The organism is Lentzea sp. NPDC036949 (assembly GCF_055608075.1).
In genome coordinates this window covers 1-44,121 of the sequence record NZ_JBVJRA010000028.1, presented here as the reverse complement: position 1 = coordinate 44,121, position 44,121 = coordinate 1, and the positions used below count along the sequence as shown (strand labels likewise).

Annotated in this window: 46 protein-coding genes and 1 pseudogene; 21 read left to right on the top strand and 26 right to left on the bottom strand. The window is 69.3% G+C overall.

Going from position 1 to position 44,121, the window contains the following annotated elements; genetic code table 11:
• Positions 1 to 154: 154 nt before the first annotated feature.
• Positions 155 to 1,243: a TolB family protein gene (locus ACZ7CD_RS39345; protein ID WP_470380969.1), complete on the bottom strand. Its 1,089-nt coding sequence runs from the start codon at positions 1,241 to 1,243 to the stop codon at positions 155 to 157.
• 207 nt (positions 1,244 to 1,450) lie between these two features.
• The gene (locus ACZ7CD_RS39340; RefSeq protein ID WP_470380970.1) at positions 1,451 to 2,371 is read right to left on the bottom strand and encodes a LysR family transcriptional regulator; all 921 of its coding nucleotides are present in this window, start codon (positions 2,369 to 2,371) and stop codon (positions 1,451 to 1,453) included.
• Positions 2,372 to 2,488: 117 nt separating this feature from the next.
• On the opposite strand from ACZ7CD_RS39340, the gene ACZ7CD_RS39335 reads away from it, so the two are divergent.
• Positions 2,489 to 3,670, top strand: coding sequence for an FAD-dependent monooxygenase (locus ACZ7CD_RS39335; RefSeq protein ID WP_470380968.1), 1,182 nt, complete (start codon positions 2,489 to 2,491; stop codon positions 3,668 to 3,670).
• 35 nt (positions 3,671 to 3,705) lie between these two features.
• On the opposite strand, the gene ACZ7CD_RS39330 is transcribed toward ACZ7CD_RS39335, so the two are convergent.
• Positions 3,706 to 4,515 (bottom strand): MerR family transcriptional regulator, encoded by an 810-nt coding sequence (locus ACZ7CD_RS39330; protein ID WP_470380967.1) that lies wholly within the window; start codon positions 4,513 to 4,515, stop codon positions 3,706 to 3,708.
• A gap of 283 nt (positions 4,516 to 4,798) precedes the next feature.
• On the opposite strand from ACZ7CD_RS39330, the pseudogene ACZ7CD_RS39325 reads away from it, so the two are divergent.
• Positions 4,799 to 5,838: pseudogene (locus tag ACZ7CD_RS39325) on the top strand (fatty acid desaturase family protein).
• Positions 5,839 to 5,950: 112 nt separating this feature from the next.
• Positions 5,951 to 6,100, top strand: coding sequence for a hypothetical protein (locus ACZ7CD_RS39320; RefSeq protein WP_360396527.1), 150 nt, complete (start codon positions 5,951 to 5,953; stop codon positions 6,098 to 6,100).
• A 6-nt stretch (positions 6,101 to 6,106) separates the two neighbouring features.
• On the opposite strand, the gene ACZ7CD_RS39315 is transcribed toward ACZ7CD_RS39320, so the two are convergent.
• Together ACZ7CD_RS39315 and ACZ7CD_RS39310 are read right to left on the bottom strand one after the other, a co-directional pair.
• Complete coding sequence (locus ACZ7CD_RS39315) at positions 6,107 to 6,448, bottom strand: STAS domain-containing protein (protein WP_360396525.1); 342 nt, start codon at positions 6,446 to 6,448, stop codon at positions 6,107 to 6,109.
• Positions 6,445 to 7,620, bottom strand: coding sequence for a SpoIIE family protein phosphatase (locus tag ACZ7CD_RS39310; RefSeq protein ID WP_360396524.1), 1,176 nt, complete (start codon positions 7,618 to 7,620; stop codon positions 6,445 to 6,447). Before ACZ7CD_RS39310 ends, ACZ7CD_RS39315 begins: the two co-directional genes overlap by 4 nt.
• 237 nt (positions 7,621 to 7,857) lie before the next feature.
• On the opposite strand from ACZ7CD_RS39310, the gene ACZ7CD_RS39305 reads away from it, so the two are divergent.
• Positions 7,858 to 8,121 carry a GlsB/YeaQ/YmgE family stress response membrane protein gene (locus ACZ7CD_RS39305; RefSeq protein ID WP_360396522.1) on the top strand — a complete coding sequence of 88 codons (264 nt, stop codon included), beginning with the start codon at positions 7,858 to 7,860 and terminating at the stop codon, positions 8,119 to 8,121.
• Between the two features lie 81 nt (positions 8,122 to 8,202).
• Here ACZ7CD_RS39305 and ACZ7CD_RS39300 read toward each other — a convergent pair whose 3' ends face one another.
• Positions 8,203 to 8,496 (bottom strand): hypothetical protein, encoded by a 294-nt coding sequence (locus ACZ7CD_RS39300; RefSeq protein ID WP_360396520.1) that lies wholly within the window; start codon positions 8,494 to 8,496, stop codon positions 8,203 to 8,205.
• Between the two features lie 100 nt (positions 8,497 to 8,596).
• Here ACZ7CD_RS39300 and ACZ7CD_RS39295 point away from each other — a divergent pair, with 100 nt between their 5' ends.
• Positions 8,597 to 9,124, top strand: a complete 528-nt coding sequence (locus ACZ7CD_RS39295) for a hypothetical protein (protein ID WP_470380966.1) — start codon at positions 8,597 to 8,599, stop codon at positions 9,122 to 9,124.
• 69 nt (positions 9,125 to 9,193) lie between these two features.
• Here ACZ7CD_RS39295 and ACZ7CD_RS39290 read toward each other — a convergent pair whose 3' ends face one another.
• Positions 9,194 to 9,973, bottom strand: coding sequence for a DNA-formamidopyrimidine glycosylase family protein (locus ACZ7CD_RS39290; protein WP_470380965.1), 780 nt, complete (start codon positions 9,971 to 9,973; stop codon positions 9,194 to 9,196).
• 64 nt (positions 9,974 to 10,037) lie between these two features.
• On the opposite strand from ACZ7CD_RS39290, the gene ACZ7CD_RS39285 reads away from it, so the two are divergent.
• From ACZ7CD_RS39285 to ACZ7CD_RS39275, 3 genes are all read left to right on the top strand, one after another.
• Positions 10,038 to 10,349 carry a hypothetical protein gene (locus ACZ7CD_RS39285; RefSeq protein WP_360396516.1) on the top strand — a complete coding sequence of 104 codons (312 nt, stop codon included), beginning with the start codon at positions 10,038 to 10,040 and terminating at the stop codon, positions 10,347 to 10,349.
• A gap of 70 nt (positions 10,350 to 10,419) precedes the next feature.
• Positions 10,420 to 11,106, top strand: coding sequence for a DUF5984 family protein (locus ACZ7CD_RS39280; RefSeq protein WP_470380964.1), 687 nt, complete (start codon positions 10,420 to 10,422; stop codon positions 11,104 to 11,106).
• A 156-nt stretch (positions 11,107 to 11,262) separates the two neighbouring features.
• A complete protein-coding gene (locus tag ACZ7CD_RS39275; RefSeq protein WP_458432170.1) occupies positions 11,263 to 11,541 on the top strand; it encodes a hypothetical protein in 279 nt (92 codons plus the stop codon).
• Here ACZ7CD_RS39275 and ACZ7CD_RS39270 read toward each other — a convergent pair whose 3' ends face one another.
• The 3 genes from ACZ7CD_RS39270 to ACZ7CD_RS39260 form a co-directional block, all read right to left on the bottom strand.
• Positions 11,542 to 12,228: an aminoglycoside phosphotransferase gene (locus ACZ7CD_RS39270; RefSeq protein ID WP_470380963.1), complete on the bottom strand. Its 687-nt coding sequence runs from the start codon at positions 12,226 to 12,228 to the stop codon at positions 11,542 to 11,544.
• A gap of 8 nt (positions 12,229 to 12,236) precedes the next feature.
• The gene (locus ACZ7CD_RS39265; RefSeq protein ID WP_470380962.1) at positions 12,237 to 12,875 is read right to left on the bottom strand and encodes an AAA family ATPase; all 639 of its coding nucleotides are present in this window, start codon (positions 12,873 to 12,875) and stop codon (positions 12,237 to 12,239) included.
• Positions 12,876 to 13,215: 340 nt separating this feature from the next.
• Positions 13,216 to 13,791: a TetR/AcrR family transcriptional regulator gene (locus ACZ7CD_RS39260; RefSeq protein WP_470380961.1), complete on the bottom strand. Its 576-nt coding sequence runs from the start codon at positions 13,789 to 13,791 to the stop codon at positions 13,216 to 13,218.
• Between the two features lie 52 nt (positions 13,792 to 13,843).
• Here ACZ7CD_RS39260 and ACZ7CD_RS39255 point away from each other — a divergent pair, with 52 nt between their 5' ends.
• Both ACZ7CD_RS39255 and ACZ7CD_RS39250 read left to right on the top strand, forming a co-directional pair.
• Entirely contained in the window at positions 13,844 to 15,070 is a 1,227-nt protein-coding gene (locus tag ACZ7CD_RS39255; protein WP_360396506.1) for a metal-dependent hydrolase family protein, read from the top strand.
• Positions 15,067 to 15,933, top strand: coding sequence for an alpha/beta hydrolase (locus ACZ7CD_RS39250; protein ID WP_470380960.1), 867 nt, complete (start codon positions 15,067 to 15,069; stop codon positions 15,931 to 15,933). The genes ACZ7CD_RS39255 and ACZ7CD_RS39250 overlap by 4 nt, the downstream gene beginning before the upstream one ends.
• On the opposite strand, the gene ACZ7CD_RS39245 is transcribed toward ACZ7CD_RS39250, so the two are convergent.
• On the bottom strand, positions 15,923 to 16,255 hold the full coding sequence (locus ACZ7CD_RS39245) for a VldE C-terminal domain-containing protein (RefSeq protein ID WP_360396502.1): 333 nt from the start codon (positions 16,253 to 16,255) through the stop codon (positions 15,923 to 15,925). The genes ACZ7CD_RS39250 and ACZ7CD_RS39245 overlap by 11 nt on opposite strands.
• A 58-nt stretch (positions 16,256 to 16,313) precedes the next feature.
• Between ACZ7CD_RS39245 and ACZ7CD_RS39240 the strand changes: the two genes are divergently transcribed.
• Entirely contained in the window at positions 16,314 to 16,574 is a 261-nt protein-coding gene (locus ACZ7CD_RS39240) for a hypothetical protein (RefSeq protein ID WP_458432165.1), read from the top strand.
• A gap of 312 nt (positions 16,575 to 16,886) precedes the next feature.
• Here ACZ7CD_RS39240 and ACZ7CD_RS39235 read toward each other — a convergent pair whose 3' ends face one another.
• Both ACZ7CD_RS39235 and ACZ7CD_RS39230 read right to left on the bottom strand, forming a co-directional pair.
• Positions 16,887 to 17,702, bottom strand: a complete 816-nt coding sequence (locus tag ACZ7CD_RS39235; RefSeq protein WP_470380959.1) for a TY-Chap domain-containing protein — start codon at positions 17,700 to 17,702, stop codon at positions 16,887 to 16,889.
• Positions 17,699 to 18,184 carry a DUF6301 family protein gene (locus tag ACZ7CD_RS39230; protein ID WP_470380958.1) on the bottom strand — a complete coding sequence of 162 codons (486 nt, stop codon included), beginning with the start codon at positions 18,182 to 18,184 and terminating at the stop codon, positions 17,699 to 17,701. The genes ACZ7CD_RS39235 and ACZ7CD_RS39230 overlap by 4 nt, the downstream gene beginning before the upstream one ends.
• A 60-nt stretch (positions 18,185 to 18,244) precedes the next feature.
• Between ACZ7CD_RS39230 and ACZ7CD_RS39225 the strand changes: the two genes are divergently transcribed.
• Both ACZ7CD_RS39225 and ACZ7CD_RS39220 read left to right on the top strand, forming a co-directional pair.
• Positions 18,245 to 19,141, top strand: a complete 897-nt coding sequence (locus ACZ7CD_RS39225) for a hypothetical protein (protein WP_470380957.1) — start codon at positions 18,245 to 18,247, stop codon at positions 19,139 to 19,141.
• Positions 19,142 to 19,165: 24 nt separating this feature from the next.
• On the top strand, positions 19,166 to 19,513 hold the full coding sequence (locus ACZ7CD_RS39220) for a hypothetical protein (protein WP_470380956.1): 348 nt from the start codon (positions 19,166 to 19,168) through the stop codon (positions 19,511 to 19,513).
• Positions 19,514 to 19,622: 109 nt separating this feature from the next.
• On the opposite strand, the gene ACZ7CD_RS39215 is transcribed toward ACZ7CD_RS39220, so the two are convergent.
• From ACZ7CD_RS39215 to ACZ7CD_RS39205, 3 genes are all read right to left on the bottom strand, one after another.
• Complete coding sequence (locus ACZ7CD_RS39215) at positions 19,623 to 20,516, bottom strand: fibronectin type III domain-containing protein (protein WP_360396492.1); 894 nt, start codon at positions 20,514 to 20,516, stop codon at positions 19,623 to 19,625.
• A gap of 352 nt (positions 20,517 to 20,868) precedes the next feature.
• A complete protein-coding gene (locus ACZ7CD_RS39210; RefSeq protein ID WP_360401993.1) occupies positions 20,869 to 21,507 on the bottom strand; it encodes a hypothetical protein in 639 nt (212 codons plus the stop codon).
• Complete coding sequence (locus tag ACZ7CD_RS39205; protein ID WP_458432158.1) at positions 21,504 to 21,800, bottom strand: hypothetical protein; 297 nt, start codon at positions 21,798 to 21,800, stop codon at positions 21,504 to 21,506. Before ACZ7CD_RS39205 ends, ACZ7CD_RS39210 begins: the two co-directional genes overlap by 4 nt.
• Positions 21,801 to 22,061: 261 nt before the next feature.
• On the opposite strand from ACZ7CD_RS39205, the gene ACZ7CD_RS39200 reads away from it, so the two are divergent.
• From ACZ7CD_RS39200 to ACZ7CD_RS39190, 3 genes are all read left to right on the top strand, one after another.
• Positions 22,062 to 23,465 (top strand): FAD-binding oxidoreductase, encoded by a 1,404-nt coding sequence (locus tag ACZ7CD_RS39200; protein WP_470371923.1) that lies wholly within the window; start codon positions 22,062 to 22,064, stop codon positions 23,463 to 23,465.
• Positions 23,466 to 23,622: 157 nt separating this feature from the next.
• On the top strand, positions 23,623 to 24,765 hold the full coding sequence (locus ACZ7CD_RS39195) for an oxygenase MpaB family protein (RefSeq protein WP_470380955.1): 1,143 nt from the start codon (positions 23,623 to 23,625) through the stop codon (positions 24,763 to 24,765).
• A 117-nt stretch (positions 24,766 to 24,882) separates the two neighbouring features.
• Positions 24,883 to 25,824 (top strand): Leg1-related protein, encoded by a 942-nt coding sequence (locus ACZ7CD_RS39190; RefSeq protein WP_470380954.1) that lies wholly within the window; start codon positions 24,883 to 24,885, stop codon positions 25,822 to 25,824.
• Between the two features lie 275 nt (positions 25,825 to 26,099).
• Here the strand turns inward: ACZ7CD_RS39190 and ACZ7CD_RS39185 are convergent, their stop codons facing one another.
• From ACZ7CD_RS39185 to ACZ7CD_RS39140, 10 genes are all read right to left on the bottom strand, one after another.
• Positions 26,100 to 26,765, bottom strand: a complete 666-nt coding sequence (locus ACZ7CD_RS39185) for a lytic polysaccharide monooxygenase (RefSeq protein WP_470380953.1) — start codon at positions 26,763 to 26,765, stop codon at positions 26,100 to 26,102.
• Between the two features lie 59 nt (positions 26,766 to 26,824).
• On the bottom strand, positions 26,825 to 27,247 hold the full coding sequence (locus ACZ7CD_RS39180; protein WP_470373849.1) for a DoxX family protein: 423 nt from the start codon (positions 27,245 to 27,247) through the stop codon (positions 26,825 to 26,827).
• 302 nt (positions 27,248 to 27,549) lie between these two features.
• The gene (locus tag ACZ7CD_RS39175; RefSeq protein ID WP_470380952.1) at positions 27,550 to 27,969 is read right to left on the bottom strand and encodes a DoxX family membrane protein; all 420 of its coding nucleotides are present in this window, start codon (positions 27,967 to 27,969) and stop codon (positions 27,550 to 27,552) included.
• The gene (locus ACZ7CD_RS39170) at positions 27,966 to 28,286 is read right to left on the bottom strand and encodes a hypothetical protein (RefSeq protein ID WP_470380951.1); all 321 of its coding nucleotides are present in this window, start codon (positions 28,284 to 28,286) and stop codon (positions 27,966 to 27,968) included. Before ACZ7CD_RS39170 ends, ACZ7CD_RS39175 begins: the two co-directional genes overlap by 4 nt.
• Before the next feature lie 162 nt (positions 28,287 to 28,448).
• Entirely contained in the window at positions 28,449 to 29,156 is a 708-nt protein-coding gene (locus tag ACZ7CD_RS39165; RefSeq protein WP_470380950.1) for a hypothetical protein, read from the bottom strand.
• Positions 29,157 to 29,453: 297 nt separating this feature from the next.
• Positions 29,454 to 31,760, bottom strand: coding sequence for a family 49 glycosyl hydrolase (locus ACZ7CD_RS39160; protein WP_470380949.1), 2,307 nt, complete (start codon positions 31,758 to 31,760; stop codon positions 29,454 to 29,456).
• Between the two features lie 129 nt (positions 31,761 to 31,889).
• A complete protein-coding gene (locus ACZ7CD_RS39155; RefSeq protein WP_470380948.1) occupies positions 31,890 to 33,692 on the bottom strand; it encodes a glycoside hydrolase family 13 protein in 1,803 nt (600 codons plus the stop codon).
• A 20-nt stretch (positions 33,693 to 33,712) separates the two neighbouring features.
• Entirely contained in the window at positions 33,713 to 34,621 is a 909-nt protein-coding gene (locus ACZ7CD_RS39150) for a carbohydrate ABC transporter permease (RefSeq protein ID WP_360401955.1), read from the bottom strand.
• The gene (locus ACZ7CD_RS39145; RefSeq protein ID WP_470380947.1) at positions 34,608 to 35,555 is read right to left on the bottom strand and encodes a carbohydrate ABC transporter permease; all 948 of its coding nucleotides are present in this window, start codon (positions 35,553 to 35,555) and stop codon (positions 34,608 to 34,610) included. The genes ACZ7CD_RS39150 and ACZ7CD_RS39145 overlap by 14 nt, the downstream gene beginning before the upstream one ends.
• 26 nt (positions 35,556 to 35,581) lie before the next feature.
• Positions 35,582 to 36,862, bottom strand: coding sequence for an ABC transporter substrate-binding protein (locus ACZ7CD_RS39140; RefSeq protein WP_470380946.1), 1,281 nt, complete (start codon positions 36,860 to 36,862; stop codon positions 35,582 to 35,584).
• A 192-nt stretch (positions 36,863 to 37,054) separates the two neighbouring features.
• Here ACZ7CD_RS39140 and ACZ7CD_RS39135 point away from each other — a divergent pair, with 192 nt between their 5' ends.
• The 5 genes from ACZ7CD_RS39135 to ACZ7CD_RS39115 all read left to right on the top strand — a co-directional run bounded on the left by ACZ7CD_RS39135 (position 37,055) and on the right by ACZ7CD_RS39115 (position 43,930).
• Positions 37,055 to 38,215, top strand: a complete 1,161-nt coding sequence (locus ACZ7CD_RS39135) for an ROK family transcriptional regulator (protein ID WP_360401946.1) — start codon at positions 37,055 to 37,057, stop codon at positions 38,213 to 38,215.
• A 309-nt stretch (positions 38,216 to 38,524) separates the two neighbouring features.
• Positions 38,525 to 39,964, top strand: coding sequence for a (5-formylfuran-3-yl)methyl phosphate synthase (locus ACZ7CD_RS39130; protein ID WP_470380945.1), 1,440 nt, complete (start codon positions 38,525 to 38,527; stop codon positions 39,962 to 39,964).
• A complete protein-coding gene (locus tag ACZ7CD_RS39125; RefSeq protein WP_470380944.1) occupies positions 39,961 to 41,085 on the top strand; it encodes a hypothetical protein in 1,125 nt (374 codons plus the stop codon). Before ACZ7CD_RS39130 ends, ACZ7CD_RS39125 begins: the two co-directional genes overlap by 4 nt.
• Entirely contained in the window at positions 41,082 to 42,917 is a 1,836-nt protein-coding gene (locus ACZ7CD_RS39120; protein ID WP_470380943.1) for an endonuclease/exonuclease/phosphatase family protein, read from the top strand. Before ACZ7CD_RS39125 ends, ACZ7CD_RS39120 begins: the two co-directional genes overlap by 4 nt.
• Before the next feature lie 65 nt (positions 42,918 to 42,982).
• Complete coding sequence (locus tag ACZ7CD_RS39115) at positions 42,983 to 43,930, top strand: carboxymuconolactone decarboxylase family protein (RefSeq protein ID WP_470380942.1); 948 nt, start codon at positions 42,983 to 42,985, stop codon at positions 43,928 to 43,930.
• Positions 43,931 to 44,121: the final 191 nt, after the last annotated feature.

Sequence of the window (44,121 nt, the reverse complement as noted above, 5' to 3'; positions counted from 1 at the left end):
GTGGTCCTCCGGTTTGGGGGGGGGAGGGGTGGGAGGGCAAATTTTTTTTTAGGGGGGGGAAGTGTGGGCGGGTCCGCTTGGGCGGGCCAGGGCTGGCGCAGGGGTGGGGGTCGGGTGGAACCTGGCCGCCGCACCCCCTCCACGGCCGAGCGTCCTACTTCTCCCTCAGCAGGTACACGTTGCCGTTGCCGTCCGCGTCGCTGTTGAAGATCAGGTCCGTGTCGTTGATGAACGCGGCGTGCGGGTGCACCGACTCCTCGTTCGAAGAGCTCCCGTGCTTGAACATCTTCACGGTGTCGACCTTGTTCGTGCCGGCTTTGATGTAATAGAAGTAGATGTAGGCCGTCGAGTCCTTGTGGCCGTCGCCCTGGATGATCGTCCGCGCGGGGTTCATGGCGTAGTGGTTGCTGCTCTCCCGGGTGTCGTAGCTGAAGAACTCCTGCTTGCGGATGTTGTAGGTCACCACCTGGTCCGGCGTTTCGCCCTGCTTTCGCTGTGCGAAGGCGGCGTCCCGGCCGTTGGACGCCCAGAACGGGTGCGCACCGTGGTCATTCGAATCGGTCAGCATCGTCTTCTTCTTCGTGCCGATGTCCACCAGACCGATCTGGGAGTCGTAGCGCAGGTGGAACAGCAGCGTGTCCCCGTGCACCGGGTTGATCAACACGTGGTCGACCTCCCCGTCGATCTTCTTGACCGTTTGCAGCTCCCCCGATCTCACGTCGACCAGGACGAGCGAGGAGGTTTTCTCCTCCTCGTCGTACAGCGACGCGGCGACCGTCTTGCCGTCCGACGTGAGCGAGGGGATTCCCTTGAAGTCGTACCTGCTCGAGAAGGTGCGGATCTTCTTCTCGCGGTACGGGGCGCGCAGGCTGACGCTGGTCAGCGTGCGGTCGTCGACGTAGAAGGCCTCCTCGGTCTGCGGCGAGACGTTGGCGTGGTCGCCGTCGATGTCGTCGGAGTCCGTGACCTGCACGAACCTCCCGTTGTCGAGCGACATGAGGTAGAGGTTCTCGTCGCCGTCGCGTTCCGACATGAACAGGACGGAGTTGAGCGACGGGACGTAGGGGTCCACGTCGAGGTACATCTTGTTGTCGAGCTCTTTGTCCCTGGTGAGCTGAACCACCTCGTAGTCGGGGTCCAGGGCCGGGCGGATCTTCCACTCCGACTCGAATCGCGCGCCCTTTCCGAAATCGACCGCGGAACCTTCAGCGAGAGCGGCACAGGAGAAACCCAGCATGCTCACGGAAACGAGAAAAGCCACAGTTGCTTTCACGAGAGGAGACCTTCCAGGCTAGAACGCGAAAGACCGGCCGTTCTCGACTATAGGAATGTGAATCACACTCCACAACGGATTCAATCTCACTCTTTCGAGTGGAGAGAGTGGGATTTTCCCACAGTCGATTTCCCCAATGATCACCGCAACTGCCGCTATTCCTGGTGACCGGAAAAACTACGAGGAACGTCCGGGAGGACCACCCGGTCCCGCAGCGGCCATGATGTGCCGGGTGCGGTCGCGCAGCAGCTGGTGGGTGCGGTCGTGGTGGTTGCGCGGGTGCCAGGCCATGCCGACCGTCACGGGCGGCAGGTCCACCGGGATCGCGAACGTGCGGAGCCCGAGCTTGTCGAGCATCCGGCGGGCCAGCCGGGCGGGCGCGATGCAGACGACGTCGGTCTCCGAGGCGAGGAACAACGCGCTCGCGAACGTCGGCACCACGGCCACCACGCGGCGGCTCAGCCCCAGCTCGGTCAGCTCCTCGTCGACCGGGCCGCGTGCCCGGCCGCGCCGCGACACGACGACGTGGTCGGCGGCGGCGAACCGTTGCGGTGTCACCACTTCCACCTCGGCGAGGGGGTGACCCGGCCGCACGACGCCGATCAGCGCCTCGGTGACGAGCGCTTCGGAGTGGACCTCCGCGTCGCCGGGCCGGATGCTGCCGATCTCCAGGTCGACCAGGCCTTCCCGCAGCGCCGGGGTGTCCTCCAGGTTCTCCGGCCGCAGCCGCAGCGAGATGCCGGGGGCCTGGTCCCGCAGGTCGTCGATGAGCGACGGGATGAACGTCGTGGACAGCATGTCGGTGACCTGCAGGTCGAACGTGCGCACCGCGCTCCGCGGGTCGGCCGTGGCGGACGGGGCGAACAGCGCCCGTGCCCTGGAGGCGATCGCGTGCACCTCACCGCGCAGCTCCACTGCCCGTGGTGTCGGCACGAGGTCACGTCCGGCCCGGACGAGCAGCGGGTCGTCGAAGACGCGGCGCAGGCGGGCCAGGGTGCGGCTCATCGCCGGCGCCGAGGTGTGCAGCCGGGCGGCGGCCTTGGTCACGCTGTTCTCGGCGAGCAGCGCGTCCAGCGCCTCGATCAGTTTCAGGTCGATGTCGCGCACAGCCGATTATCACATTCGAAATGGTTGCTTGCCAGAGTTGCACTGGTGTTAACCCCCGGTCGCTCCTACGGTCGAAGAACGGGAGAGAAACCGTTGGAGGGCAACAACATGACCGGGAAAGCGCCCGTGCTGCGGGCTGTGGTGATCGGCGCCGGGATCGTCGGGTTGACGACGGGCGTCGCCCTGCGCCGGGCCGGGGTCGACGTGGTGGTCTGCGAGCGGGCACCGGAGATTCGCGCCGCCGGTGCCGGACTGGGGCTCTGGGCCAACGCACTGGCGGTGTTCGACGGGCTCGGCATCGGCGAGCACGTGCGGGCCATCGGCAAGCCCAGCGAGATGCGCTTCCACGACCCCTCGGGGAGGCTGCTCGACACCCCGGGGTTCGATGCCGAAGACCACCGGTACCTGCTCGTGCACCGCGCGAAGCTGACCGGCCTGCTCGCCGACGCAGTGGGACGCGAGAACATCCGCCTCGGCGCCGGGTTCTGCGCGTTCGAGGAACACAGCGGAGGCGTCACCGTCCGGTTGACCGACGGCAGCACGGAGGAAGCCGAGGTGCTCGTCGGAGCGGACGGGGCGTACTCGGCGGTCCGCGCGCAGCTGGTGCCGGGCACCCCCGCGCAGGAACACCGCGGCCACCACGCCTGGCGCGCGGTCGTCCCGGCCGGCGGCGTCGCGGTCGCGGAGAACCGGCTCGTCCTGGGCACCAACGGGTGCAGGGGCGGATACGTCCGCACCCACGACGGCAGCGTGTACTGGCTGGTGAACCAGTTCCGGTCACCACCGCTCACCGGCACCCCGAGGCACCAGGCGCTGGAACGGGCCCGCCACCTGGAGGACAGCCGCGACGGGGTGCTGACGCGGCTGATCCGCGCGACACCCGAGGAGCTGGTCCTGCACAACCAGGTCGTGCTCGTACCGCCGTTGCCGCACTGGGTCTCGGCACGGGTCGCCCTGGCCGGTGACGCGGCCCACGCGATGTCACCGCACATCACAGCCGGTGCGACGCTGGGCGTCGAGGACGCCGCGCTGCTCGGCGAACTGGTCGGCGCGGCCGACGACGTGCCCTCCGCCCTGGCGGCCTACCAGGCCGACCGCATCCCGCGGTACGCCCGCGTCGCGGAACTGTCCGCCGCCGTCGAGCACTCCGCCACACCACAGGAGTTCGCGCGGCACTACACCGCGTTCAGCCACTGGATGATCACGCCCCCAGGCCACCGGGAGCAGCCGGGTGCGGCCGCCTGCCTCGCAGGTGCGCACGTGGTGAAGCAGTCGTTGCGCCACCTCTGATCCGTGCGCAAGGGCCGTCAGCCCTTCCGCAGGAGTCAGCTGTCCGCGAGGAGCTGTGCCGTGCGCTCGATGCAGCGCATCCGGGCGGCTGAGAAGTCGTACGGCATCTTGGTGAGCGCTTCGCCGGCGCTCATCCGCGTTTCCTGCTCGCCCAGGTCGAGGGCGAAGAGCTCCTCCTCGGCGACGTCCAGCCCGGCCGCTTCGACGGCCCGTTCCACGGCCTCGTAATAGGCGAACCGCTGCCGGGCGAGCTCCTCGACCCGCGGGTCTCCGGGATCGACGCCGTCGTCGAGTGCGGCCTCGGCCGCCTCCAGGCGGTCGTCCTCCTCCCGCAGGTCGGGGCGGGTGGCCAGCACGATGACCGTGCTGGCCTGCACCGCGGCGGCCAGCGGGCCGAAGATCCGTTCGGTGACCAGCAGGGCCTCCAGGTCGGAGGGGCGCACCGCACCGGCGGGCAGGTGGCGGAGCCGGTCCGTCACCAGGTCCGACAACAACCCCAGCGGGCTGCCCACGACCCGCAGCCGCTGAACCGCCTCGCGCTGGCGGCGGATCTCCGCCTCCTGCGCGGCCAGGGTCTCCTCCAGGCGCCCCAGGTTCTCCGCGACGTCCCAGGTCCCGTCGAACGCGGCCCGCACGTCGTCGAGCGCGATGCCGGCCTCGGCCATCCTGCGGATCCACAGCAGCCGGATCATGTCGTCGTAGCCGTAGCGGCGGCGGTCGTCCGCACCCCGCTCGGGCTCGGGGAGCAGACCGATCTGGTGGTAGTGGCGGATCGCGCGCGGGGTCGTCCCGGCGAACGCGGCGGCGTCACCGATCTTCACCTGGCGGGGAGGCGTGAAGTGCATCGCAGGCGGAACCTTTCCAGCTGTGGTGACCCGAAGGACATCACATGCCGCTGCGGCAGGTGCAACACGCCGGTCTCGTCGTTCACCCCTGGGAACTCGACTTCCTCCGATTCGGGTTGAACCAACGCGAAAGGGGTATCTGGCGATGACCGTGCGGACGAGGTGACGCACGGGGGCGTTCTTCTCCTGATCTGCGCCAGTCGAGCTTCCAGCGGCCCACCCGCGCGCCCTCCCAGGCGAACGCCGCGGGAGCACCTGAACCCGCACCGTCCGGAGTAGACGAATGTCGTCAGCGCCCGACGTACTGACCGAACCGGCCGACCGCCCGCGCGGCAGCGACTTCGCCCGCCTCACCAAGGAGCTCAGGGCAGCCGGGTTGCTGGACCGGCGGCGCGGCTACTACCTGGTGCGGATGGCGGTGAACGCGGTCCTGCTCGGCGGGATCGCCGTGGCCTTCGTGCTGCTGGGCGACTCGTGGTGGCAGGTGCTCACGGCTGTCGCCCTGGCCGCGGCGTCCACGCAGCTCGCGTTCATCGGGCACGACGCGGGTCACCGGCAGATCTTCCGCAGCCACCGGCACAACGACGTCGTGGGGCACCTGCACGGCAGCCTGACCGGCATCAGCTACCAGTGGTGGGTCGCGAAGCACAACCGCCACCACGCCAACCCAACCACGAGGACCACGACCCCGACATCGAGATCCACGCCCTCGCCTTCAGCCGCGCCCAGGCCAAGGACAAACGCGGCCTGAACGCCTGGATCACCAAACGGCAGGCCTTCCTGTTCTTCCCGCTGCTGCTCGCCGAAGCGGTCGTGCTGCGGATCTCCGGCATCGTCGCCCTGTGCCGCAACGAGCTGCGCAACCCGTGGCGCGAGACCGCGTTGCAGGTCGTCCCGCTGGCCGCGTACCTCACCGCGGTGTTCCTCGTGCTGCCTCCGCTGAAAGCCGTCGTCTTCATCGCCGTGCACCAAGGACTCATGGGCGTCTACCTCGGGTGCTCGTTCGCGCCCAACCACAAGGGGATGCCGATCATCACCGGTGAACAACGCCTCGACCACCTGCACAAGCAGGTCCTGACCTCCCGCAACGTCACCGGCGGCCGGTGGGTCGACGCCCTGCTCGGCGGGCTGAACCACCAGGTCGAGCACCACCACCTCTACCCGCACATGCCCCGCCCCAACCTGCGCCACGCGCAACCCGTCGTCGAGGACTTCTGCGCACGCCACGGAATCCCGTACAGCAAGACCACCCTGCGCCGCTCCTACGCCGAGGTGCTCCGGCACCTGCACGGCGCGGGCGCACCTCTGCGCAACACGGCCTGACGAACGAAGACCGGATCGGCGGCGGAGGGTGTACGGTTGGCAGAGAGGTGGCCGCGTTCCGCGCCCAGGACTTCTCCTGTCAAGACCTCTGTCATCAAACGGAAAGAACCACGTGACCCTGCCTTCGGCGAACGACCTGTTCAGCCATCCCGAAAACCACGAGACCCACACCCAGCCCGGCCCGGCCGAGTCCGACCGGCCGTCCTGGACGAACCTGTTCCAGGAACCGGTGCCCGCACAGCGCGTCCCGTCGGAGCACTGAAGCAGCTCAACGGCCCGAGAGCGCGTCCTCCACGCTGGAGCGCACCGTGAACAGCGCGCCCAGACCGACGACGTCGAGCACCCGGAGGACCTGTCGCGGCACAGCGACCAGGACGACGTCGGCCTGAGCGCCGACGGCGAGGTTCCTGGCGGCGATGAACGCCGAGATGCCGCTGGAGTCGCAGAAGCGCAGCCCGGACAGGTCCACGACGAGCAGCTGCCCGCGGGACAGGGAGAGCTCACCCGTGCGGGCGAGAACACCGGGCGAGGTGTGCGCGTCGAGGTCGCCCCGGATGGTGAGGACCACACCGGCCGCCACCGTGCGGACGGTCACCGAGAAGTCGTTCACGCGCGACCACCCTCCCGTGCGGGAACGCTCAACGCCAACAGGGCCGTGTCGTCCTCGACACCGTCGCCCAGGGCGTCCAGCAGCCGGTTCACCGCGGCGATCACGTCCGGCGCGGTCGCCGGTGCCAGGCCGGCGAGGTCGTCCAGCAGGTCCTCCTCGCTGTACCAGCTGTCGGCGCCGGTCCGCGCCTCGGTGAGGCCGTCGGTGTAGAGCAGGATGGCGTCACCCGGCTCCAGGCGGAGCTCCGCGACCACGAAACGGGCCTCGGGCAGCGCGCCGACCAGCTGTCCGCCGCGCAGGTGCAGCAACGACGACGTCCCGTCCGCCCGGAACACCACGGCCGGCGTGTGCCCGCCACCGGCCACCGTCATCACCGCAGCGTCGCCGTCGCGGCGGATGCTGCCGCACACAACCGTGCAGAACCGCGGGTACATGCCCTGGGAAGCCTGGTAGAGCACGGTGTTGAGGTGGTCGAGCACGCTCACGGGGTCCGGGTCGTAGACCGCCGCCCCGCGCAGCGTGTACCGGATCAGCGACGTCACCACGGCCGCGTCCTCGCCCTTGCCGGACACGTCGCCGAGGAAGAACCCCCACGTGTCGCCGGGCAACGGGAACAGGTCGTAGAAGTCGCCGCCGACCTGGTCCAGCGACGCGGGGTGGTAGTAGGCGGCGGCCTGCACACCGGGCACCACCGGCAGGGCCGGGGGCAGCAGGGTCTGCTGCAGGGTCCGCGCGAGCCGCTGCACCCGGTCGCGTTCACGTTCGGCGAGGTCGCGGCCCCTGAGCAGCTCCTCCTCGTACGCGCGCCGGTCCCGCGCGTCGAACACCGTGGTCCGGATGAACCGCGCCCTGCCGCCGGCGTCGGACTTGACGGTCGAGGTCAGCAGCACGGGCAGCCGCGTGCCCCCGGCCGCCCTCAGCTCCAGCGCGACACCACCGAGCTCGCCCCGCAGCTGCAACAACGGCGCGAAGTGCGTCTCGTAGTAGATCCGCCCACCGACGGTGAGCAGGTCGCTGAAGCTGACGCGCCCCACCACCGCGTCCCGCTCACGGCCGAGCCACCGCAGCAGCGTCGCGTTGATCTTCACGATGGTGCCGTCGGGCAACGTGGACACGTACCCGCACGGTGCGTTGTCGTAGAGGTCTTCGAGGCTGTCCTCGTACTCGGTCATCACCGGCCTCCGACGTGAGCCGCGATCGCCGCGGCGGGCACCACCAGCCCGCTGCCGGTCACGACCACGTTGCACCCGCTGACGACGTTCACCCGACGATCCTGCCACTTGCACCGGCGGCGCGCGGGCCTGCTCGCGGGCGTGCCGTGCGACAGTGACGTGATCGTCGTTTGTGATTGGGCGGCGCGGCGCCGGGGTAGCCGAGGTGGGCAACAGAATCGACTTCAGGAGGCTGACGTGATCGGGTTCATCGTCGCCGGACTGATCATCGGCGCGCTCGCCCGACTGATCAAGCCCGGCAAGCAGAACCTCGGAATCGTGGCGACGCTGCTGCTGGGCCTGGTCGGCTCCGTCATCGGCGGCACCATCGCGAACCTGCTCGGCACCGGCGACATCTTCGAGCTCAACGTGCTGGGCTTCATCGTCGCGGTGATCGCCTCGGTGCTGCTCATCGGTGTCGCGGAGGCCATCTCGGGCCGCAGCCGCAGCAGCGTGCGCTGATAGCCGCAACCTCGAACGGCCCCGGCCACCCACGCGGTGACCGGGGCCGTTCGCCGTGCCCACCAAGTGCTGCCGCTTGAGTCAGGGACGGGCCCTCGTGCGGTCGGCGCGCCTGGTCCGCTTCGGTCGTGTCGCCGCCGTGCAGCGCGGGCACATCGCCATCGCGGGAGTGCCTTCCCCTCCGGTGTCGTTGATCCACACCGCGTCGGCCCACAGCACGTGCGAGAACCGGTCGAGCCGCGCGCGGTGCAACGGCACACCGCACAGCGTCTGGTTCTGCCCCGGCCACCAGGCGTGCACGTCACCCGACGGCAACCGGGTGCCGTCCTCGTCGCGCCAGTTGCTCGACGCGGCCACCGCGGGCATGGCGGTCATCAGCAGCCTCCCTCGACGTCGTCCTGCGAACCTCATACCCGGCGCCGCCGCCTTCAACCTGCCGCGGATAGGTCGCCCCTCGCCGGGTACTCGACGCGGCATGATGAAACGCGCGTTGTGGGAGGGCCTGGTCGCGGGGACCGCCGGAGTGCTGGTGATGACGGTGGGCGAGAAGGTGGAACAGCGCCTGACCGGCCGCCCGGACTCCCACGTGCCGGCGCGGGTCCTGCAACGCCTCACGGGCATGCGGGAACGACCCGGCGGCAGGCAGCCGGTGCCGGTCAACCTGGCGATGCACTTCGGCCAGGGCGTGCTGCTGGGCGTCCTGCGCTCGGTCATGGCACACGCCGGCCTGCGCGGACCGTGGGCCTCGGCGAAGTTCACGGTCGTCCGGCTGACCAACGACCAGATCCTCGAGAACGCAACGGGTGTCGGCGCTCCCCCGCCCACCTGGCCCCGCGGCGAACTGGCGGTCGACCTGCTGCACAAGGCCGTCTACGCCTTCATCACCGGTGTCGTCGCCGACGCGCTGGCCGCCCGTTCCGGCCCAGGCCCCGGACAGCGCCACGCCGCGTTGCGCCCAGGCCGCCACGCCGACGTCGGCCCACTCCCCCGCGGCAGCCGGTGACGTTCGTGAACCGGTCCACCAGGTGTGCCAAGGTTTCCGGGTCACCGACCAGCCGGCGGGACGTGCCCGTCACACCTGGCAGACAGGACACCACCACGTTTCCCGGCCGTGCGCGGTGAGCTCGGCCGGGCGGAACGCGACCGGTGTGCCGCAACGCAGGCACGGACGCCGAGCCCTGCCGTAGACCCAATGCCGGGGCCGCGGCCTGCTGGTCGTGTTCTGCGTGGGGTTCTCGCGCACCGCGTGCCGCAACCGCCGCCGGGCATCGGTGAGCAACACCTCCAGGCCATCCACCGAATCGGCCGCCCGCCACGGATCGACGCCGTGCAGGAACAGCAGCTCCTGCGCCCACATGTTGCCCAGCCCGGCCACCCGGCGCTGGTCGAGCAGCGCCGCGACGATCGCCGCTCCCCCGGCCGCCGCGACCCGCTCCGCACCGGCGGAGAGGCTGTCGGTGCCCAGCAAATCCGGACCCAGGTGCCCCACCACCGCGTGCTCGTCGGACGTCCTCAGCACGGTCAGAACCGGCAGCGCGACTCCCACGAGCGTGCGGCCGTCGTCGAGGCGCAACGCGATCCGCAGATCGGGCATCACCCGCGCGGGCAGCCGTTTGCCCGGCCGCAGCACCGACCAGGAGCCGGTCATCCGCAGGTGCGAGTGGACGGTCAGCCCACCGTCGGTGCGGCACAACAGGTGCTTGCCCCGCGCACGCCAGTCGAGAATGCGTTGCCCGGCCAGGTCGACGGTGGCGAAACGGGGATGCCGTACATCACTGTGGACGATCAACATCCTGGCCGTGGCGGTGTCGAGCCGTGCCGCGATCCGCGCCACGCTGTCGCCCTCCGCCACCGCTCCATCATCACCCACCCCCGCTGAACACGCCCGGCAGGCCGAACGGTGCGATCCTGGTGCGATGGCCGAGCCGGAGCACACGCCAGACGGGCACTTCGTCATCATCAACGGGCGGCGCTGGCGGGCCACCGACCCCGACATCCCACCCGAGCCCGCGGCCCGCCTGCGCAGCCTGCTCATGAAGGCCCGCCGTGACATCAGCGCCGCCCACCGCACCGACGACCCCGAGGCGGAGCACGACGCCCGCGCACGGGTCCAGCTCGCCAAGGTCGCCCTCGGCGAGCGCGGCACCCCGTGGTGGGAGCAGACCGCCCTCCAACGCGAGCAGCGCTGGCAGGACGGCCTGGAGGAACTGGAACGCCGCGACGCCTGAGCACAGCCGGCCCTCCGGTCCGCGGTGAAGTCGTTCGACACCGGGGCCACGCGGTGAGCACACTGCCGAGGTGATCCGCTTCCACTTCCAGCTCACGCCACTGTCCGATGTGGAGCCGTGGGGTGAGCGCCGCCTGCACTGGTTCGCGTTGACCGACGGCCGTTACTGGATCGAGGTGGACGGGCACAAGCTGTTCCACCACCGGTCCTCGCCGGTCGACTACTACGTCGTCCGGCTGTGGGAGGACATCCAGGAAGTACTGCCCTCCGCACTGGAACCGGTGCCCGCGGACCTCGTCGGGCACCTGACCGGAGACGCCTGGCCCGGGGCGGACGAGGAAGCGGCTGTCGACTGGTACAGCGGCCACTTCATGAACACCAGCTACCTGCGTGCCGGGCCCAGCATCCTCTGGTGGCGATCGGTGGCCGACCAGGACACGATCACCGTCGACTGGAGACATCCCGTCGACAGCGGGGTCGACTGCACCGTGCCGAGGCGGGGACGGGTGAGCGTGCCCACCGAGTCGTTCCTGCAGGCGGTGGAGACGTTCGATCGGGAGCTGATGGTCGCGATGGAGCGGCGCATCGCGGAGGTCGAGGCCGGTGGGGTGGCCGCGGACGTCCAGCTCGACCTGGAGCAGCTCCGCCGGGAACACCAGCAGCGTTCGGGAGCGATGGCCGCTGCCCTGCGGCGGACACCCGGCACGGGCTGGGCGGCGGTTCGCGAAGGTGTCGCGCGTATCTTTTCGACGGAGTAGCCGGTGTTCGGGAAGGGCGCGGTGAACGTGATGTCCCGCTTCGAAGGAAGCGTGTGGGTGGCCCACGGATGCTTCCTCTTCGAGGCCGAAGAGCTGCCCTGAACCGGTCGAGCCGAGGAGATCGAGAACTTCATCGACGATCGCGGCGATGGGCAGGTGCACCTGCTCGCCGGGCGTGAACACGGTGAGGTCCAGGTCGTCGTGGAGGTGCTCGACAGCCGCCCGCCGGGCGACGTGGATGGCTGGACCGCAACAGCCGAGCTGCAGTTCGACTGGAACACACCGCACGTGTACGTGACCGAAGTGGAGCTCGGCCGAACGGAACGCTGGGAGATCCCGCTGCCCTGGAGACGGTTCCACCTCGGGATCAAGTTCCGGGAAGGGGCCGACGAGCAGTGGCACCTCCAGCTGTTCCCAGTCGACCGACCTGGGTGATCAGGACCATCTCGTCGCGGACGCCAAGAACACTGATCGCCGCGCCTGGAGCAGCGTCGCCGCGTCGACCCCCGCGGGTCCTCTCCCCCACATCTCCCGGTCCAGCAGCCCGAACTCGGGCTGCATCAGGTTGCTCCAGTGCAAGTCGCCATGCACCGTCTCCCACGCCGAGACCTCCGTGGAGATGCCGTCGCCGAACCGGTGCCGAATCCTCGTGGTGACGAGGTCTTGGCCGACGCCGACCCGGTCCGTCGGCGTTGCCGCGACCACGTCGATCGTTCGCCGGAGCTCTGCCCACCACGCGTCGGGCAGGTCGACGCAGTCGCGCAACGCGTCAGTACGAGAGCACGGAGAACCAGGAAGAAGCGTCAACACCTCAGCGCGCTGACGCCGCACCTCTTCCCACTCGTACACGTCGAGGACACGTGGCTTCGCCAGACCGGTCAACACGTTCGAGTCGACGTTCCCCGTCCAGAACGCACCACCGGCCCACCGCACGTCCTCGGACACCACACGCAGCCAGTACGTCTGCTCATCTCGGCGGGCGGGTGCTCCGACTGAGCGGTCGACCCACCCGCGCCGGGGCTCGCCGACGACGATGAGCCCGAAGTGGTCCGCGGCACGCTGGAGGTTGTCGAGCATCCACTCCCGGTATCGGGCGTCCGCCTCGCTCAGGCCGGTGTCCATCGACCGCGTCAGCTCTCGGTGACGTGCCGCAGATATGCCTCCGGCGTGGTCATGTACCGGCGCCAGTGATCGACCAGAGCGAGGTCTTCCCACTTGGTGCGGTGGAACCCGTGGTCGCCGACTTCGATGATGTCAGCGTCCGGCGTGGATGCCAGGATCGGTGAGTGGGTGGCGCAGATGATCTGCGCGCCGGACTTGCCGAGCTGGTGCATCAGCGACACCAGCCGCAGACAGGACTGGAACGACAGGGCGGCTTCGGGCTCGTCCATCAGGTAGAAGCCCGGCTCGCGGAACATCGCGGAGAACACGGTGAGGAACCCTTCGCCGTGGCTCATCTCGCTGGTGTCCTCGTCCCAGTAGCCACGCATGCCGGAGACCGACTCCATGAACCCGAAGGCGGTCTCCGCGCGCAGGAAGTAGCCCTTGCGCTTCGTGCGGGTCCCGGAACGGTGCCGGACGCCGGCCGCGGTGGTCTCGAAGCGCACCATCTCGCCGAGCTCGGTCTTCGGGCGGTCGTTGCCGTACTTGCGCCCGGCTCGCCCGCCGCGCGCGTCCAAGCCCCAGGCTTCGGCGAACGCCTCGACGAGGGTGGACTTGCCGGAGCCGTTCTCGCCGACGAGGAAGGTCACCGGCTTCTCGAAGGACATGCCCTCCTCAGCCAACTGGGCGACGCATGGTACGTCGAGCGGCCATGCCCGCCGAGAGCCCGTGGGCAGGAGTTCCTCGGGGATGTAGGCGCGACGGGCGAGCATGAAATCGGGTTCCTCCGATCAGTGGTAGTCCGGTGCGCAGACTCCCGTAGGCGTGCAGTTGCCCGCAGGCCGACACGCCGGGCTGCAGCTCGGCCCGCATTCGATGAATTGCACCATCTGCACGCCGCCGCCGGTACATGCGTATTGCCTGTAGGTCCTCCAATGCGGACATCGCGCAGATTTACTTCGATCGAGCTACAAGCAGCGCTTGACGCGAGCCGACGCTGACCCGAGTTCAGGCCTCCGGACCGGATCGCTCCCCACCCATCCCCAGGATCAACGCCACCGCCTCCTCCGAACACACCCCCGGCGTCAAAACCTCCTGCAGCAACAACCCCCGAATCGCAGCGACGACAACGGTGGCCCTGGTGAACGCCTCCGCAGCACCGGCCCCCTCCCGCTCCGCCAACGACGCCAACGCCCCGGTGAGGTCCCCCAGCGACGAGATGAACTCGCCGTACTCATCCGGCCGGTACGCCGCCAGCCCCACGACGTGGAAGAACCCGCGCGCACGCGACAGCTGCTCCGGACGCATGTACGTCCGCCAGATGGCCCGCACGAGGTCGTCGAACGTCCCCTGCGCCGCGTCCCGGAACAACGCCTCGTTGTCACGGGCCCGCTGCGCCCCGAGCACCGCCGCCAGCACACCCGTGAGCGACCCGAAGTGGTACCGCAGCAACGCATGACTGGTCTCGGTCCGGGCCGCGATCTCGCGCAGCGACGTCTCCGGTGGCGGAAGACCGTCGTCGAACACGTCGAGGAGGCGCGCCAGGAGGCGCTCGCGGGCATCGCCGGTGCTTGACAGGACCACGCCGCTAGTTTATCCATTGGAAAAGAGATTTATCCAGTGGAAAAGAGGGCGGATGGGACGTTTCCAGCTGATGGGCGCCACGGTCGTGGACGGATCAGGCCGCGATCCGACCCAGGGCGCCGTCACCGTCGAGAACGGCCGGATCATCGGCGCCGCCGACGGAGACCGGATCGACGGCGACCGGATCGACGGCGACGGGCTCACGATGACGCCCGGCCTCATCGACGCGCACGTCCACCTGGGGCTGTCGAGCCCGATCCAGCCGCAGTTCTCGTTCCAGATCAGCGCCGCCGAGATCGCCGCGGACATCTTCGCCGCGGCCGGCAAGGCGCTCGACGCCGGCTTCACGACCGTCCGCGACACCGGCGGGATCGACGGCGGGGTTGTCGCCGCGATCGCGAAGGGCAAGGTCAGGGGGCCGCGTGTGCTGTCGTGCGGGCCGGTGCAGTGTCAGACCGGCGGGCACGGCTACTACGGCGCTGAGTGGGAGCCCACCGAGCTGTGGAGCAGCCACCACGTGCCCGGCTTGTGCGCGCTGTCCATGATGGCCGGCAACGCCGACGAGCTGCGGCGCAACGTGCGTGAGGCGTTCCGGCACGGGGCGTCGTTCCTCAAGCTCTGCGTGACCGGCGGGGTCGTGGGCGGCAACGACCGGCTCACCGACACCCAGTTCACCGTCGAGGAGATCGCCGTCGCGGTGCAGGAAGCCGCGGCACGCGGCACTTACGTGACCGTGCACGCCCACAACAACGACGGCATCCGCAACGCGGTCGAGGCAGGAGCGCGCTGCGTCGAGCACGGCACGGATCTCGACCAACAGACGGCGGAGCTGATGGCCGCCCACGGGGTTGCACTCGTGCCCACGTTCACCGTCGTCGAACGGCTGCTGCACGACCCCACCGCCGCCGGCCTGGGCGAAGCGGTCCGCGAGCGCGTGGCGGGAGCGCGGGAACGGATGGCCAGGGCGCTCGCCGTCGCCAAGGAGGCCGGGGTGCGGGTCGGGCTGGGGTCCGACCTCATCGGCCCGGACCAGGACCGCCGCGGCGAGGAGCTCAGCCTGCGCGCACAGTTCGAGACACCGATGGACGCCCTCGTGGCGGCCACGAAGACCAACGCCGAGATCATCGGCCTGCCCGACGTCGGCGTCATCGCCCCCGGCAAGCAGGCGGACCTCGTGCTGTGGAACGGAAACCCGCTCGAAGACCCGGCCGTCTTCGCCGACCCCGCCAACGCCGTACTCGTCGTCCACAATGGACGTGTTGTGAAGGATCTCCGATGAGCACCATGTGGAACGGCTGCCTCGCCGACACCGACTACTTCGAGCTGCGTTCCAGCAGTGGCCACGACTACGGCGTGTGGGTCACCACGCCGCCGAACCACGACCCCGCCACGGCGCAGCTGCCCGTCGTGTACGTGCTCGACGGCAACTGGGCGGTGGGCCTGACAGCACCGCTCATCGTCACGCAGCAGGACCCCATGCAGCCGATCAAGCCGTACATCCAGGTCAGCATCGGCTACGCGGGCGAGGACGCGCAGCACTGGGCGCGGCTGCGCAACAGGGACCTCGTGCCGCCCGGCGAGCCCGTCGCCCAGGAGTTCCTCGACGCCGTGGAGATGGGGGTCCAGGCGGGTGCGATGACCCGCGAGCAGGCCGACGCCTACGTCGACGAGCTGCGCGACACGAGAGGTGATGCGTTCCTCGGCTTCATCACCGACGAACTGCACCCGCGCGTCGAACGCGACTACGGCACGGCCACGAGCGGTCACGGCCTCTTCGGCTACTCCTACGGCGGACTCTTCAGCCTCTACGCCTGGCTGACCGGCACCACGCTCTTCGAGAGCATCGGGGCCGGCAGCCCCGGCGTCGCCGGTGAGGACAGCCGGATCTTCGCCCGGATCCGGGAACTGGGCGACGACCTGCCCGCGACCGAGCTGCACCTGACGTTCAACGACCGCGAGATCCTCGGCACCGTGCCGATCTACCAGAACCTCACGAAGAACGCGGCCACCGTCCTGCACCACCTCACCGCCCGCGGCGCGGCCGTGACCAGCGAGGTGCTGCGCGAAACGCACGTGACCGGCCTGCAGTCGTCGTTCCTCAGCTACCTCAGGACCTGCCGAGCCGGTGAGCTCAGCAGGTGACCTTGACGACCGCGTTCGGCTGGAACGACACGTGCACGTGGTCCATGTGGTTGGCCGTGGGGCTGCCCCGGTCCTCCATCATCGACCAGCCGCTGCCGTCGTTGTAGCGCTGCCGCCAGATCACGTAGGTGACGCCGAACGCCTTCCGGTTGGCCAGCACGTACTCGGCCAGGGCGTTGCCGGTCGCGTTGTCGACCATGAAGTCCAGTGCCAGGCCGGTGGGGTGGTCGCCGGAGCCGCCGCGGCCGACGGCGCCACCGATGTTGTCGACGCCGAACTTGCCCCCGACGTGGTGGCCCACCTGCGCCACGTGCGGCTTCACGCCGTTCAACGTGGTCGGGCAGGGCGGCGGGGGTGGTGGAGGCGGCGGAGGTGGCGGTGTGGTGGTCAACGGGACCGTCGTGGTCACCGGGGGCACCGTGGTGGTGGTCGGAGCTTCCGAGGACGTCGGCGCGGTGGTCGACGTCGTCGGGGACGTCGAGCTCTGGCCGGCGGAGGTCGCCGGGGCGCCCAGCTGGGCGGCCGCTCCGGTCGGGTCGACCGGCTGGTCGGAACCGCGGACCGTCCAGAAGGTCACGACCAGGCCCGCGGTGAGGGTGGCGGCGACCGCGATGGGCAGCTTCTTGCTGGGTGTCGGCTGAGTTCTATGTCGGCCCGGCATTCGGGAACACCTTGCGTCGAGGACAGGGCATGCTCACACGAGCGGCCACATTACGAAATGAACACGGGAACGTCACAGACGAGTGTTGATCCTCACACTCCCCCTGGTGAGCGCCCTGCTACCGAAAGTGAGCCGTGCAGTTGGCAGCCTCGCTCTTCCGTGATGGATTGCTGCCCGATTGGAACTTTCCGGCCTCGCCTGCTCCGGTAGCGCCAGAACGGATGATCACTTCCTGCAGTCCTCACCGGATGTCGCGGGCAGGCGGGTCACACCGGGGCATGCCGCTCGGTGATCAGTCGAGCCCGAGCCCGGGCAGCTTCACCGCGGCGGTCTGCGCACCCACCGGCTCGTGCCACGCGCGGTACCGGAGGTCGTCCGGACTCGTGATCCCGTAAGACTTGTTCAGCGCCACCACGCACCGCCGCGCCAGCTGCGCGAACTCGGCCGTGAGCGCGGGCCGCCGCAGCGACGACGTCCAGTTGGGCTGTGCGACCCCGGGCTCGACCCACCCGGACCTGCGCAGCAGGAACTCGAGGGCGTCCTCGACGACGTCCGCGCCCGGCGCCTCCGCGTCGAGGCGGTCGGGCCCGGCCGCGAACTGCACGTACCGCTTCGGGTCGTCCGCCGCGTGGATGACGAGGAACACGCGGTCCGTCACGTCGCGCAGCGCGTCGGTGAGCCGTTCGGCGAACAGCTCCCAGGCGTGCGCGATCTGCCACGGCGCCCGAACCGGCGTGAGCTCGGTGGTGAACCGCAGCTCCGGGTCGTCGAACGCGACGAGCTTCTCCAGCGGCCCGCGGTGGTCGGCCCTCGCGAAGCCCTCGGCGCCCGCCCGCTGGTCGAGCGTGGTCACCACGTACGCCTGAGGTGTGGTCGTGAGGACCTCGACGGCCAGGCCGCGGTAGGTGCCGGGACGGGCGAGGTCGTAGCAGTCCAGCACGTCATCCGGCCCGAGGTGCTTCACGAAGTAGCGGCGGCCCGTCCTGGTGAACGACTCGTCGACGGCGTGGTCCGACGCGATCCACCACTTGTCGGGCGAGTGCAGCAGCCGGTAGGCGACGTCGCGGTACCGGACGAACCGTCCGGGTGCGGGAAGGCGGTCGTTCACCGGTGTCCGGCCCTCCGGTCGAGCGCGACGCCCTGCGGCGTCTCGAACATCGCGCGCAGCCCCCTCAGGTCGAGCCTGAACGACGTGCTCCCGCCGGACGGGGTGGTCCAGGTGGCGGACGACGTGCCTTTGAAGTCGCACATCGCCGGTGCGCCCCAGCGGGTTTCCCCCTCGCGCACCATCAGGGCGTAGGCGTCACCGAGGAACCGCCTCGACGCGGGGGTGACCTCGCGGATCGTGTCCGCGACGTCGAGCTGGAGGTAGGACAGGTCGCCCCTGGAGCCGATGGTCGACACGTCCGGGGTGGTGAACCCGGAGACCGTGTTCATGAGGTAGGGGACGCCGCCGTCGACCTCGATCGTCCACCCGAACCACTCCACGGCCAGCTCCTGCACCTGGTCACGCGTGAGCGGCCAGGGTGCGGCCTCCCAGAAGTCCATGAGGTCGCACGCCTCGACGGGCGTCATCGCCTTCCAGCTCACCTTCCGATCTTCGCACGGTCCTCATCGGACGCGACGACCTCACGGTGGATGATGCCCGCCATGACAGCTGTCGACCCCTTCAGCGCGAGCCGCGAGCGATACCTCGGCCCGCTCCGCGGCGACGGAGGCCTCTGCGTCGGCAACGCCGACGAGTGCGATCACTACACCGAGGACGGCGCCGTCCGGATTCCGTGGCGGGGCCGGCCACGGCCCGAGGACATGACACGGGTGCACAGCCTGGCCCTGTGCCCGACGGAGGCCCAGCTGCGCAAGGCGGTGCTGCCCGCCTACCTGCCGGACCTGGTGAACCTGGAGTCGCTGACGCTGCCCGCGCCGCTCGTGACGCACCTGACGTCCCCCACGCTGACGTCACTGGTGATCGGCAACGCCGACGGCCAAGCCCCTCCGGTCCCCCTCGCCGCCGACACCGCCCTGCCGGCGCTGCGCGCGCTGATGTGGGTCAGCTCCTACACCACGCCGCGGCTGCCCCAGGTGGTCGACCCGTTGCCGCCACTCGAGTTCCTCCGCACCAACGTGTCCGGTGACCCCGCTGTGCTGCGTCAGCTCGCGGCGCTGCCGTCGCTGCGGCACCTGGAGCTGGTGCACCTGAAGAACACCGACGTGGTCGATCACCTCGTGGCACCGCTGCGCGCGCTGGAGATCGGCGGCACGGGACGCGACTTCCCGGTGGCCCGGCTCGCCGAGATCAGCACGCTGGAGTCGTTGCGCCTCAACGGTGTCCGTGCCGAGATCGACTGCACGGTGTTCCCGGCGCTGCCGAACCTGGTCCAGCTGACCGTCCTGAACTCGAAGCGGATCGTGAACGTCGAGGCGCTGCTGGACTGCCCGACCCTGGCGAGCGTCACGTTCGTCGACTGCGGCAACCCGTTCAAGAAGGACGGCAAGGCGCTGTTCCGGTCCCATGGCTTCGCCGAGCTGGACATCGACTACTCGTGATCAAAGCCAGCTAAGGTGGCCCGCATGGGCGTTTCCCTCTACTACACGGCTCGCCGCACGACCCCGCTGACCGACGCCGAAGTCACGGCGGTCGGCCAAGCCGTCGACACCCACAACGCGAACGCGCCGTTCTCCGCGGAAGAAGAGGGACTGTTCCTCTACGACCAGCTGGAGTCCGGAACGGTCCTCAACGGGTCGACCAAGATGCCCGGCGCGGACGACCGGGCGGTCCCGTCGCTCGTGCACTGGCTGGCCGCGGTCACCGCGCTGCGCCACGCCGTGCCGGACGCGGACTGGACGTTCACCCTCGACGACTACGAGATCGAGTGGGACGACCAGGCCGGCTACCACCTGCCCGGTCTCACCGACTGATCCTGGAGCTGAACGGCCCAGAACAGGCGCGTGCCGCGAGCACGGCGCAGGTGAGCACCGCGGCATCAGGGCCCGCCGATCGCGGGCCCGTGATCGGCGGGCCGGGGTGTCAGGCCGGCGGGATGGTGAAGATCAGGCCCTGGCTCATGGTCGAGCGGATGCCCTGCACGTCCGTGGTGACGACCTTCGCCCGGTGCTGCCTGTCGGGGGTCAGCCCGGTCAGGGTGACCTGCTTCTCGGTGACCAAGCCGGTGTGCCCTCCGTCCAGGTACACCTCGTAGCCCAGGGTCGGGTTCCACCAGGAGGAGGCTTCCCAGGCCAGCGTCACGGACGTCGGGGTCGTCGAGACCACCCGCAACCCGCTCGGGCGCGGCGGCCGCTCGAAGACGGCGGGCTGCGACCACACGGTGCCCAGCAGGTCGTTCTGCGCCGGGTCGTGCGAGCAGGACGCGGTGACCGTGCCGACCGGAGTGCCGTCGGCACGCTCAGGGCGCAGTGTCAGTGCCAGGTCGTCCACGTGCAGGTCGTAGTAGCCCGGTGTGGTCAGGAACTGCACCGGGAAGGAGCCCGCGGCCCGCACCGCGGCCCCCTGGGTGGTCGTCAGCCACGTGGGCGCGACGGTGAACGAGGCCCGGGTGGTCCGCGTCCCGTCCGGGCCGGTGATGTGCGCGTCCAGCGTCGCTGTGCTGTCGGCGTCCAGGCGCACCCCGCCGGCCATCGTCAGGACCGGGCGCAGCTCGCGCAGGTCCAGGTCCACGTCGATGTAGGCGGGTTCGTGCCTGGCGATGGTGTTCGGGCCCGCGCCGTCGTCGGGCAGACCGCCGACGACCCACGCGGTCATCCGGGCACTCGCCCCGGAGGAGGTCGTGCAGGTGTAGTCCATCCGCACCGCGGTCGTCTGGGCCGACGCCGGGGTTGCGGCTCCCGTCAGCACCCCGACGGCCGCCAGGGCAGATGCCAGCGACAAAGCGGTGATGCGGAGTGGCTTCCCTCTTTTGCGCACCTCTACATCCTCTCCGTGTTCACTCGACCGCGGACAGTGTCCCGCACATCAACGTCGGAACGTGTCGACCATTCAGCCGCAGCAAGGCGGAGGTGATGTTCGAGCAATGCCGAAATGCAGCACGGAGTGGAAGCAGATCGGAAGCAACTCTTGCATTGGACGTGCTTCAACTGTCCTCAATGGACTTGATCCCGCAGAGATCACGGTACGGGTTGACCGCCCAGTGCTTCTCAAAGCTTGATCACCGCAGTCGTGCCGTCGGCGACGAGGACGTCCTCGTCGCCGACGACCGCGTTTCGGCGGCCTGCGGAGCCGTCCTACCCGTTCGGCACGGAAGGCCGGCTCGGGCTGGTCACAGCGTCAGCGCCTCGTCGAGGTCCTCCTGCGTGCACCAGCCGATGGCGTCGTCCGGGTCGAGCTGCGCGACCTCGCAGAGGACGGCGGGAGGGTCCATCCGCCGCCACGTGCGGCCCCCGCTGTAGCGGGGGTAGATGACGAGGTACCTGCCGTAGTCCTGGAAGCCCCTCACACCGATGACTGCCCACACGCCGTCGGGCGCCGTCGGGTTCTTCTTGAGGTGCTGCTCGGTGACGCCGTACACCGGCTCACGGCACGTGCCCGCCGCCTCGTTGTCGGTGCGGTGGCACACGTAGTCCGCGTTGTTGTCCAGCAACCGCTTGACCTCGTGCGGCAGCAGGTGCTTGGCGTTGACGCGGCGCCGTCCGCCGCCAGGACCCGCCGGGGTGGTCGGGGCCGGCGTGGCCGGGGTCGCGAGCCAGCTCGACAACCAGGCGCTGACGCCTTCGGCGAACACCATCGGCCTGCTGGCGTCGACCCATGACCGGAACTCGTCGAACGCGTACGGGGGCAACACCGGGAACTGCTGGCGGATCAGCACGATCGGCTGGTACCGGCGCGCCGTGAGCCACACGCTGTCGAACACGGTCCGGCGCACCGCGAGGCGGCTCGCGGCCGGGATGAGGGCGGTCATGCCTCGCTCCAACCGGGCTTGGCCATCGCGGCGAAGGCCTCGTCGACGTCGGCGGCGACCCACGCCGCCAGGTCTTCCTTGCTGACGCCCTTCAGGTCGGGGTCAGCGGCGAGCGCGGCCTTGAGGTCCTTCTCCAGGTTGGCGAGCACCGCCTTGGTGAACTCCGCCTTCGACGGCAGCACGGCCCGGAACGCCTCGCGCTCCTTGGTCTCCGCGGCAGTCGGCTGTTTGACTGCACTTGCCTTGGTGGCCTCGACCTTCGCGGTCGTGGCCACCGGTTCCTTCAGCTCCATCGGGCATCCCTCGATCGGCGGACGGAGTGTCAACCGGCAGTCGTCCCGGTAGTCGACGTCGTTACCCGACTGAGGGAATCCCACCCGTTCAGCTCAGGTGGTGCGCGAATGGCGCAGCGGTTCAACGGGCTGAAACCCGCCGGGGATCGCGGAGACGCTGCTGGAGGTGGCCGGCGTGCTCGATCCCAACGGCCGCCGAACAGCGGATTTGCCTTGGCTGCATCCCGTGTTGGATTCACCCAGAACCGGGAAGGTGACGGCGTGGCGGTTTCGCGGCGGGAAGTGTTGCGCTGGACGGGAGCGGCGGCTGCGGCGGTCCTCGGCGATGGGGCAGTCGCGAACGCACGCCCCCCGCGCTGGGCTCGGCTGCGCGCTCACCTGGACGGTGAGCTGCTGCTGCCCGGTGACGACGGTTACAACACCGCGCGGCTGCCGTTCAACTCGCTGTTCGACCACCACCGGCCGGCCGCGATCGCCCGGTGCGTGCGTCCGCAGGACGTGCAGCACTGCCTGGAGGAAGCACGCCGATCCGGTGTCCGGGTGGCCGCCCGCGGCGGTGGGCACAGCTATGCCGCCTACTCCACCCCGCACAACGGCCTGGTGGTCGACCTCGCGCCGATGGCCGGGGTCGAGGTGCGGCCCGACGGCACCGCGGTGGTGGGCGCGGGAGCTCGCCTCGGCCAGGTCTACTCGGCGCTCACGGCCGCCGGCCGGTGCCTGCCACTGGGCAACTGCCAGTCCGTCGGCATCGCGGGGTTCACCCTCGGCGGTGGCCTCGGCTGGACGCAGCGCACCTACGGCCTCGTGTGCGACAGACTGCGTGCCGCCACGACGGTCACGGTGGACAGCCGGGTGGTCACCGCGTCGGAGGACCGCGAATCCGACCTGTTCTGGGCGTTGCGCGGCGGTGGCGGCGGCAACTTCGGGGTCGTCACCTCGTTCGAGTTCGCCACCGCGCCGATGCCGGAGGTGCTGACCGTGTTCCGCGTCCGGTTCCCTGCCGGGTCGGCGGCGGACGTGCTCGGCGGCTGGCAGCCTTGGAGCGTGGTGCTGCCCGAGGAGGTCTCCACCTCTTGCGTGGTCATGCCGAATGGCGCGGTGGACGTGTCCGGCTGCGGGATCGGGCGCGAGGGTGTGGTGCTCGCGGAGCTCGCCCGTCTGCTCGACGCGGTCGGCGTCAACGCGCCGGTCGAGCACGGCGAGGTCGACTACCCGACCGCGACGGCGATCATGACCGGTGGTCAGCCGACCCGCAACGCGTTCCGTGCGTCGTCGCGGATCGTGGACAGGTGGCACGCCCCTTCGGCGGTGGCGGACGCGGTGCGCGGCATGGACAGCGCGCTGCTCGTCCTGGGTGCGCTCGGCGGGGCGATCGACCGGCGGACGCCGACGGACACGGCTTATCCGCACCGCGGCGCACCGACGTCCGTCGAAGCCTTCGGCTCCGTCGGCAGCCTGCCGCCCGACCAGGTCACGCGTGAGGTGGACCAGGCGCAGAAGGCGTTGGCTGACCTGATCGGCACCGGCACGTACATCAACTACCTCGACCCGTTGCAGGAGGACTGGGCGCAGACGTCGTACCGGCACAACCTGCGCCGGCTGCGTGCCGTGGCCCGCCGCTACGACCCGGACCACGTGCTGCGATTCCCCCAGTCGGTGCGCTGAGCCCAGGTCAGCTTCGACACCGGCGAACTGCTCCCGGTCATGTGGTGTGCCTACAGCGAGTAGCTGTTCTCGATGCTGCGTTCACCGGATCGTGTTCTGGTGTGCGGCGCGTACTAGGAGTGAGGTAGTGATCACTCAGCAGTGAAGGAGTCCTGTGATGGACACAGCCGCGTTCGAGGCCCTGAAGTTCCAGGGTGACCCCTTGGCCGATGCGGTGATCGCCGACCTGGTCGCCACGAACCGCGTCGGCGTGGTCAACGAGGTGCTGGAGCACTTCCGCGCCAATGACCAGCCCATCCCCGAGCAGCTGCCCGAGCAGGTGCGGGAGTTCCTCATCGCGACGGACAACCCGCCGGAGTGGGTGGAGGCCGACCGGGTGGCGCGGGCCTATGACTTCTTCGTCGACGACGGCGTGCACGTCGCCTCCGTGCTGACGTTCGGCGCGATGGTCAACTGCTACGCCCACGCCCGCGCGTCCCGGGCGCTCACCCTGACCCACGGCCTGAACCAGCCCCACCGGCGGCTGTCGGAGACCTCCCAGTTCGTCATGGACATGATGGGCCGTGACGCGTTCGGCTCTGGCGGGTCGTTCGTGCCCACCATCCAGAAGACGCGTCTCATCCACGCCGCCGTGCGCCACTTCCTCACCGCTTCTGGCCGCTGGGACGTCGCCGCCGACGGCGTTCCGGTGTGCCAGCAGGACATGGTCGGCGCCTTGCTCATCTTCTCCGTCCAGGTGATCGAGGGCATGCGCCGCATGGGCATCTCCGTCACCGAGCAGGAGGCGCAGGACTACTACTACGTGTGGCGTGCCGCGGGCGCCATGCTCGGGATTCCCGCCGAGGCCGTGCCGGAGTCCATCGAGGACGCCCGCGAGCTGAGCGCCACACTGGTCGAGTCCGTCTACGGGCCGTCGCCGGAGGGCGTGGTGCTCACCCGGCACCTGCTCGACCTCTACGAGAAGCTGTTCCCCGGAAAGATCTTCGACGGCATCGTCGCCGCCATGATCCGCCAGGTCGTCAACCCCGAGGTCGCCGACTGGATGGAGGTGCCGAAGTCCCGCGGCTGGGCCGGTGTCGTGCGCGCGGGTACCCGCCTGGTGCGGGCGCTGGAGCGCGCCGAGGACAACAGCGCCCTGGCCACCACCATCCTCGACCGCGCCGGCGCCATCCTCCTCGGAGGTAGCGTCCGCAACCTCACCAACGGCCAGTCCACCACCCTCACCATCCCCGCGGACCTGCGTGAGCGGTGGGAAGCCGATGGCCGGTCGCCTGTGCCCACCGCGGCGGACCGGGCATGACAAGGCGCTGACCGGTAGACCCGCTACGTCGTGCGCGGGTTCGGTCGGTACAGGCTCTGGCACTCCGGCAGGTCGGGCCGCACTCTCGCCGCCGGCTCATCGTGGAGGATTGCGGTCATGGCTCATCCGGACGAGTTGGCGGCGCTGGACCTGTACTCGGTCTGGTCAACGGCGCGGGACTTGGAAGAGGTGTTCGACCCGTTCTCCTTCGAGCAGCGGATGGCCGCCTACCGGATGATGATCGACAACACCAACGCGGGCGGCCGGTTCGGCGCCGACAACCGGCACAACCCGTTGTGGGGGTTGATGTTCCAGCACCAATGGCAGTTCCGCACGGATCGGCTCGGCGTCGGCACCCGGCAGAACGGGCGGATCGACCCGGACTCGCCGTGGGGTTATGGCAACTACACGCTGAGCGTCATCCCGTGGCTGGGCGCCGCAGCCGCCGGAGTGGTGCCGGACCTGCCGGTCGCCGACCCGCCGGCCCGCTCCCGGTTCCGGTACGTGACAGGCCGAACCGTCCCGGAAGAGCTCGCCCCGGCGGTGCAGGACTGGCACGCCTACTTCTCCCTCGTGAGCCGGGGTGACCTGACCGACCCCGAACCGGCACGCCTGGCCCTGTGGAAGGCGCACAAGACATCCCTGGACGTGGTGGTCGACGTGCTCGCCGGCGTCGACACCGCTCCCTGGCCCGACCTGGAGATCAGCTTCCTGCGCGGCTGGTGCCGGATGGTCGACTACCTGTGGGCAGCAGCCTGGCCCACCGACTTCACCTTCATGACCGCCCACGGCCTCGACGTGCTGCCCGAATCCCTGCTCGCCACCCCCGAGGACGTGGATGCGTTGCCGCCCAAGACGCGCGGCAACGTCGTGAACATCCTCAGTCTCGCGACCACCTCGAAGTGGCGCTACAACCTCAACCTGCTGTTGTGGAGGCGAGTCATGCGCACCCGCGAAGCCCGTGACCGGGTGCTGCCCCTGCTCGACGCGGTGTTCAACCCCAAGCCGGGCAACGTCGCCGAGCGCCGCGCGATGCTCGGTTACCTGCTGCGCCCCTGACCGCCGCACCAGCACGCCGGAGTCGGCGGGTGTCGGCCGTCGAAGCGCGGGTACAGGCGGGACTGAGCCCTCGCCGGATCGGATTCCGGCCTGTGCCGCTCGACAAGTCGTCACGGTAGCGTGCCAGCGCATCTCCCCCTCAGGCTGCCGCCAAGCTTGACGATCAAGCCAATGGCATAGGTGGTCAACCGGTGCGTAACCGCAGTGGTGGGCAGGTCGGCCGCGGCCCTCGAGAACGGGTGTCCTCAAGGGCCGCGGTTCCTGGAGGGAAGAGATCAGCCGAAGTCGACGTCACTGCACAGGAAGTACTTCTGGTCCATGTGCGAGGCCTTCCAGATCGTGACGACGACGTGGCGCCCGGTGTAGCCGGAGGTGTTCACCTCGGTCCTGTAGTCGAGCTGGCCCGGATACCTGCCGGTCTGCTTGACGAAGTCGAGGTTGTTCCAGCTGATCGTCGACGTGGCCGGGTCGAAGCCCTGCTTGGTGACGTAGATCTTCAGGTAGTCGGCGCCGTGCCGGGCCACGTCCTGGACGTGGACGGTGAACGTGCTGTCGACCTTGGTCATCCGCCACGGTCCCGGGTTGTCCATCGGGCCGTACCGGCCCATCTCCGCGCGACCGACGCTGCAGATCTGGCCGTTGGGAACGACGCGCTCGAGGTCCTCGCCCAGGTTGTTGGCGTACAGGGCGTTCCAGTTGTACATCGCGTCCGGGCTCTGGTGCCACGCGATGTGGCACATGGGGTCTTGCTCCTGCATGCCCGGAGCGTCGGGGCCGGACCAGCGGGTGGCGCAGCCGTAGTTGCGGGTCGGCGGGTCGATGACCGTGCCGTGTGCCGAGGCGCGGGTCGGCTGGAAGGTCATGAGCGAGGCGACGACGGACAGCAGCACGGCGATGTGCAGGGCTGTCCGGCGTCGGGGCGCCGAAAGGGTGACGTGCATGGGTCAGTCCTCCGTGTAGTCGATGTGTGCTGTTCCCACCGGGGCGTGTGCTGTGGCGATCACCTCCCTTGGCGTGTGCCGGTCTGCGGGCGGGCGAGCAGCTCGGACAGCGCCCACCGGCCGGGGCCCAGAACCGCGAGGAGCAGGAACGCCCAGCTGAACAGCGCGGCCGGCTCGCCGCCGTTCTCGATCGGGAACAGGCCGTGGGGCTGGTGCGCGGTGAAGTAGGCGTAGGCCATGGAGCCGGAGCACACGACCGCGGCGGCGCGGGTGACCAGCCCGAGCAGCACCAGTGCGCCGCCCACGAGCTGGATGACCGCGGCCCACCAGCTCGGCCAGTGCGCGAAGCCGGGTGTCCGGCCTCCGTGCGGTCCACCCAGCACGCCGAAGAGAGTGGCCGCGCCGTGACAGGCGAAGAGCAGCCCCACGACGAACCTGAACAGACTCAGTGCCAGCTGCCGGTGGTCGGCCGTCAGTTCCACGGTGGTTCCCTTCTGCGGTGAGCGCCGTCGCGGGAAGGTGCGAACGGCTGGTGAGCAGGCGGCAGGGCCGCCCACGGTGGCGTCGTGCACGGTTGTCCGTGACGACGCCACCGCTCTTGCGGAGCGGGGTCGCAGGCCGCCACCGACGACCCCGCTCACCCCTGCGCGGTTCGGGCCCGGCAGGGTGTCCTCGTTGCTTCAGGCAGGTGTGCCGGACTGCAACCACGAGCTGGCTCGCGTGCGATCACCACGAACCGGTAGGCCCTCACGCCAGCGGGTCGCACGTGCCACCTCGTCGTGGTCTATTTCCGTGCGCCGATCAAAGGTTCGGACGGTTGTGGTTGAGCCGCGGACATGAGCACCAGGCACGCGGTGATCAGGACGAGGTTCTTGACCACGAACTCGCCTTCGGTGGTGAGCAGCAACGGGTTGCCCGCCTGGAACGCCGCCTGCGGCTGGACGACCAGCACCAGGAACGTGCCGAGCAGGTGGGCCAGCGCCACTCCCGCGACCCACCGCAGCCGGCGGCCGAGCCACAGGGCCGCGCCGAGCACGATCTCCGCCGATCCCAGTGCGACCAGCAGCAGGTCGCGGTCCAGCCAGGGCACGGTGCGGGCGACCAGGTCGGCGACTGGTGTCACGTCGGCGACCTTGAGCGCGCCGAACCACACGAACACCAGGCCGAGCGAGCCGCGCAGCAGCGTCACCGCGCGGGTGATCACGGCGCACCGCAGGTGCTGGTGTCGGCGGGGTCGACGCGCCATTGTCCCTCGCGGGAGCGCAACCGGTGCTCGCCGGTGCGCTGGCCGCGCCGCCAGGAGACCCGGACGACGTCGGGCCCGTCGGCGACGACGCCAAGCACCTCGTGGGGAACTCCGAGCTCGCAGTGCGCGAGCCGGTCGACGAACACGTCACGGGGATCGCGCTGCTGTGCTTCGGCGGTCCACATGTCCCAGGCCTTGGCCGGGTCGCCGCCCGAGAGCAAGCCGAGGTAGGTGGTGGCGACCCCGCGCAGCAGCGCGACGTCCTGCGCCGTCATCGCGTGGTGCTGATGGTGGTGTGAGTGGTCGGGTCCGCCGGGCGCGCATCCGGCAGCGGCCGCGACGGTCAGGGCAAGGCAGACAAGGGTTCTCATGTGGATCCTCCCGGGGTGGCCGGGCAGCGGCCCCGCACCGTTGCGGGACCGCTCCCCCGCCTGGCGTCAGTTGCCCAGGCGCTTGGTGCCGTACTGGGAGATCCAGTCGTTGCCGCCGACGTTCATGTCCGCCAGCACCTCGACGGAGTCACGCGTCGCCTCCAGGCTCATGGAGCCCTGGTCGGAGCCGGCCAGCTCGTAGGTCCACGTCTGCCCGACCGGGATGGTGCGGTCGGCCAGCGGCACGTCGTGGAAACCGAACCGGATGATGTAGTGCGACTCGCCGTTGCCGCGGGGAACCTCGACGTAGTCCTGCTGCGGGTGTCCGTACTGGATGGACGCCCGGTAGTGGTGGTCGACGGAGCCCGAGGGAGCGCGGAACTTCAGCACCAGGCAGTCGGTGTGCACGGGCGCGTTGCCGGTGTTGGTGAAGATCAGCTTGCGGCTGCCGTAGGAGGTGCCGCCTTCGAGCTGCACCTTGACCGACAGGCCGACGTTGCTCGTGAAGGCGGTGTTGAGCGACTCGTCCAGGACCGGGTTGCGGCCCGGTACGGCGTAGTCCGTGCCGCGGCGGCACCGCTCCAGGGGTGAGCCGTCCACGGAGGAGGGACCATCCGGGTACTGCTGACCGTGGGCCGCCGGTCCTGCGCTCACGGGGGACGTGACGGCGACGGCGTTCGCGCTCGCGGACAGCGAGGACACGATGAACGCCGCGGACAACGCGAGGCCGGCGGCCCCGGTTGCGGATAACGCCGTCTTGGCCGACTTCTTCATGGGTGTGCCTCCGTCAGAATCGGAAGGAAACACCCGGGGGAAATGTGTCCCGCCGGGGCCGAAACACCGTGGCGGCGGCTTCTTCAGGTTAGTGAAACGATCTTTTTGCTGTCAACATCGAATATGAGACTGCCCGATCAGTCCACTGTCGATGTTCTTTTCTGAGCTTTACGAGGGAAGCGTTGTTCCAGGCACGCTCACTCGGCGATCCTCCAATCAGGGACGGATCGCTTGTCGAGTGTGCGGAACAGGGCGGTGGCCACCGGACTGGTGTGCCGGCGACCACCGTGCGGACCGTCAGGTGGTGAGAGTCCATTTCTGGCTGTTCCAGGTGCCGCAGTCCCAGAGGTGCAGGCGGGCGCCGTTGGCCGTGCTCTGGCCCTCGACGTCGAGGCAGCGACCGGACTTGAGGTTCTTCAGCGTGCCGCCTGACTGGAAGGCCCACTTCTGGCTGTCCCAGGTGCCGCAGTCCCACAGGTGGGCCTTGGTGCCGTTGGCGGTGGCGCCGCCTTCGACGTCCAGGCACTTGCCGCCGGACTTCAGCTGCTGCCCCTCGATCACCCAGGCCATGGTGAGCGTGTCAGCGCAGGTCCACTGCTGGATGGCGGTGCCGTTCGCGGTGCCTCCGCCCGCGCGGTCGATGCACTGGGCGGTCGCTCCGTTGACGATCCTGCCGCCGGTGGCCGGATCCGGGCCCGGGTTGTTGCCGCCGGGGCCCCAGGCGTTCCAGTTGTCCCAGGTCTCGGCGTCGAAGCCGATCCGGCCGAGCTTGTCCGCGGCCCAGTTGGAGCCGGCCTTGTCGATGACGGTGCCGCCGACGGTGTAGTTCTCCAGCTTCAGGCCGCGGCTGTCACGCGCCTCGTTGCCCAGGGTGACCTTCTGCCCGCTGCTGTTGCTGTACCGCTTGAGCAGGCTGACCTGGGAGGAGGGGTCCAGCTGGCTCCAGGCGCCGATCTTGAGGTTCTTGATGTGGATGTTCTCGGTGCTCGACAGGGCGAAGACGCGGATCGCGCAGTTGGTCATGCCTTCGACGGTGATGTTCTCGAAGGTCATGTTCTTCACCGACGTGCCGGGGTCAGCCGTGGTGGTCGAGCCCATGTTCTCCCAGTGCGAGGACGAGTTGAGGATGCAGGTGTTGTACTTGACGTCCTTCCAGTACATCCGGTTGTGGATGACGTGGGTGTTGCTGACCCGGACGTTGTCGATGTTGCGCGGAGTCCATCCCCACTGGATGACGGGGCCGTTCTCGTTCTTCCAGATGACGGTGTTATCGATGGTGACGTCGCTGTGGTACATCTTCAGCACGTCGTCGTTGGCGTTGAAGAACGTGTTCTTCATGGTGCTGCCGCGGTAGAGCTCGATGCCGTCGGTCTGCCAGTACCAGGAGCCGACCTGCTTGTAGTTCTCGACCCGCATGCTGAAGGTCTGCTCGTCCCCGTACACGACGAACGAGTGGTAGGGCGGCTCGTTGATGGTCACGCCCTGCAGGTCCAGGTGTTGCTGCCGCCCCTGCGCCGAGGCGAACTGCAGCATCTTCACGCAGGTGGAGTGGCAGTTGGACGCACCCGAGAGGTGGTCGTAGTTGTTGGCGGTGTCGGCCTCGTAGACGTACTGCTCACCGGAGAGCACGCCGTAGCCGGTCACCTTGTACAGGCCCTGGCTGTCGTCGGGGAAGCGGATGGCGCCCTTCACGTAGGCCCCTGGCGCCAGGTAGACCCACTTGACCTGCTTGGGCAGCAGCGCGTGGTACTTCGAGGTCATGTAGTAGGTACCGGGCCGGAAGTACACGATCTCCTCGCTGATCGTGTTCAGGTTGGTGACCTGCCCCTGCGGCGGGTAGTAGGTGCTCCCCGAGGCCGCGGTGGGGATCAGCCGGTCCCGCTCCGCCCCGGCGGGTGCCGGCTCGGCGAAGATCATCATGGAGTTGCGGGGCTCGGTGTGGATGGCGCGGTTGCCGCCACCGGACTCGGTGGTGAGCTTGCCGGCGTCGGTGGCCGGCCCCGACATGTCGTTGTACGCGGTGTACAGCTGCGGATCGAACTCGACGGAGAAGCGGTGACCCGCCGTGCTGTAGGGGACCTTGATGCGCACGGTGTCGCTGTCGACGAGCTGCTTGGCGAAGTCCAGGCTGCTCGGCTTGATCTTGACCTGGTCGGCTGAGGAGATGGTCTGGCCCGTACGCAGGGAGACGTCGACCCACACGTCGGTGGCGTACTGGAAGGACGACCAGCTCATCGTCAGGTTCGCCGCCGAGGAGAACTCGGCGCCGTCTTCCTTGGTGTAGCCGATCTTGCCCTTCCCGCTGCGCGCGATGCTCATGTACGGGAACGAGTCGTACTTGGTCGCGGGCGCCACGGCGGTGGCGACCTGGACGTCGTAGAACGACGAGCGCCTGACCTTGTCACCGGCCACCGGGCTGCTGGTGTTGAACTCGTGGTTGTCGTGCCACCACGTCTTGAGCTGCTCGCTGTCGGCGGTGGAGACGGCGGCGGCCTGGGCCGGGGGCGTCCCCGTGCTCGCCCCGGTCGGCGCGACGACGCCGATCAGGGCGAGCACCAGACCGGCGGCAAATGCCACCGGTCGGCTCATTCTTGCTGCGGGCATGGCGAATTCCTCTTCTCATCGTTGGGAAGGGGCACGTCATTCCGGATTCACCGGTGACGCAGAAGCGCAGACGTCACAGAACAAGAAGTCCGGAGGTTTCAGGCGCAGTGCGCGCGAAGCGCTTCCTTTTCAGGCTAGTGGTCCCGCGTTTTCCTTGTCAATAAAAGAATTCACGCCGGACATGACTCGTCGTCCTTCAGGGAATGAGCGCAGGAAAACGTGCGCGGACCACGGCTCCATGGCGACCCGGCCATTGATGACGGATGGTTCTGCGATGTTGGACAGCACCAGGTCGGCGGCGGACCATTCGTCGTTCAGGGTGGCGGTTTGCGGTGTGCCGCTGAGGTTGGCCACGACGAGCAGGCGGTCGTCGTGGAGGGAACGTTCATAGGCGTAGAGGTGGGGCTCGTCGGCCAGGAGCATCCGGAAGTCGCCCAGGGCCACGACCGGGAGCGAGTGGCGCAGCTCGATGAGCCGGCGGTAGTGGTGGAAGACGGAGTCAGGGTCGTCGTACTGGGCTCGGGCGTTGAGCCAGGTGTGGTTGGGGTTGACCGTGATCCACGGTTCACCGGTGGTGAACCCGGCCTGGGCAGTCGGGTCCCACTGCATGGGGGTGCGGGCGTTGTCGCGCCCCATCGCGCGCAGGCCGCGCAACACCGATTCCGGTTCGCCGCCTGCGGCGACGGTCTCGGCGTAGTGGTTGAGCGACTCGACATCGCGCATCTCGTGCACGCCGGCGAACGGCGCGTTGGTCATGCCCAGCTCTTCGCCCTGGTAGATGAACGGCGTGCCGCGGTGCAGGTGCAGCACGGTCGCGAGCGCGGTGGCCGATTCGCGCCAGTACCTGTCGTCGTCGCCGAAGCGGGACACCACGCGGGGCTGGTCGTGGTTGTTCCAGTACAGGCTGTTCCAGCCGACCTCGCCCAGCGCGGTCTGCCAGCGGCCCAGCGAGGCTTTGAGGTCGCGCAGGTCCAGCGGCTTGGGGTCGAACTTCCCACCGGGGCCGTGGTCGAGGGAGACGTGCTCGAACTGGAACACCATGTCGAGCTCGCGCCGTCGCTGGTCGGTGAACAGCCGGGCGTCCTTCCAGGTGACGCCGGGCATCTCCCCCACGGTCAGCAGCTGGTTCGTCCGGCCCTCGAAGACCTCGCGGTGCATCTCCTGGAGGAACTCGTGTATGCGCGGTCCCGTGCCGTAGTGGGGGAATCCGTCCCCGCGTCCGCTGGTGCCGGTGGTGGCACCGTCGGGCAGGGCGGGGTCCTTGGAGATCAGGTTGATGACGTCCATTCGGAAGCCGTCCACGCCCCGGTCCAGCCACCAGCGCATCATCTCGTACACGGCCTGGCGGACTTCGGGGTTCTCCCAGTTGAGGTCGGGCTGCTTGGGGGCGAACAGGTGCAGGTAGTACTCGCCGGTGGTCTCGTCGAGGGTCCACGTGGGCCCGGAGAAGAACGACTCCCAGTTGGTGGGTTCGGCTCCCGGCTGCCCGGCTTCGAAACCCTCACGCGGCGGACGCCACCAGTACCAGTCACGTTTCGGGTTGTCCTGGGAAGAGCGGGACTCCACGAACCAGGGATGCTCGTCGGAGGTGTGGTTGACCACCAGGTCCATCACCAGCTTCATGTCCCGCGCGTGCACTTCGGCGAGCAGGCGGTCGAAGTCCTCCAGCGTGCCGAACGCCGGGTCGATCGCCTGGTAGTCGGAGATGTCGTAGCCGTTGTCGGCGTGCGGCGAGGCGTACACCGGGGACAGCCAGACCACGTCGACGCCGAGCCGGTGCAGGTGGTCGAGCCGGGTGATCAGGCCGGGCAGATCGCCGATGCCGTCGCCGTTGGAGTCGGCGAAGCTGCGCGGGTAGACCTGGTAGACCACGGCCGAGGTCCACCACGGTGCGGTGGCCAGGGTGGGGATGACCGTCTGGTCGAGAGTCATGGACGTCCTTCGTGGGGTGTTCATTTGACCGCGCCGAGGTTCACTCCGCGCATGAGCGTGCGTTGGAAGAGCAGGAAGAACACCAGCGCGGGCAGGATGCCCGCCAGTGACGCGGCGGCCAGGGCGGTGGGGTCGCTGGTGTACTGGCCGCTGAGCGCGCCGAGCGCGACCGACACGGTCTGGTTGTCCGCGGAGGGCAGCAGCACCAGGGGCAGGAAGAAGTCGTTCCAGGTCCAGATGAAGAAGAACGTCATCAGCACCGCCATCGTCGGCCTGGTCAGCGGCAGCACCACGAGCCGGAGCACCTGCAGGCGGGTGGCGCCGTCGAGCCGGGCTGCTTCGAGCACCTCGGGCGGGAAGGTGCCCAGCACCGAGGACAGCATGTAGGTGCCGAACGCGCTCTGCAGCACGGCCAGGATGATGACGACGCCGGCCATCGTGTCGTAGAGCCCGAGGTCGCGGGTGAGCACGAACAGCGGGTAGACCAGGGCTTCCTGCGGGATGGTGAACGCGAGCATGAACAGCGCGAGGATCCACACCCGGCCGCGGATGCGGCCGATGCCGATGGCGAACGCGGACAGCAGGCTCAGCGTCACCGCGATCAGGGCCACGCTGCCGCTGATCACGACGCTGTTGAGCAGCTTGCGGTTGAAGTCCACACCGCCCCAGAAGTCGACCAGGGCGGAGAAGTCCAGTTCGGTGGGCAGCGAGACCGGCCCGTTGGCGATGTAGTCGGGTGCGGGTTTGAACGCGTTGATGATCGCGATCCAGAACGGGAACAGCATCAGCAGGCCGATCCCGGCGACCAGGGCGAGCACCACCCAGCCGCTGACGCCGCGCTTGCGGCGCTTGACCCGGCGGCGCACCGGTGGCGCGGGCGGGATCGTCATGGTCACGGCGGCCGGCTTTTCCAGGCTATCGACGGCCATCTTCGAACCCTTCGGAGTTGCGGGTCTGGTAGCGCAACAGCGCGACCGCGACGACCGAGATCATCAGCGCCAGCACGGATGCCACCGCGGCGCCGTAGCCGACCTTGGTGGTGGTGAAGAAGTTGGAGAACGAGAAGTAGGCGGGCACGATCGTGCTGGTGCCGGGTCCACCGCGGGTGAGCACGTAGATCGGCGCGAACACCTTGAGCGCCGCCACCGAGGTGGTGATCAGCACGACCGCGATCTCCGGGCGCAGCTGGTTGAGCGTGATGGTGCGGAACTGCTGCAGCCAGGTCGCGCCGTCGAGCTCGGCGGCCTCGTACAGCGCGGGGTCGACGCGGGAGAGCCCGGCCATGAACACCACGACCGTGTAGCCGACCTGCAACCAGACCAGCACGTTCATCACGGCGTAGAGGGCGAGGCCGGAGTCGCCGAGCCAGTTGTGCGCCAGGCCGCCGAGGCCGAGGTCGCGCAGGGTGGTGTTGATGATCCCGTACTGCGGTTGGTACATCCACTTCCACAGCACGCCCGCGACCGCGATCGGCAGGATCTGCGGCAGGTAGTAGGTGGCGCGCAGGAAGCTCGCCACCTTCGTCCCGAACTTCGGTGAGATGTAGTTGAACAGCACCGCCGCGACCAGCACACCGATGGCGGTCGGGAGGATCGCCATGGCCACGATGAACGCCACGCTGTGCCGGAAAGACGCCCAGAACAGCGGGTCGCCCAGCAGCCGCTGGTAGTTCTCGAACCCGATGAACACCGGGTCGCCGACGCCTCGGAAGGAGGTGAGGCTGTACCAGAGGTTCATCCCGAACGGCACGGCGACGACGGCCAGGAACCCGGCCGCGCCCGGCAGGACGTACCACCAGTAGCCGCCCCGGCGTTCGGACGTTGCCTTGCGTGCCCAGCGGGGCGCGCTGATGTGCGTGGACATGGCGATCCTTTCGGCCCGGCCGGTTTCTAGGCGGCCGGCTTGCCGGCGTCGTAGGCGGCCTTGATCGCCTGGACCACCTGCTGCGGACTGGCGTCACCGCCGACGAGGTTGGTGGTGTTGGCGACCAGGACGTCGTTGAGCCCGGCCACGGGGAAGTCCGGGTACAGGGCCAGCCCGCCGTCGTCGCCGGAGAGCAGCTCGGTGAACCGGTCGCCGACGAGCAGACCCATCGCCGAGCTCGCCGCCCCCGGCTCGGCGGCGACCGGCACGCCACCCTTGTCGGCCAGCAGGTTCTGCACCTCGGGCCGCTGCGTGATCTGCAGGAAGTCGTAGGCGAGGTCCTTGTTCTTCGCCTTCGCGGGCACGACCCACAGGTTCCCCCCGGAGCCGGGGTGCAGCTTGTTGCCCGGGAACAGGAACTGGCCGGTCTTGAACTTGGGCTGCTCGGCGATCTGCCCGGCCCACCAGGTGCCGGAGACGAACATGGGGTACTGGCCTGCGATGAACGCGTTGCCCGCGTCCTGCGCGGGGATGCCGGTGGAGTCGGTGCTGATGTACTTCTTGTCCACCCACTGGCGCATGGTGGTGGCGGCCTTCTCCCAGGCCGACCAGTCGACCTCACCCTTGAACCGCTGGTAGGCAGCCAGGGACTGCTCGTTCATGTGCGAGAGCGCGAGCGAGTACAGCAGGTGCGGGCCGGGGTAGTCGGCCGAGCCGAGCGCGAGCGGCGTGACGCCCTTGTCGGCGAAGGTCTTCAGCGCCTTCTCGAACTCGGCCATGTTCGTCGGCACCTGCACGTCGTGCTGGGCGAACAGGTCCTGGTTGTACCAGACGCCGACGTACTCGCCGTAGTTCGTGATGCCGTAGCGCTTGCCCGAGCCCATCAACCCGTTGTCGTCGTAGAGGCCGACGTCCTGGGCGGAGTTGTCCAGCTTCCAGCCCCGGGTCTGGGAGACCTCGGTCAGGTCGGTGAGCAGGCCCGCCTTGGCCACGACGCCGGCAGTGGCGTTGCCCTTGAGGTACTCCAGCACGTCGGGGGTGTCGTTCGAGTCGAGGATGAGCTGCCCGGACTGCTGCATCTGCTCGTAGGTCTTGAGCTCCTGCTTGACGGTGACGCCGGGGTGCTCTTTCTCGAAGATCGAGACGGCCTGCTTCCAGGCCATCGACAGCGCGCTGTCGTCGGTCTCCCACCACCACACCTTGAGCGTGCTCGGGTCACCGGAGTCACCCCCGCTCGAACACCCGGTCATCACCAGCGCCAAGGCGGTGGCCACTGCGGTGACCAGCCTCAAGGGGTGCTTGCGCATCTCGATCCTCCAGAGTCGCGACGGCGGCGTCGCCTACCGGGGTTTTCTTTGTCGCAACATTAAGGGCGACCTGACTGTAACCCGTCAACCCGCAGCTAGTCACGTTTTTGTCACGCAGGAGGTCTTGTCAGGGAGTTTTGCGGCGATACTATTGCGGCTCGGTTACCCCCGACCCCCGACGAGGAGCGCACGGTGCTCGACGCCGCATCGCCCTGGGCACCCCTGTTGCCCTCCGCCCGCCGCGTGACGCTGGAGGTGCTGCTCCACGGCCCACTGGCCCGCTCGGAGCTGGCGGACCGGCTGGGCCTGTCGACGGCGAGCCTGACGCGGCTGACCAAGCCGTTGATGGACGTCGGCCTGCTGCGCGAGGTGGAGACACCGAACCTGCGCGGCGGCGGACGACCGCTGCAACCCCTCGACGTCGACCCGGACGTGCAGCGGTTCATCGGCATCAAGCTCGCGGGCTTCCGCGCCTACGGCGTGCTGACGAACCTGCGCGCGGACATCCTCGACAGCGCCGCCGTCGAGATCACCGACCACAGCCCGGAAGCGGTCGTGGCCAAGATCGCCGAACTGGTCGCCGCACTGGACGACCCGGCACGCCCGGTCACCGCGATCGGCATCGGCATCGGCGCCGTCGTCCGCGACTTCACCCACGTGCAGCGGGCGGTGTTCCTGCACTGGGGTGAGGTCGACCTCGGCGCGGCGGTCGCCGCGGCCACCGGCAGGCCGACCGTGGTGTCCAACGACCTGGACGCCCTGCTGGAGGCCGAACACTGGTTCGGCGACGGCAAGGACGTGCGGAGCTTCGCCGTGCTCACCATCGGCGCCGGTGTCGGTGGCGGGCTCGTGATCCACGACCACCTCGTCAGCGGCCCGGACTCCGGGCTGGGCCTGCTCGGGCACTTCCCCGTCGACCCGCTCGGCCCGTCCTGCCCGGAAGGGCACCGCGGCTGCGTGAAGGCCCTGCTCACCACGGACGCCATCCGGTCGCAGGCCGCCCTGACCCTGGGCCGGCCCGTCACCTACGACGAGGTCCTCGACCTCGCCGAAGCCGGCAACCCGGTCGCCGACCAGATCGTCGGCCGGGCCGCGCACGCCTTCGGCACGCTGATCGCGGCCGTCGCCAACATCGCCCAGCCCGAGCGGGTCATCCTCACCGGCGAGGGCATCCGCCTCGCCCAGGTCGCCGAGTCGCGCGTACGCGCGGGCATCGCCCAAGCCCGCCACGCCGAAGCCTCACCGATCGACCTGCGGTTCATCAACGACGACCCGACGCTCTGGGCCCGCGGCGCCGCCGCCGTGGCCATCCAGCGCACCGTGCTCGCCACCCCGTCCCAGCGAACCCCCTGACCGCGGCATCGGCAGCCGCGGCGGTCGTTTCCAAGGCTTGGTGGCCCCTCACATCATCCCACCGGCGTGCGATGCCCTCTGGCAGGTGAACCGGTCCGAAGCCGGCTTACCGCCCGTGGCGGCGCCGGTGTCTCCAGAAGGATTCCGGGACACGAAGGCATGGCCGGTCCGATGCCGTATTGGATTCGACGGTGGCGGTTGCTTGCATCAGATCGAGGTCCGATTCGGATGGAGGCGTGTTCGACGATGGTGAACGCGAAGCAGGACAACGCACATGATCGGCAGCACAACAGGAAGTTGTTGGTCAGCGTGTTCGATCCGCAGGAGGCGCGGGAGGCGGTGTTGGGCGGTGCGCGGATCGTGGACAGCGAGGATCCGCGCAGCGCGCTGGGCAACATCAAGCCGCAGGCCATCATGGACATCTCCGACGCGGTGCTGAACTACACGCGTGATCAGGAGGTGCAGCTGAGCACCAACATCGGCGAGGACCAGCTGCTGTTCCGGCGCACCGACAGCGGACACGCGGTGGAGAAGTCGCCGTACGAGATCGCGGGCAAGGCGTCCCAGGCGGCGCTGGGGGTGGCGGTGTCGATGGGCACCAGGGTGCACCCGTGCAACATCATCAAGGTGGGCCTGGACGGGATGCACCTGCCGGTCCTCAAGGACGTGCTGACCGAGGTGGTGCGCACGCTCAACCGCACCGAGCAGTTCAGCCACAGCCAGGTGATGTCGGTGCTGTTCGCACAGGACCTGGTGCTGTGGCGGGAACGCCGGGACAACCCGCTGGTGGTGCGCGAACTGGTGGCACTGCGGGAGTTCTCCCCCGTCACGGCGGACTCACCGGTCGAGGGCACGATCGACCTGCTGGACTACCACCAGTACCTGACCGGTCCCGACGGCGGGCCGCTGTTCCCGCAACGGCCCGACCTGGAGCAGCTGATCGAGGCCGGTGTGCTGCCGGAGTGGTCGGACACCACCAGGGTGAAGATCAACGAGCCGTTCCCGCACTCGGAGTTCGGCATCACCCCGGCCGAGCGGACCGACCGGGAAGCGATCAAGAACATGGTCGACGCGACCGCGGACGCCGGGGCCGACGGCATCATGCTCGACACCAGCATCCTGTTCAAGGTGGCCAGGGTCGGCCTGGTCGACACCACCGAGCCCACCGGGGCAGACTTTTCCTCCATTGTGGACTTCAACCGGTACGACGTCACCGGCACCGGGCCGGAGGCCTTGGTGCGCAAGGGCATCCTGCCGTTGGAGGACATCAGGTTCTTCGTCGACTACTGCCACTACCGCGGGGTCGAGGCCAACCTGGCCGGGTCGTTGCAGAGCCACCAGGCTCAGCAGCTGTGGCGACTGGTGCCCGAGATCGACCAGGTGTCCACGCGCGGCGGCGGGTCGGCGATCCTGCTCGACCCCTCCCAGCCGCCCGCCGAGGACGATCCGGTGGCCTCGCGACGCGACCAGGTGATGATGCGCCAACTCGTGCGCGGTCTGGTTCCCCCCGAGCAGGGCGGCTACGTGTGCCTGCCGGAGAAGATGCGGTCGGTCGACGGTGTGGACGAGGCCGTGGCCCGGCTGCGGCAGAACTTCCCCGACATCACGTCGGTGTTCTGGGCCGACCCCTACGGCCGGTTGACGCCGGTGCAGCCGCGGATCCCCGGAAGCGGCACCCTGACCGCGGTGCTGCGCCAGGCCGACCTCGGTGACGGCGAGCGTCCTGTCGAGGAGGTGGCGGCGCCGTGACCGGAACCACGACCCCCGCGTCGCTGCTGCGTGCCCAGGACGGCACCGCGGAGCCCGAGACCGAGACCGGGTATCCGGTGCCGGAGCGGCCGATCATGAAGTTCACCTGGCACACCGGCGCGTGGTTCGACGTGTTCGAGCTGCACACCGCGTTGATCAAGTCCGACCTGGCGCGCGCCCAGGCCGAGGGCCGCGTGGTGGTCTACCTCAGCTGCCCGATCAGCTCCCGCGGCGGCGGGTACTTCGCCACCAACGTCGACATCGCCAACCACACCGCCCGCAGGCTCACCGAGCAGTGGGGCGAACGGTTCTTCTTCCTCAACCCGGCCGCCTACCAGCTGGAGTCCCGCCAGGGCACAGGTCTGATCACCCGCCACATCGCGGCCCTGCAGGACAAGTACCCCGGCCTGACCCTTGAACAACTGCTGGCCCAGACCCATCCGACGGGCGGGGACTACATGCGCATGTGGTCCCGCGTGCTGATCGAGGACGACTACCTGGCCGACTCGTCCCGCAGGGACCTCAAGCTCGGCGGCGCGTTCGACGCCTACTACTTCCTCGGCCCCACCGACGCGCGGGAGTTCTTCTCGTTGCGCAGCGGCGGTGAATCGCTCACCGACCGGATGGAGGGCTACTTCGCCCGCCGCTACGCCACCGACCCGCAGTTCTACCTCGACTTCGCCACCGCCGACGACGGCACAGGCGGGCGCCGCCCGCTGGATCCGAGCCAGCCCCAGGACGCGGTGGTCTACGAGGCGCGGCGCCGGAGGTTCCTGGTCTACTACGGCACTCGGGTGAGCACCGCGTTCAGCCTGGGCGCCCACGACGAGTGGAACATCCACCACCGCCTCAACCAGGCCCGCCGCGGTGACCCCGCCTACGGTGTCGGTGAGGAGATGGCCGGGTTCTTCGACGGCCGCCCGTTCAGCCTCGCCGAGACCGAACAGCAGACCCTGCCCGGTTACGAGGTCCTCGACGCCACCGCGCGGGCGCGGGCGATGCTGGACGGCGCGACTGCGCCCGTGCTGGCGCGCGCCGAGGTGGCGTGGCCGTACGGCACGCTGCCGGAGTTGGTGCTGCCGCGCGAGCCGCTCGAGTCCACCGCTCAGGCGACACGGTGAGAACGCCGGCGCTCGTTCTCGGCGCGGTTGTGGTGCTGCTGTGCCCGGCCCCGGCCTCGGCCTTCGTCGGGGCTTCGGCAGGTCCGCTGCGGGCACCGGTGGTGGACGTGCACGACGTGCAGGGCGGCGGGCACCGGTCGCCGCTGACAGGACAGCGGGTGACCGTCAGGCGGGGCGTGGTCGTGGCCGGCGACGCCCGACGCGGGCTGTTCTGGCTGCACTCGCTCACCCCCGACGCCGATCCGGCCACCTCCGAGGCGGTCCAGGTCGCCGTTGACGCGCCCGTCCCGCGTGCCGGTGACCTGGTGCGGGTCTCCGGCGTCGTGCAGGAGCACCGCGACGGCGGCGACATCCCCGCCAACGCGAACCTGTCGGTGACCCGCATCGGCGGTCCGGCAGCGGTGGTCGTGGTGGGCCGTCACCCGGTGCCCGCACCCGTCCTGCTGGGCGGGTCCGGCCGGGTTCCCCCGCGGGAGGTGGTCAAGGACGACGTGGTCGGCGACGTCGAGCACAGCGCCGCGTTCGACCCCGACTCCCAGGGCTTGGACTTCTACGAGTCGCTGGAGGGCATGCCCGTGCGGGTGGACGAGCCGGTCGCGGTGTCCCCGGCACTGGAGTTCTCCGGTGGCAGGCGGGTCACCGTCGTGGCCGACGACGGCGTGGACGCCTCGATCCTGGCCGATCGAGGCGCGCTGCCCGTGCGGGAGCACGACCCCAACCCGGAACGGCTCGGCCTGGTCTCCGGGCCCGTGTCCGACGCCATCCCCGCGGGCATCGACGTCGGCGACCGGCTCTCCCGGGCCTGCGGTGTCCTGGACTACCGTTACGGCGCCTACGAGATCGTGGCCACGTGCTCTTCGACCCGCCACCCAGCGGGCCTGGCCCGGGAGACCGCGCGGCCCGCGGTGGCCGACGAGCTGACGATCGCGACGTTCAACGTCGAGAACCTTTCGGTGGTGTCGCCGCCCGAGAAGTTCGCCGAGCTCGCGCGCACCATCACGACCCACCTCGCCTCGCCCGCGGTGGTCGTCGTCGAGGAGGTCCAGGACGACGACGGGCCGGCCGACACCGGCGTCATTACCGCCGGGCGCACCTGGCAGAGCCTCGTGGACGCGATCACCGCCGCCGGCGGCCCGCGCTACGCCTTCCGGCAGATCGACCCGCTCGACCACGTCGACGGCGGCGTGCCGGGTGGCAACATCCGGGTCGGGTTCCTCTTCCGCACCGACCTCGGGCTGTCCTTCGTCGACCGCCCCGGCGGCACCGCGACCACACCGGTCCAGGTCGCGCCGGACGGCACGCTCACCGTCAGCCCCGGCCGCATCCAGCCCGAGCACCCCGCCTTCACCGACACCCGCAAGTCGCTGGCCGGGGAGTTCACCTTCCGCGGCACCCGCCTGATCATCGTGGCCAACCACCTGAGCTCCCAGCGCGGCGACGACCCCACCTTCGGCCGCTTCCAGCCGCCCCGCACACCCAGCCGCGTCCCACGCGGCAAGCAGACCGCCCTGCTGGGCGAGTTCGCCCGCCGACTGCTGGACGGCAACCCGAACGCACGACTGGTGCTCGCGGGCGACTTCAACGACACCGAGTTCTCGCCACCGCTACGGGCGCTGCAGGACCTCGGTCTGACCGACCTGCCCGCCACCCTGCCCGAAGCGGAGCGCTACACCTACATCCACCAGGGCAACGCCCAAGTCCTCGACCACGTCCTGCTCAGCCCGAGCCTGGTCGCGGGCGGCTACGACTACGACATCGTCCACGTCAACGCCGAGTTCGCCGACCAGGTCAGCGACCACGACCCCCAGTTGGTCCGGCTCACGTTCCCGTGACCACGAGTCCCCACCGGTTGCGCCCGAGAGACGCCTGCGTCCCAAAACTTCGGAGGACTGAACCGATGGCCGACGAACTCGTCCTGCCCACCACCGGCACCCGCGTGCCGCCACTGCCCCGCGCCGGCATGAACGCCGAGGTGGAAGCGGCCTACGAGCTGAGCATCGCCACCTGGGGCATCCCCAGCAACCTGTTCCGCACCATGGCCCACCACCCCGCGCTGGCCATCACCGAGGTCCCGTACGCCAACTCGGTCATCTTCGACGCCGGCGTGCTCACCGAGATCCCCAACCCCGACACCGCACAGGGCGGCACCGTGCGCTACCCGACCTCGGGCTTCCTCGACCGGGTCACCAAGGAACTGGTCATCAACGTCGTCAGCCTGCTCAACCGCAGCCGCTACTCCATGACCCACCACACCGTCATCGGCTACAACACCCTGTCCGAACTTCTCCCCCACCCCGACCCCGACATCCGCGCCGAGCAGGCCGAGGCAATGCTGCTGCACCTGGTCGACGACCACGGCAACCCCGCCTTCGACCGCCCCGGCGCTCCGCCCTACACCGACCTGCACCTGGCGTGCCTGCGACTGGCCGCCGCCACCCGGGCCGACCCCCACGCCATCACCGACGACCAGGTCCGCGACACCCACCGCGTCCTGCGCGACCACGCCCCCGCCGCCATCACCGCCCACGGCCTCGACCAGTACCCCGGCACCGGCACCCCCGCCTACCACAACGCCTACGCCACCGGCATGCTCGTCGAGCTGACCTGGCTCACCGTTCACTTCAGCGGCCTGCTCAACGTCTGGTTCACCGTTCTGCACACCTTTGACGAAGCCAGCGCCGCCGACGACGAAATCGACTTCATCACCGTTTACAACACCACCGTCCCCGCCGCCATCCGGCGCCGCAACAACGCCCTCCTCGGCGTCACGGGCTGGGGCGACCGGCCACTCAACGGAACCGGACCGGCGCCGGCGGTGTCCTCCGTCGAAGCGCTGACGCCGTGATCTTGAGGGCTGTCCGCACTGCCCGGTTCTGTCCCCGCTGCTCTCGGTGATGTCCGAGGCGGCCGTGGTGAAGCTTCACGATCGACGTGGTCAACAGCGGGCTGTGACAGCCATGACTCGCCTCTGCCGCGACGAGGAAGCCGCTGTGCGGTCCGGCGGAAGCTGCGATTTCTGCGCCAATCTGATCAACG

Bases quoted from the DNA above. Each gene is read 5' to 3' on its own strand.
- ACZ7CD_RS39150 (WP_360401955.1), bottom strand. From the start codon at position 34,621: ATGGCCGTCGATAGCCTGGAAAAGCCGGCCGCCGTGACCATGACGATC.
- ACZ7CD_RS39190 (WP_470380954.1), top strand. From the start codon at position 24,883: ATGGCTCATCCGGACGAGTTGGCGGCGCTGGACCTGTACTCGGTCTGG.
- ACZ7CD_RS39310 (WP_360396524.1), bottom strand. From the start codon at position 7,620: ATGACCGAGTACGAGGACAGCCTCGAAGACCTCTACGACAACGCACCG.
- ACZ7CD_RS39160 (WP_470380949.1), bottom strand. From the start codon at position 31,760: ATGCCCGCAGCAAGAATGAGCCGACCGGTGGCATTTGCCGCCGGTCTG.
- ACZ7CD_RS39210 (WP_360401993.1), bottom strand. From the start codon at position 21,507: ATGACCGCCCTCATCCCGGCCGCGAGCCGCCTCGCGGTGCGCCGGACC.
- ACZ7CD_RS39145 (WP_470380947.1), bottom strand. From the start codon at position 35,555: ATGTCCACGCACATCAGCGCGCCCCGCTGGGCACGCAAGGCAACGTCC.
- ACZ7CD_RS39265 (WP_470380962.1), bottom strand. From the start codon at position 12,875: ATGTCCTTCGAGAAGCCGGTGACCTTCCTCGTCGGCGAGAACGGCTCC.
- ACZ7CD_RS39195 (WP_470380955.1), top strand. From the start codon at position 23,623: ATGGACACAGCCGCGTTCGAGGCCCTGAAGTTCCAGGGTGACCCCTTG.
- ACZ7CD_RS39155 (WP_470380948.1), bottom strand. From the start codon at position 33,692: ATGACTCTCGACCAGACGGTCATCCCCACCCTGGCCACCGCACCGTGG.
- ACZ7CD_RS39300 (WP_360396520.1), bottom strand. From the start codon at position 8,496: ATGACCGCCATGCCCGCGGTGGCCGCGTCGAGCAACTGGCGCGACGAG.
- ACZ7CD_RS39205 (WP_458432158.1), bottom strand. From the start codon at position 21,800: ATGGAGCTGAAGGAACCGGTGGCCACGACCGCGAAGGTCGAGGCCACC.
- ACZ7CD_RS39285 (WP_360396516.1), top strand. From the start codon at position 10,038: ATGGCCGAGCCGGAGCACACGCCAGACGGGCACTTCGTCATCATCAAC.
- ACZ7CD_RS39330 (WP_470380967.1), bottom strand. From the start codon at position 4,515: ATGCACTTCACGCCTCCCCGCCAGGTGAAGATCGGTGACGCCGCCGCG.
- ACZ7CD_RS39140 (WP_470380946.1), bottom strand. From the start codon at position 36,862: ATGCGCAAGCACCCCTTGAGGCTGGTCACCGCAGTGGCCACCGCCTTG.
- ACZ7CD_RS39270 (WP_470380963.1), bottom strand. From the start codon at position 12,228: ATGGACACCGGCCTGAGCGAGGCGGACGCCCGATACCGGGAGTGGATG.
- ACZ7CD_RS39255 (WP_360396506.1), top strand. From the start codon at position 13,844: ATGGGACGTTTCCAGCTGATGGGCGCCACGGTCGTGGACGGATCAGGC.
- ACZ7CD_RS39165 (WP_470380950.1), bottom strand. From the start codon at position 29,156: ATGAAGAAGTCGGCCAAGACGGCGTTATCCGCAACCGGGGCCGCCGGC.
- ACZ7CD_RS39220 (WP_470380956.1), top strand. From the start codon at position 19,166: ATGGGCGTTTCCCTCTACTACACGGCTCGCCGCACGACCCCGCTGACC.
- ACZ7CD_RS39185 (WP_470380953.1), bottom strand. From the start codon at position 26,765: ATGCACGTCACCCTTTCGGCGCCCCGACGCCGGACAGCCCTGCACATC.
- ACZ7CD_RS39295 (WP_470380966.1), top strand. From the start codon at position 8,597: ATGATGAAACGCGCGTTGTGGGAGGGCCTGGTCGCGGGGACCGCCGGA.
- ACZ7CD_RS39335 (WP_470380968.1), top strand. From the start codon at position 2,489: ATGACCGGGAAAGCGCCCGTGCTGCGGGCTGTGGTGATCGGCGCCGGG.
- ACZ7CD_RS39170 (WP_470380951.1), bottom strand. From the start codon at position 28,286: ATGACGGCGCAGGACGTCGCGCTGCTGCGCGGGGTCGCCACCACCTAC.
- ACZ7CD_RS39225 (WP_470380957.1), top strand. From the start codon at position 18,245: ATGACAGCTGTCGACCCCTTCAGCGCGAGCCGCGAGCGATACCTCGGC.
- ACZ7CD_RS39250 (WP_470380960.1), top strand. From the start codon at position 15,067: ATGAGCACCATGTGGAACGGCTGCCTCGCCGACACCGACTACTTCGAG.
- ACZ7CD_RS39115 (WP_470380942.1), top strand. From the start codon at position 42,983: ATGGCCGACGAACTCGTCCTGCCCACCACCGGCACCCGCGTGCCGCCA.